This is a genomic window from Lysinibacillus sp. RC46 (assembly GCF_041262385.1).
Classification (GTDB): domain Bacteria; phylum Bacillota; class Bacilli; order Bacillales_A; family Planococcaceae; genus Lysinibacillus.
Genome location: NZ_JBGCCF010000004.1, coordinates 1 through 57,671, shown reverse-complemented (window position 1 = coordinate 57,671; position 57,671 = coordinate 1). Strand labels below are relative to the sequence as shown.

Annotated in this window: 57 protein-coding genes, 3 pseudogenes and 1 riboswitch; of the genes and pseudogenes, 13 read left to right on the top strand and 47 right to left on the bottom strand. The window is 35.6% G+C overall.

Annotated elements, in window-relative coordinates:
- Window positions 1–229: 229 nt before the first annotated feature.
- Both ABH966_RS05130 and ABH966_RS05125 read left to right on the top strand, forming a co-directional pair.
- Window positions 230–832 (top strand): TetR/AcrR family transcriptional regulator, encoded by a 603-nt coding sequence (locus ABH966_RS05130; protein WP_370076375.1) that lies wholly within the window; start codon window positions 230–232, stop codon window positions 830–832.
- Between the two features lie 999 nt (window positions 833–1,831).
- A complete protein-coding gene (locus ABH966_RS05125; protein WP_370076667.1) occupies window positions 1,832–2,860 on the top strand; it encodes a flavin-containing monooxygenase in 1,029 nt (342 codons plus the stop codon).
- A 616-nt stretch (window positions 2,861–3,476) separates the two neighbouring features.
- Here ABH966_RS05125 and ABH966_RS05120 read toward each other — a convergent pair.
- The gene (locus ABH966_RS05120) at window positions 3,477–3,896 is read right to left on the bottom strand and encodes a hypothetical protein (RefSeq protein ID WP_370076373.1); all 420 of its coding nucleotides are present in this window, start codon (window positions 3,894–3,896) and stop codon (window positions 3,477–3,479) included.
- Window positions 3,897–4,356: 460 nt separating this feature from the next.
- Here ABH966_RS05120 and ABH966_RS05115 point away from each other — a divergent pair, with 460 nt between their 5' ends.
- Both ABH966_RS05115 and ABH966_RS05110 read left to right on the top strand, forming a co-directional pair.
- A complete protein-coding gene (locus ABH966_RS05115; RefSeq protein WP_370076371.1) occupies window positions 4,357–4,548 on the top strand; it encodes a tyrosine-type recombinase/integrase in 192 nt (63 codons plus the stop codon).
- Window positions 4,479–4,817 (top strand): tyrosine-type recombinase/integrase, encoded by a 339-nt coding sequence (locus ABH966_RS05110; protein WP_370076369.1) that lies wholly within the window; start codon window positions 4,479–4,481, stop codon window positions 4,815–4,817. Before ABH966_RS05115 ends, ABH966_RS05110 begins: the two co-directional genes overlap by 70 nt.
- Before the next feature lie 421 nt (window positions 4,818–5,238).
- On the opposite strand, the gene ABH966_RS05105 is transcribed toward ABH966_RS05110, so the two are convergent.
- The 4 genes from ABH966_RS05105 to ABH966_RS05090 form a co-directional block, all read right to left on the bottom strand.
- Window positions 5,239–6,057, bottom strand: coding sequence for an SPL family radical SAM protein (locus ABH966_RS05105; RefSeq protein WP_370076367.1), 819 nt, complete (start codon window positions 6,055–6,057; stop codon window positions 5,239–5,241).
- Between the two features lie 31 nt (window positions 6,058–6,088).
- Complete coding sequence (adaB, locus tag ABH966_RS05100; RefSeq protein WP_370076365.1) at window positions 6,089–6,622, bottom strand: methylated-DNA--[protein]-cysteine S-methyltransferase; 534 nt, start codon at window positions 6,620–6,622, stop codon at window positions 6,089–6,091.
- Window positions 6,606–7,244 carry a bifunctional transcriptional activator/DNA repair enzyme AdaA gene (locus ABH966_RS05095; protein WP_370076363.1) on the bottom strand — a complete coding sequence of 213 codons (639 nt, stop codon included), beginning with the start codon at window positions 7,242–7,244 and terminating at the stop codon, window positions 6,606–6,608. The genes adaB and ABH966_RS05095 overlap by 17 nt, the downstream gene beginning before the upstream one ends.
- A 241-nt stretch (window positions 7,245–7,485) precedes the next feature.
- Complete coding sequence (locus ABH966_RS05090; protein ID WP_370076361.1) at window positions 7,486–8,199, bottom strand: 2OG-Fe(II) oxygenase; 714 nt, start codon at window positions 8,197–8,199, stop codon at window positions 7,486–7,488.
- Between the two features lie 169 nt (window positions 8,200–8,368).
- Between ABH966_RS05090 and ABH966_RS05085 the strand changes: the two genes are divergently transcribed.
- A complete protein-coding gene (locus tag ABH966_RS05085; protein WP_370076359.1) occupies window positions 8,369–9,280 on the top strand; it encodes a DNA glycosylase in 912 nt (303 codons plus the stop codon).
- A 254-nt stretch (window positions 9,281–9,534) separates the two neighbouring features.
- Here the strand turns inward: ABH966_RS05085 and ABH966_RS05080 are convergent, their stop codons facing one another.
- The 5 genes from ABH966_RS05080 to ABH966_RS05060 form a co-directional block, all read right to left on the bottom strand.
- Window positions 9,535–10,158, bottom strand: a complete 624-nt coding sequence (locus ABH966_RS05080) for an SdpI family protein (protein ID WP_370076357.1) — start codon at window positions 10,156–10,158, stop codon at window positions 9,535–9,537.
- The gene (locus ABH966_RS05075) at window positions 10,155–10,442 is read right to left on the bottom strand and encodes an autorepressor SdpR family transcription factor (protein WP_370076355.1); all 288 of its coding nucleotides are present in this window, start codon (window positions 10,440–10,442) and stop codon (window positions 10,155–10,157) included. Before ABH966_RS05075 ends, ABH966_RS05080 begins: the two co-directional genes overlap by 4 nt.
- A 436-nt stretch (window positions 10,443–10,878) precedes the next feature.
- Entirely contained in the window at window positions 10,879–11,202 is a 324-nt protein-coding gene (locus ABH966_RS05070) for a sensor histidine kinase (protein WP_370076665.1), read from the bottom strand.
- 195 nt (window positions 11,203–11,397) lie between these two features.
- The gene (locus ABH966_RS05065; RefSeq protein ID WP_370076353.1) at window positions 11,398–11,622 is read right to left on the bottom strand and encodes an SRPBCC family protein; all 225 of its coding nucleotides are present in this window, start codon (window positions 11,620–11,622) and stop codon (window positions 11,398–11,400) included.
- 93 nt (window positions 11,623–11,715) lie between these two features.
- A complete protein-coding gene (locus tag ABH966_RS05060; protein ID WP_370076663.1) occupies window positions 11,716–12,495 on the bottom strand; it encodes an aldehyde dehydrogenase family protein in 780 nt (259 codons plus the stop codon).
- A 427-nt stretch (window positions 12,496–12,922) separates the two neighbouring features.
- Here ABH966_RS05060 and ABH966_RS05055 point away from each other — a divergent pair, with 427 nt between their 5' ends.
- Window positions 12,923–14,344: a VanZ family protein gene (locus tag ABH966_RS05055; RefSeq protein ID WP_370076661.1), complete on the top strand. Its 1,422-nt coding sequence runs from the start codon at window positions 12,923–12,925 to the stop codon at window positions 14,342–14,344.
- Between the two features lie 153 nt (window positions 14,345–14,497).
- Here the strand turns inward: ABH966_RS05055 and ABH966_RS05050 are convergent, their stop codons facing one another.
- Entirely contained in the window at window positions 14,498–15,391 is an 894-nt protein-coding gene (locus tag ABH966_RS05050; RefSeq protein WP_370076351.1) for a cation diffusion facilitator family transporter, read from the bottom strand.
- Window positions 15,392–16,339: 948 nt separating this feature from the next.
- Between ABH966_RS05050 and ABH966_RS05045 the strand changes: the two genes are divergently transcribed.
- On the top strand, window positions 16,340–16,645 hold the full coding sequence (locus ABH966_RS05045) for a TIGR04104 family putative zinc finger protein (protein ID WP_370076349.1): 306 nt from the start codon (window positions 16,340–16,342) through the stop codon (window positions 16,643–16,645).
- A gap of 201 nt (window positions 16,646–16,846) precedes the next feature.
- Here ABH966_RS05045 and ABH966_RS05040 read toward each other — a convergent pair whose 3' ends face one another.
- The 3 genes and pseudogenes from ABH966_RS05040 to ABH966_RS05030 all read right to left on the bottom strand — a co-directional run bounded on the left by ABH966_RS05040 (window position 16,847) and on the right by ABH966_RS05030 (window position 19,154).
- The gene (locus ABH966_RS05040; RefSeq protein WP_370076347.1) at window positions 16,847–17,479 is read right to left on the bottom strand and encodes a type 1 glutamine amidotransferase family protein; all 633 of its coding nucleotides are present in this window, start codon (window positions 17,477–17,479) and stop codon (window positions 16,847–16,849) included.
- Between the two features lie 74 nt (window positions 17,480–17,553).
- Window positions 17,554–18,516 carry a helix-turn-helix transcriptional regulator gene (locus tag ABH966_RS05035; RefSeq protein ID WP_370076345.1) on the bottom strand — a complete coding sequence of 321 codons (963 nt, stop codon included), beginning with the start codon at window positions 18,514–18,516 and terminating at the stop codon, window positions 17,554–17,556.
- 63 nt (window positions 18,517–18,579) lie between these two features.
- Window positions 18,580–19,154 (bottom strand): annotated as a pseudogene (locus ABH966_RS05030) (recombinase family protein).
- Between the two features lie 201 nt (window positions 19,155–19,355).
- On the opposite strand from ABH966_RS05030, the pseudogene ABH966_RS05025 reads away from it, so the two are divergent.
- A pseudogene (locus tag ABH966_RS05025) lies at window positions 19,356–19,496 on the top strand (DUF4158 domain-containing protein); the annotation flags it as partial.
- A gap of 108 nt (window positions 19,497–19,604) precedes the next feature.
- On the opposite strand, the gene ABH966_RS05020 reads toward ABH966_RS05025, so the two are convergent.
- The 15 genes and pseudogenes from ABH966_RS05020 to ABH966_RS04950 all read right to left on the bottom strand — a co-directional run bounded on the left by ABH966_RS05020 (window position 19,605) and on the right by ABH966_RS04950 (window position 32,049).
- Entirely contained in the window at window positions 19,605–20,408 is an 804-nt protein-coding gene (locus tag ABH966_RS05020; protein ID WP_370076343.1) for an arsenite methyltransferase, read from the bottom strand.
- Window positions 20,409–20,421: 13 nt separating this feature from the next.
- Entirely contained in the window at window positions 20,422–20,703 is a 282-nt protein-coding gene (locus tag ABH966_RS05015; protein ID WP_370076341.1) for a Fe-S cluster assembly protein HesB, read from the bottom strand.
- Window positions 20,700–22,469, bottom strand: coding sequence for an arsenical pump-driving ATPase (gene arsA, locus ABH966_RS05010; RefSeq protein WP_370076339.1), 1,770 nt, complete (start codon window positions 22,467–22,469; stop codon window positions 20,700–20,702). The genes ABH966_RS05015 and arsA overlap by 4 nt, the downstream gene beginning before the upstream one ends.
- 1 nt (window position 22,470) lies before the next feature.
- Complete coding sequence (gene arsD, locus ABH966_RS05005) at window positions 22,471–22,830, bottom strand: arsenite efflux transporter metallochaperone ArsD (RefSeq protein WP_036116968.1); 360 nt, start codon at window positions 22,828–22,830, stop codon at window positions 22,471–22,473.
- 1 nt (window position 22,831) lies between these two features.
- Window positions 22,832–23,251 (bottom strand): arsenate reductase (thioredoxin), encoded by a 420-nt coding sequence (gene arsC, locus ABH966_RS05000; RefSeq protein WP_370076337.1) that lies wholly within the window; start codon window positions 23,249–23,251, stop codon window positions 22,832–22,834.
- A gap of 11 nt (window positions 23,252–23,262) precedes the next feature.
- On the bottom strand, window positions 23,263–24,321 hold the full coding sequence (gene arsB / locus ABH966_RS04995) for an ACR3 family arsenite efflux transporter (RefSeq protein ID WP_370076335.1): 1,059 nt from the start codon (window positions 24,319–24,321) through the stop codon (window positions 23,263–23,265).
- 16 nt (window positions 24,322–24,337) lie between these two features.
- Window positions 24,338–24,643: an ArsR/SmtB family transcription factor gene (locus ABH966_RS04990; protein WP_370076333.1), complete on the bottom strand. Its 306-nt coding sequence runs from the start codon at window positions 24,641–24,643 to the stop codon at window positions 24,338–24,340.
- A 296-nt stretch (window positions 24,644–24,939) separates the two neighbouring features.
- Window positions 24,940–26,601 (bottom strand): hypothetical protein, encoded by a 1,662-nt coding sequence (locus ABH966_RS04985; RefSeq protein ID WP_370076331.1) that lies wholly within the window; start codon window positions 26,599–26,601, stop codon window positions 24,940–24,942.
- Between the two features lie 240 nt (window positions 26,602–26,841).
- Window positions 26,842–27,489: pseudogene (locus tag ABH966_RS04980) on the bottom strand (IS66 family transposase); the annotation flags it as partial.
- 9 nt (window positions 27,490–27,498) lie between these two features.
- Window positions 27,499–27,948 (bottom strand): CPBP family glutamic-type intramembrane protease, encoded by a 450-nt coding sequence (locus ABH966_RS04975; RefSeq protein WP_370076329.1) that lies wholly within the window; start codon window positions 27,946–27,948, stop codon window positions 27,499–27,501.
- Between the two features lie 244 nt (window positions 27,949–28,192).
- Window positions 28,193–29,125: an alpha/beta hydrolase family protein gene (locus ABH966_RS04970; protein WP_370076327.1), complete on the bottom strand. Its 933-nt coding sequence runs from the start codon at window positions 29,123–29,125 to the stop codon at window positions 28,193–28,195.
- A gap of 72 nt (window positions 29,126–29,197) precedes the next feature.
- Complete coding sequence (locus tag ABH966_RS04965) at window positions 29,198–30,298, bottom strand: helix-turn-helix domain-containing protein (protein WP_370076325.1); 1,101 nt, start codon at window positions 30,296–30,298, stop codon at window positions 29,198–29,200.
- A 690-nt stretch (window positions 30,299–30,988) separates the two neighbouring features.
- On the bottom strand, window positions 30,989–31,270 hold the full coding sequence (locus tag ABH966_RS04960; RefSeq protein ID WP_370076323.1) for a hypothetical protein: 282 nt from the start codon (window positions 31,268–31,270) through the stop codon (window positions 30,989–30,991).
- A gap of 10 nt (window positions 31,271–31,280) precedes the next feature.
- On the bottom strand, window positions 31,281–31,670 hold the full coding sequence (locus tag ABH966_RS04955; protein ID WP_370076321.1) for an SHOCT-like domain-containing protein: 390 nt from the start codon (window positions 31,668–31,670) through the stop codon (window positions 31,281–31,283).
- A gap of 13 nt (window positions 31,671–31,683) precedes the next feature.
- Window positions 31,684–32,049: a DUF2089 domain-containing protein gene (locus tag ABH966_RS04950; protein WP_370076319.1), complete on the bottom strand. Its 366-nt coding sequence runs from the start codon at window positions 32,047–32,049 to the stop codon at window positions 31,684–31,686.
- 855 nt (window positions 32,050–32,904) lie between these two features.
- Here ABH966_RS04950 and ABH966_RS04945 point away from each other — a divergent pair.
- A complete protein-coding gene (locus ABH966_RS04945) occupies window positions 32,905–33,819 on the top strand; it encodes a C40 family peptidase (protein WP_370076317.1) in 915 nt (304 codons plus the stop codon).
- 359 nt (window positions 33,820–34,178) lie between these two features.
- Here ABH966_RS04945 and ABH966_RS04940 read toward each other — a convergent pair whose 3' ends face one another.
- The 9 genes from ABH966_RS04940 to ABH966_RS04900 all read right to left on the bottom strand — a co-directional run bounded on the left by ABH966_RS04940 (window position 34,179) and on the right by ABH966_RS04900 (window position 42,564).
- Window positions 34,179–34,607, bottom strand: a complete 429-nt coding sequence (locus ABH966_RS04940; RefSeq protein WP_370076315.1) for an NUDIX hydrolase — start codon at window positions 34,605–34,607, stop codon at window positions 34,179–34,181.
- 137 nt (window positions 34,608–34,744) lie between these two features.
- Window positions 34,745–35,542 (bottom strand): ABC transporter ATP-binding protein, encoded by a 798-nt coding sequence (locus ABH966_RS04935; RefSeq protein WP_370076313.1) that lies wholly within the window; start codon window positions 35,540–35,542, stop codon window positions 34,745–34,747.
- 12 nt (window positions 35,543–35,554) lie between these two features.
- A complete protein-coding gene (locus tag ABH966_RS04930; protein WP_370076311.1) occupies window positions 35,555–36,328 on the bottom strand; it encodes an ABC transporter ATP-binding protein in 774 nt (257 codons plus the stop codon).
- A 10-nt stretch (window positions 36,329–36,338) separates the two neighbouring features.
- The gene (locus ABH966_RS04925; protein ID WP_370076309.1) at window positions 36,339–37,139 is read right to left on the bottom strand and encodes an ABC transporter permease subunit; all 801 of its coding nucleotides are present in this window, start codon (window positions 37,137–37,139) and stop codon (window positions 36,339–36,341) included.
- A 1-nt stretch (window position 37,140) separates the two neighbouring features.
- Window positions 37,141–38,094 carry a nickel ABC transporter permease gene (gene nikB / locus ABH966_RS04920; protein ID WP_370076307.1) on the bottom strand — a complete coding sequence of 318 codons (954 nt, stop codon included), beginning with the start codon at window positions 38,092–38,094 and terminating at the stop codon, window positions 37,141–37,143.
- Window positions 38,095–38,165: 71 nt separating this feature from the next.
- On the bottom strand, window positions 38,166–39,779 hold the full coding sequence (nikA, locus tag ABH966_RS04915; RefSeq protein WP_370076305.1) for a nickel ABC transporter substrate-binding protein: 1,614 nt from the start codon (window positions 39,777–39,779) through the stop codon (window positions 38,166–38,168).
- A 150-nt stretch (window positions 39,780–39,929) separates the two neighbouring features.
- Window positions 39,930–40,123: riboswitch (cobalamin riboswitch) on the bottom strand.
- 165 nt (window positions 40,124–40,288) lie between these two features.
- Entirely contained in the window at window positions 40,289–40,588 is a 300-nt protein-coding gene (locus ABH966_RS04910) for a hypothetical protein (protein WP_370076303.1), read from the bottom strand.
- Between the two features lie 384 nt (window positions 40,589–40,972).
- Entirely contained in the window at window positions 40,973–41,818 is an 846-nt protein-coding gene (locus tag ABH966_RS04905) for an alpha/beta fold hydrolase (protein ID WP_370076301.1), read from the bottom strand.
- 329 nt (window positions 41,819–42,147) lie between these two features.
- The gene (locus ABH966_RS04900) at window positions 42,148–42,564 is read right to left on the bottom strand and encodes a VOC family protein (RefSeq protein ID WP_370076299.1); all 417 of its coding nucleotides are present in this window, start codon (window positions 42,562–42,564) and stop codon (window positions 42,148–42,150) included.
- Window positions 42,565–42,727: 163 nt separating this feature from the next.
- Between ABH966_RS04900 and ABH966_RS04895 the strand changes: the two genes are divergently transcribed.
- Together ABH966_RS04895 and ABH966_RS04890 are read left to right on the top strand one after the other, a co-directional pair.
- Window positions 42,728–43,342 carry a hypothetical protein gene (locus ABH966_RS04895; protein WP_370076297.1) on the top strand — a complete coding sequence of 205 codons (615 nt, stop codon included), beginning with the start codon at window positions 42,728–42,730 and terminating at the stop codon, window positions 43,340–43,342.
- A 218-nt stretch (window positions 43,343–43,560) separates the two neighbouring features.
- On the top strand, window positions 43,561–44,916 hold the full coding sequence (locus ABH966_RS04890) for a transposase (protein ID WP_370076295.1): 1,356 nt from the start codon (window positions 43,561–43,563) through the stop codon (window positions 44,914–44,916).
- Between the two features lie 415 nt (window positions 44,917–45,331).
- On the opposite strand, the gene ABH966_RS04885 is transcribed toward ABH966_RS04890, so the two are convergent.
- Window positions 45,332–47,140, bottom strand: coding sequence for a M3 family oligoendopeptidase (locus ABH966_RS04885; RefSeq protein WP_370076293.1), 1,809 nt, complete (start codon window positions 47,138–47,140; stop codon window positions 45,332–45,334).
- Between the two features lie 477 nt (window positions 47,141–47,617).
- On the opposite strand from ABH966_RS04885, the gene ABH966_RS04880 reads away from it, so the two are divergent.
- Window positions 47,618–47,734: a YjcZ family sporulation protein gene (locus ABH966_RS04880; protein ID WP_370076291.1), complete on the top strand. Its 117-nt coding sequence runs from the start codon at window positions 47,618–47,620 to the stop codon at window positions 47,732–47,734.
- A gap of 482 nt (window positions 47,735–48,216) precedes the next feature.
- Here ABH966_RS04880 and ABH966_RS04875 read toward each other — a convergent pair whose 3' ends face one another.
- From ABH966_RS04875 to ABH966_RS04860, 4 genes are all read right to left on the bottom strand, one after another.
- A complete protein-coding gene (locus ABH966_RS04875) occupies window positions 48,217–48,906 on the bottom strand; it encodes a Dph6-related ATP pyrophosphatase (protein ID WP_370076289.1) in 690 nt (229 codons plus the stop codon).
- 103 nt (window positions 48,907–49,009) lie between these two features.
- Complete coding sequence (locus ABH966_RS04870) at window positions 49,010–52,180, bottom strand: ATP-binding cassette domain-containing protein (RefSeq protein ID WP_370076287.1); 3,171 nt, start codon at window positions 52,178–52,180, stop codon at window positions 49,010–49,012.
- 325 nt (window positions 52,181–52,505) lie between these two features.
- On the bottom strand, window positions 52,506–52,922 hold the full coding sequence (locus ABH966_RS04865; RefSeq protein WP_370076285.1) for an SRPBCC family protein: 417 nt from the start codon (window positions 52,920–52,922) through the stop codon (window positions 52,506–52,508).
- Window positions 52,919–53,245: an ArsR/SmtB family transcription factor gene (locus tag ABH966_RS04860; RefSeq protein WP_370076283.1), complete on the bottom strand. Its 327-nt coding sequence runs from the start codon at window positions 53,243–53,245 to the stop codon at window positions 52,919–52,921. Before ABH966_RS04860 ends, ABH966_RS04865 begins: the two co-directional genes overlap by 4 nt.
- Before the next feature lie 373 nt (window positions 53,246–53,618).
- On the opposite strand from ABH966_RS04860, the gene ABH966_RS04855 reads away from it, so the two are divergent.
- Window positions 53,619–54,371, top strand: a complete 753-nt coding sequence (locus ABH966_RS04855; protein WP_370076281.1) for a MerR family transcriptional regulator — start codon at window positions 53,619–53,621, stop codon at window positions 54,369–54,371.
- A 348-nt stretch (window positions 54,372–54,719) separates the two neighbouring features.
- Here the strand turns inward: ABH966_RS04855 and ABH966_RS04850 are convergent, their stop codons facing one another.
- The 4 genes from ABH966_RS04850 to ABH966_RS04835 form a co-directional block, all read right to left on the bottom strand.
- Window positions 54,720–55,427: a WGR domain-containing protein gene (locus tag ABH966_RS04850; protein WP_370076279.1), complete on the bottom strand. Its 708-nt coding sequence runs from the start codon at window positions 55,425–55,427 to the stop codon at window positions 54,720–54,722.
- A gap of 92 nt (window positions 55,428–55,519) precedes the next feature.
- Window positions 55,520–55,930: a hypothetical protein gene (locus ABH966_RS04845; protein ID WP_370076277.1), complete on the bottom strand. Its 411-nt coding sequence runs from the start codon at window positions 55,928–55,930 to the stop codon at window positions 55,520–55,522.
- A gap of 110 nt (window positions 55,931–56,040) precedes the next feature.
- The gene (locus ABH966_RS04840) at window positions 56,041–56,355 is read right to left on the bottom strand and encodes a DUF5713 family protein (protein ID WP_370076275.1); all 315 of its coding nucleotides are present in this window, start codon (window positions 56,353–56,355) and stop codon (window positions 56,041–56,043) included.
- Between the two features lie 67 nt (window positions 56,356–56,422).
- Window positions 56,423–57,508 carry an Imm51 family immunity protein gene (locus ABH966_RS04835; RefSeq protein WP_370076274.1) on the bottom strand — a complete coding sequence of 362 codons (1,086 nt, stop codon included), beginning with the start codon at window positions 57,506–57,508 and terminating at the stop codon, window positions 56,423–56,425.
- Window positions 57,509–57,671: the final 163 nt, after the last annotated feature.

The following is a 57,671-nucleotide window of genomic DNA, read 5'->3' as shown; positions in this document are numbered from 1 at the left end:
TGATTTCTCCTTAGTTTAATTAAATTTGTTTTTCATATTAATTTCATGATATGTATCGATGATATTGTAAGAAAGTTATATGTTAATCAAATAGTATTTCTAATACCAGCTCCTATTAGTGAATTTCACAAAGAGACCATTCAGTCTCTTTTAATATAACTTACTATATGTTAATGTACAACTAATACATGTTACAAATTCTCAACAATAATAAGTAATGGAGGATATCATGCGAAAAGGTGAACAAACACGAAAGCACATCATCCTAAAATCGGCAGAATTATTTAATCAGAAAGGGTATGCTGGCTGTTCAATGAATGACATTATGGAGGCTACAGGACTGCAAAAAGGGGGAATTTATCGCAATTTCAAAAGTAAAGATGAGATTGCTTTAGAGGCGTTTGATTACGCTATTGATACTGTCTCACAACATTTTTCTGAAGCATTACACGAAACTAATACAGTATCAGAAAAAATCGGTGCTTTTTTTAATGTATATGAAGATGTAATAAATAATCCACCAATAAAAGGGGGATGTCCGTTGCTGAATACTGCCGTAGACAGTGATGATACCAATCCACAATTAAGAGAAAAGGCACTTCGTGTTTTCCATACATATCTCGAAATGATTGAAGAGATTATCGAAGAAGGTATTCAAAACGGAGAGTTAAAGCCTAATATCGATACAAAGGCGGTTGCCTCCTTTATTGTTGCAATTTTTGAGGGAAGTATTATGGCTAGCAAACTAGAAAGAAATAATATACATGTTGCCTACAGTAAGCAGCAGATACTGCATTATTTATCTATGCTACAAACTGACGCATATATATAAAGATTTTGATCTGTTTTTTTAAAACTGTACTGATAGGAATAAAATCTAGACTATGATCCTAATTACATGTATCTCGGCTGTCCCTCTAAAAAAGTCGATTCCTTTCCTTAACGAACAGAAGTCGTTTGTTTAATTTCATAGATGCTTATACCACTAAGTAAAGGTTGTTCTCTCAAGTCATGGCAGTACAACTTCTGCTGCATACCGTACAGCCCATTCCAAAAATCCAATAATACATTTGATATTTATCAGTCTCTATATGTTTTGGGTTGATACGGTTTGCTAAATTATCTTCGAGTGGAATAAACATTTGTTTAGCGACGGTTGGTGAAGTAGTCGGTGCTTCTACAGGGGTATTGCAGGAATCTTGATTTTGAACTATCACAACACCTCTTTATTTCTTGATTATTTTTATCAGCATGATTATTTGAATTACAATATTTATCTGCCATCCCTATCCCTCTAATCTATATGTTTAGCACAACATGCAACATCAGATTAAACATCTTCTAATACGATATTAAACATTTCAAGTAACTCTCGAATGCGCTCATTTCTCAAGCTATAATAACAGTATTTTCCTTCGTTTCGACCCCAAGCTATGTGTTGCGAAATATTTGAATGATTGCCTTTATCTGCGAAGCGGTTTTTTCCCTATCTTTAATACATTCTAAAATTTGAAGTCGTACCTTATTTGAAAATCATGTATTAGTTTAATTTTTAAATCGATAGAATTATGTGTCATAAATTCTCCTCCAATTCATATTAGATAGAACTAATATATGTATCAAAATTATTTCAAAAAAGTAGGCAGTTTATGCTGTCACCTATTAAATACAGCAACATTCTTATACATTAACTTGTCCCTAATATGTGTTAAAACATTTAAAAAACTCTGATCATAATTGATGAAAACTACTTGACGTGTGAGAAGGAGTTGTTATAATGACGTTATTATATGAATATATGAACATATATTAATTTAAAGTAGGATGTGGGATAAAGATTGGTGCTGGGCAAGCTGGATTAAGTATGGGGTATTATTTGCAACAAGGAGGCTCTAATTTTGTAATACTTGATGGAGAAAAAAGACTTGGAGATTCATGGAGAAAAAGGTATGATTCCTTGGTCCTGTTTACACCTAAATCGTATAGTTCACTGCCAGGGATGAAATTAGAAGGAGATAAAAACGTATTGCCTACAAAAGATGAAATCGCGGATTATCTTGAAGCATATGCTAACCGTTTTTTGTTACCGGTGAAAATGGAGACAACTGTACATAAAGTACAAAAAATAAAGAATACATTTGAAGTCACTACTGATAAGGGGATATTTCATTCCAAACATGTTATTATCGCATCTGGTGCTTTTCAGAAACCGTTCATTCCTTCAATTTCCCAAAGTCTTTCACAAGAGGTGTTTCAAATTCATTCTTCCCAGTATCAATCACCGGAGATGATTCCAGATGGTCCAGTTCTAGTGATTGGAGGAGGAAATTCTGGTACGCAAATTGCGACTGAACTCGCAGAAAATCGTGAAGTAACCATTGCTATTAGCCATTCATTTAAACTTTTACCACTTAGTATTATAGGCAAAAGCATTTTTTACTGGTTAGAAAAGATTGGTCTCTTATATGCAGGAACTGATACAAGGCGCGGATCATGGTTCCGAAAACAAAGTGATCCTATTTTTAGCCTTGAATTAAAGCATCTGATTCGTAAAGAAAAAATTAATATTAAACCAAGAGTCATACAAACACAAGGAAGAGAGATAACTTTTAGCGATCATAGCAAAAAAAACGTGCAAAATATTATTTGGTCAACAGGATTTGTTCCTGACTACAAATGGATCGACATAGAGGGAGTTTCAGATGCAAAAGGTTTTCCTCTTCATAAAAGAGGTGTAAGTCCAATACAAGGGTTATATTATATAGGATTACCGTGGCAACATCAAAGAGGATCAGCACTTATTTGTGGAGTAGGAAAAGATGCTGAGTTTTTATATTCAGTTCTGAAAAAGATGATTTAAGTTTATCAATTTCGCCTTGGCGTAATTGATAATGGCTTCCCCACCCCATATTAGTTTCATTAATATTCACTTCTTGCGCCATTAACATATACAAAATCCCAAGGAAAAGACGACCACAGCTTTTCCTTGGGATACTCTTTTTCCGTCAAGGTTTATACGAATAAGCAAAACCACCTCAATTGCATTGGAGTACATATTTGGAGGGAATTTAGTATAAGTTTAAGAAAAAAATATCATTGGCTTTACTATTTTAAATGTTCACATGATTGCTATTTTAATCATAGACCTAGCAAATGTAACATCATTCGAATGGCCATCTACTTGTTTAGCGATAGTAGGAATCATTATGAGCTAATTTAGAGCGAGCTGAAGGCCGTTTAGCACCTAGGAATATGGCTATGATTAGTTGCTAGCAACTACAGGTATGCGGCGTTCGGAGCTTGTTGAATTAACTTAGGGTCAATTAAATACTGATAATGCAGTTGTACATACACTTGTAGATATTTCCTCCATCAGATTGGTAGATTAGTCCAACTTGTGTTTTTGCCGAGATTTGATGTAATGTTTACTAAATAATTCAAAAAAATCAGGATCGAACGATGTTACCGACAACATTCTATTTTTTATTACGAATTACTACTTTTTCTTCTTCTCCTTCCCATTTAATTTGAATAGGTACGCTATTAGGAAGGGCATCACACGGTCCACCGCAGTTTACATGAATTTCAAATTCCTCTTGGTTTTTAAATTCGCCATCGCCAAATGTTGGGTTGTGTGAAGATTCATATATTTCATATTTAAAATTTAATGGTTTATTCTCTTCCCCAATATAAGAAATAATATAACGCCTGTTGCTATCCATTTCGCTTACCATTTTTACATACCAATTATCACTTTTCCCTTCAAAATATTGTTTTTTAAATTCTGACTGACTTGTTTTTTCATTTGTACAAGCACCAAGTATCATCATTATTACAAGACATCCAACGAGCAATATAATTTTCTTAATGTCTACTCCAAAAGAATGTCTATTCATAATTGGCCATCACCCTTCCAGATGGGAGAAATAAGTACTATTACTGGCTCTATGCTGTATGAAAAGCAGCTTTGCAATAAGGTCAACTGAATGTTCTCTTTCGTTCTACTTACTGTAAAAATTTATATTTCAGATAGATTTAAATGTACTGAATAACTACATTTCTTTATTTATATGTCATGCATACCTCATTTAAAATCTCAAAACAGAAAGTTAACACAATGTTTGCTAATGTATTAGCACATTTTATTCGAATAATCCCCCTTTTGAACGAAACCATCCGAAAATTAGAAGGTTATGACCAAGATATTTATATTATGTATACTGAAATTATTGTGTGAAAGAATGCTTCGTCAACTACCCATACTATCTATACTTTTCGACTTGCAATCTATATGACCTTGATGGATCTACAACAGCTATTTAACTATTTAGAACGCAACTAATCACGTTTTTCTTAATGTTTAAATTGTTAGCAGCAACAGGTCTGAGGCGATCTGAACTAGTTTCATTAACCTGGGAACAAGTTGATTGGGTTAATGAAACGATTCGAATTGATGGAAAAGGGAAAAAGAATGTATATTGCCCCTTCATCCCGCTTCTGGTATTCTACAAAGCTTCTTTAAGAGCATATCAGAACCTGTTTTCCTAAATAAATATCGTCAAGCATTAGATCCGCGGGGTTTACATGTTATCTTTAAAGATGCGTCGAAAAAGGTAGACCTTCCACCTACCCGCTTCACGCTACATCACTTAAGGCATACTTGTGCAACATTGATATTACACCAAAATAAAGAATACGTTGATTTACGAATACTACAAGAATTACTCGGCCATGAAAGTATTACATCAACGCAAGTCTATTCACATGTTGAGTACGAACAGAAAAAGAAAGCAATTGATTCTTTTCGATTATATTGATTTATTCCCTTTAAATAAGAGCTAATTACCCAATTACGGGTAGTTAGCTCTTATGAAAATTATCGTAACCGTTAAAATGCGTGGGATAATTTAGGTTGATAATGAATAGTTGTTAACTGTGGTAGCTAAGGATAATTTAAGCTTGTTGAAGGTTCCTAGTTGAGGTTCTTAAAAAGTGCGTCATTAATACTTTAATCGTTTCATGAGGATCCCCCACGGCATCTTTACTTAAATAATGGCTATATTATTACAGATTTTCCGAACGAGAAAGCCTATGCAGGGTGTAGCCCGTCTTTCGATTATATTAGTTTCACACGCGATAGTTCGTTAATTACCTTGTGTCTGGATTTTTGTCATCGATTGTCTCTAATTATATATATCACTTCAATTCCCCCTCATACCAAAATTACTATTTATAACGCTAGGGTTCGAAACCCTTCTGGCTAATAAAAAGTTCATCTTCCGAAAAATACTGCCGCATTCGTTTATAAACCATTTGATAGACGGATGGATGATACCATTCTTCCATTTCCAGATTTCTATATAACGCTTGTAAGCCCATCTTGTGTGTGCGTTTACCACCACTGCCGTCCCCCATAAAATAATCGTCGATACATACTCGGTTAACTAAGGGACGCAATATTTCTGCAAATCTCTCGCTACTTGGTAAAACGGGTGCGATGGCAACCTGTGTAGGAATACCGAATTCAGCAAGCAGTTGGAGTGTTTTAAGCCTTGCTGGAATAGGCGGAGCATAGGGCGTAAAATGCTTGCGAATATCTTCTCTATCGGTCTCTACTGTCATACTTACCCGAACTTTATCTTTAAAATGTTGCAGCAAATCGATATCTCGACTTACGAGTGGGCTTCTCGTCTGTACAAATAGGAAGTCAGGGGGATTTTCTACCATAACTTCTAGTAAAGATCGCGTCACTTTTTCCTTATGCTCTATTGGTTGATACGGGTCAGTACTTGATGACATAAAAATAGTTACATTCCCTTTGGTTTTGGCGCGATGGAGCTCCTTTTTTAATAAATTTGCAGCTCCGTTTTTAACATCGACCCAATTTCCCCATTCTCCTTCTCGAAAAAGAGATACAGGCATTTCACGTACATAACAATAGGAACACCCAAATGAACAGCCTGTATAAGGATTTAGTGAATGAGTATATCCGGAAAGAAAGCCAGTCCCTTTATTCAAAATGGTTTTCGGATTTTTATAGAATATTTCACTGTTCATGACGGAACCTCCATTCATTGTGCGTCAATAATTACCCATTGCTAGATGAAGCTCGCTTTTCTAGATCCAGTAGCCGTGTCTTCATTTCTAAACCTCCCCGATAGCCAGTTAATGAGCCATTCTTTCCTATTACACGATGGCACGGTATAGTAATTAATACCGGATTAGCCCCAATAGCCGCTCCTACAGCACGAACAGCTGCTGGTTTATTTATATCATTTGCAATGTCGGAATAGGATTTCATCTGTCCATAAGGAATTTCACAAAGTGCATTCCAGACTGCTAGCTGAAATTGCGAACCTACGTACTCAAATGGAACAGTAAAAGCTTTCCGTTCTCCTTCTAGATACTGAGTGATTTCAACGACATAGGGTTCAAGCTTTTTATCATCTTCAACAAGAGGACTTCCTGGAAAGCGTTTCTTAGCCCATTCGAACAATTCCTCGAATGGTTTGTTCTGTGAACCTACAAACACAAGCCCCTTTGAAGTTGAAGCAATATAAAAATTCCAATCCTTAAACTTTAGTAAAGACCAATAAAGGGTTGGTTTATTCTTTGTTTCCATTGTACTTTTCCTCCATTTTACTCATTTGACGAAATTGTGCTGGTGTCTGTCCAGTTTTCTTTTTAAATAAAGTAATAAAATATGGCGCGTTAGCTATACCTACACATATGGCGATATCTCCAATCGCTTTATTTGTCTGAATCAAATACTTTTTAGCCGCGTGTACTCTAACTTGTTGTATATATTCAACCGGCGTAATACCTTTAATCTTTTTAAATGTTCGATGCATATGATACGGACTCCCGTGACAAATAGTTGCTAACGATTCTAGCGTTAATTTTTCTGTGAAATTTTTATCAATGTATTCAGTAATTAAATTAACCCACTCGCTATCAGGCAGATTTTCATTAGTGGGCTTGCAACGTTTACAAGGGCGAAAATTTGCGCGGAGGGCTTGTTCTGCGTTTGAAAAAATACATACATTTTCTTTTTTCGGAACGCGGGATTTACAGGATGGTTTACAAAATATCCCTGTCGACTTTACAGCGTAGAAAAATTGATTATTGTACGCTGCATCATTATTTAGTATTGCTTGCCACTTTTCATCTGTTATCATTTCTACATCATTTGAAATTCGATAATCATGTCTCTCTATATGTCCGTTATTGATACTATCCGGCATTTATCTCACCTCTCCTTACAATATACTTCCTATGAATTCAGAATGTACAATTCTGGGTATGAAATAGCAAGATATTGAAGTTTAATTTTTATCCCGCATTAACGGGCTGTAAGACTCCCACCTCAAAACATAGAGAAATCGGAGAAGTTTAGGTGGGAGATGAACAGCCCGTAAAAGCCCGATTGGTTTAACTAATGATCAGTGGGGGATGAAGAGACCCCCCACTGATCAAAGTTTCACTTTATTTAGAATCGTGAAAAATGATTCCAAGACCGTATCGTTCTCCAGAAGTAATCGTGCTTACTCCGTGACGAACCGTATTTTTATAATATCCTTTTTTCCCTAGAACAGGTCTATGGTTCGTAGGAAAGACCAGCGCACTGCCTTGTTCCAAAGTAATGACATGTCCCCTACTCTGAGCACGAGGAATTTGTTCCACTAATAGAGATTCTCCACCACAAAAATCTTTATCCCGTTGATTTAATACAAATACTACTTGAAACGGGAAAAATATATCGCCATATAAATCTTGATGCAAACAATTAAACCCGCCTGTTTCATACTTTAATATTAAAGGTGTCGGTCTAGTTTGTTCATATTCTTCACAGGTGTTCAGAAAATCTTGAAGATGATCTGGAAACTGTTCGGTTTTCTTTAAATAACCTAACCATCGATTGGCTGTTTTGGCCAATTCTAAATAGAAGGACTCTCTTAAACGTTGGATGATTTCAGGTAATGGATAGGAAAAATATTTGTACTCTCCATTCCCAAAGCGATATCTCGTCATATTGATGGTCGTTCTGTATGACTCTTCCTCACAATACGATTCTATGAAGAATTCACATTCCTCTTTTGTTAAAATCGCTGGAAGCTTTGCAAATCCTTGCTCATCTAATTCATTTTGAATGGAATCCCAATTTAAGTTTTCGACACGTGTTTTTATATCTTGGACCATCTTTATCCACTCCTATTTAGCATTCTTGATAACTAACACTATAACCTCATAAATAGAAAAAAATAAGGTGTTTAGAATGTAATAGCAAGATAACAAAATTAGTAGAGATTATTATGTGATAAAGTAAAATTACATTAGAAAATCATAATAAGGTTAGGAGAACGAAAAAATGACATGGCATGAAATCAATGATGATATTGTCATTACATTACCTGATACTTTCGACATGAATGCAAACCTTGGCTATCTAACAAGGGAAAAAAATGAATGCATGTATGAAATAGAGAACGATATCATTACAAAAGTTATAGCAATTGGGGAAATTCGTTCTTTAGTACAGGTAAGCGTAATCAATAATAAACAAATGGTTGTTCAATTCCTAAATGATTCTAGACCTATTGAAAAGTGGCAACGGGAAGCGATTGTAAAATATATTCATGAGTGGTTTGATCTTGATAACGATTTAACGCCGTTTTATGAAATGGCCAAAGCAGACCCCTTACTTAAAATGCCTGCCCGAAAATTTTATGGATTGCGAGTTGTCGGCATTCCTGATTTATTTGAAGCTTTATGTTGGGGAGTTTTAGGGCAACAAATTAACTTAGCCTTCGCGTACTCCTTAAAGAAGCAATTTGTAGAAGGATTTGGCGATTCTATCGAATGGAATGGCAAAAAGTATTGGGTGTTCCCATCGTACGAACGAATTGCACAGTTAACACCTCCCGACCTAGCACATATTAAAATGACTGTAAAGAAAAGTGAATATATCATTGGAATCGCCAAATTAATGGCAAGTGGAGAATTATCAAAGGAAAAATTAATGACAATGAACTTTAAAGATGCTGAAAAAAACTTGATTAAAATACGAGGAATCGGTCCTTGGACAGCCAATTATGTTCTAATGCGCTGCCTCAGGTTCCAGACAGCTTTTCCTATCGATGATGTGGGTCTTATTAATTCGATAAAAATATTACGTAATTTGAACCGAAAGCCTACAAAAGAAGAAATCTTAGAAATATCGTTGCCATGGAAAAACTGGGAATCATACGCTACCTTTTATTTATGGCGTGTCCTTTACTGAATAGTTACAACTTAAAGCGGAATGTACTCAATAAAAAGAGAATGAACTTTAAAACCAATCTTGTTGACCGACCTAATGAGGCATTAATCTTTCTCCTCATAGCTTTCCATTCCCAATTGTATTCCTCTAGTTGTGTTTCTAATTCATACAAAAATATACCCTGCAGGTAGACTTTTTTTTGTGTCTACTCTGCAGGGTACACTTTAAAATAACTCAAGGCATGATCTTTTTACATAATCACAGAGCAGGTTTCTTTATCCCCGTAGCAACTTGTAATACCCAATGAGAGAGATCATTACAGTAAGCAGCAACAGAGTAATAAAGACCGGTAAAGAGGCGCCGCCAGGCACGAGTGTGCTAACCAGCATGATGAAGCCGCCTGCTACATATACCCGACCCATGAAAAGGTGAGACTTACGAATTTCGATCCCAGTATTGGTATCGTATACGGAAGTAGCCAGGCTGGAGCCTATATTCCCTCTCATTCTCGGAATAAAATTACCAATCACAATGAACACAGCACCTGTAACTAGAGGAGCAATAATATCCACGTTAAAAGGATTACCCATGCCATAGGCCAATACCAGACCGTGAACTGGCAGAAGGATAAGAATAACACCGTTCAGAATCGCATTAACCGGTTCAACAGAGCGCGGGCTTTTTTTATTCAATCCAAGCCTCTGTATCAATGCCATGCAGACAAACACAAGAATCATCATTACGGGAATCATGCTTACAATAAACTCTCTGGGAGTAGCGTTAGAATCACTTTGATACTTTGAAGCGGAAATAATATTTTCAGGAAGCTGTGGGTAGCTCCATATACTTGCTATCACAGCTATAATGAAAATTAACAACGAAAACAAATACTTTTTCATAAATTTTCCTCTCCCTTTCCCTTGCTTTTATTGAATTGCATAAACCACTTCATTACTTCCTGTAATACAGACGTATTGATGGAGTAAACAACATGCTGCCCTTGCCTTTCGTCCCATACCAATCCACCTTGCTTGAGCAAGCTAAGATGATGAGAGATTGCAGGCTTTGTCATCTGAAAATGATCGGCAATTTCCCCAGCCGTTAAATCCTTATCCATGAGTAGATCAAGAATTTTGCGTCGGGTTGGGTCGGAGAGTGCTTTGAATGTAAGATTTAACGTCATATTATCACCTCCCTTTCTTATACAATTTAAACATTTAAATAATTATTTAATAATTAAATTAAACCACGCCTTAACTTTTTTTGTCAATATGCAAACAACCAGATATGACCAATAAATTGTTCAACCGTTCGAATATGAATTTGTACAGGATATACTTCATACCTTCCGCAAACAGATTATTTATAGCACTTTGCAGCTGATACTGCTTGCAGTGATAGTCGCTCCCTCCGTGAATTTAGAGTGGTTATTCTTTTTCTACCACTTCCCCAAATGTCCACAGTGTAAAGGTTCTTTTTGATGCAAACTTTAGGAGTATAGAATGAATTTATCTTTTTTTACAAAAAAACCTCACTTCATTGAAGAAAGTGAGGTTGATTGTCCAATAAATTACTTTGATAGACGATTTGTGATTTCTAGACGTCAATAAAAATATTTATTAAATTTTACTAAATGGTAAATACAATTCTACTGTCGTCCCTATTCCCTCTTTACTTGTAATTTTAATTTCACCTTTATACAATTTCATAATCCTATTTGCAATGCTTAGTCCTAAACCAGAGCCTTCTGTTTTTCTAGTTCTTGCTTTATCCACTCTGTAAAATCGTTCAAAAATATTATGAAGTTCTTCCTTAGGTATTCCAATTCCATAATCTTTTACACGTATAATGACATGTTGTGGATCCTTTTCTATAAATACATCAATTTGATCCTTACTATATTTCATTGCATTATCCAGCAAAATAATAAGAAGCTGTTTAATTTTTAATTCATCCGCAAGTATAACAATTGGATCTTCTCTATAATGTAATAATATTTCAGTCTGCTCTTAACAATTCTCTTAGTGTTATTAATAGTGCAAATAAATAAAAATTTTAGGGAATCGCAAATCGCGGTTCCCATTTTTTCATTGAAGAAGCGAGTAAACTAATTTATCAATCGTCCCCGATTACTACCTCTAGTCACTCAAGAGAGACGCCAGATTATCGAGCGTATCGGACCATCTGTCGTACACGTACTGATCACCAGAATGACCGGCCAATCTGTGTAGGTGGAAACTCATCTCGGTGCGGTCGCCGTGTGCTGTGAGGGTTAGAGTCACGACAGGAGAGTTCTCGATGGGAGCATCAGGATAACCCCAGATAAAGACGAACCGTTCGAATTGTACAACGTCGAGGACCATCAGGATAATCCTGATAGTTCTGATACAAAGTGATACAAAGTGTATAAAAAAGAAGTAAGGGAACAAGCATCTTGCTTCTTCCCTTACACTAGTTTAAAACGGATATTTTCTTCTTTCTTTTTGAATAGAAACCCATTTCATCGTTGTAAACTCTTCAAGTGTCCACTCGCCACCAAATCGTCCAATGCCAGAAAATTTCTCTCCACCAAAAGGAAGAGTTGGTTCAACGTTCACCGGCTGATCATTAACATGTGCCGTACCACACTCGATTTCTCTTGCAATTTTTTCTTCTCGTTCTATATCAGAAGTAAAAACAGCTCCACCTAATCCATACTCTGTATCATTCGCCGCATCTATAGCCTCCTGCTCTGTATCGAATGGAATAATCAAAGCAACAGGTCCGAAAATTTCATTTTGAGCGATGGTCATCTTATTCGTAACATCTGTCAGGATAAAAGGAGTAAGAACATTCCCTACTCGTTTTCCTTCTAGCGCAAAATTCGCCCCCTCTTTTTTCGCAGTATCTACAAGTTTTAGAATTCTCTCAATTTGTTTTTCGTTAATAATAGGTCCAATAATTGTAGACGGATTCTTTGGATCACCATAAGGGAGCTCTGATACTCTTTTCACAAATAAACGATTAATACTCATACAAACTTGTCCTTGGTGAATAAACTTTCCAAATACAGCAGCATCCACTGCTTGTTTAATATCCGCATCTTCTAAAATAATACATGGACTATTTCCCCCTAATTCAAGCGATACTTTTTTTAGGTTTTTCCCAGCAATAGATCCTATATGGCGACCTACTGGAGATGATCCAGTAAAGGATACAACCTGCGGAATTGGATGTTCAACAAGGTAATCACCAATTTCCGTGATGTTCGTAATTTTATTTTCATGTGAACGATAACGCTCTTTTTTACGAAAATAGAATGATTTTGTACAGAAGAGCTGTTATATTGTTCCGTTGTTGCTGTCACTGTCAGTTGTTCAACGTCTGTAGCTGTTCCTTCTGATACTGATTTAATAGTCTCTATTGATTCATTAAATTTATGAGCTCCCTGGTCTTTCCTATATTGATGATTAAAAGCGCAAGAAAGCATAGCAAGTTCTTAAGAAATTCTTCATAAATAACCTACCTAATTATTAATAATTTCCATTTACAATAACAAAGGTCGACAATATTACCTAAAATTAAGCCAAAGGAATTAATAGTAATGAAATATAAAATGGTCTCTTTTTTCTTGTAGAACGCAAAATATCAAAATAAATAAGTTAGGAGAGTCTCATCTTGGGAATGACAGAAATTTTTAGTAATGTTCGGTATTTTATGTTGCCGGTATTAATGATTATTGGAATAGAGTTTATACTTATCGCACTATATTATTTCTTTTATTATAGAAAACAGCCGTCAAATCGAAAAAAACAGATTCATATAAAGAAGCTTGTTCTTGGTGCAATCTTTATCGGGTATATTATTTTTGTGTTTGAGTTAACTATTTTTGATCGTGGCACTTCCCATTACCTGCAGATGAACCTTCAGCCGTTTAGTGGTTATATTGATGCGTGGAAAAAATACTCTTTACGTGATCTTCAAAATTGTATTTTTAATATCTTAATGTTTGTTCCGCTAGGTGTTTTTTTACCTTTATTGAACTCTAAATTCAAAAAATTTAAGTGGCTTCTTCTTGTAGTTATAAGTGCTACATTATCTATAGAAACGTATCAGACACTTTCAGGAGCTGGGATTTTTGAGCTTGATGATTTAATGAACAACTCACTTGGTGGTATTATTGGATACCAGTTATACAGACTAGGGGCTTCCGTTGCGCATCACAAAAAAGTGAAAATAAAAAGTCTAATCGGAAACCTTGCCATACCTCTATTGATGGGTTTGATTTTTGTTGGGATGAATATTGTCTACGCCCAACAGGAGTTTGGTCATCTAGCGATAAACGCCTATACAAAATCGAATATGTCAGATGTGCATGTATCAACTTCACTGGAATTAAGCTCATTACCTACAGTTGCCCCAGTATATAGGAAAACCATTAAAAATGATGGAGTTGAAGCCCTATTGCAACAGAAATTAGGATTATCAAAGTTGAATGAACATGTCTATAGAGGTGATCGTGAGATTCTATTGGAAAACAAAGCAGGGTCCCAATACACGTTGTTTATAGGTTCAGAGGGAGACTGGTCATTAAAAGAGAATAATAATACGCCAGGGCAAACTTCTTTTTCAGGGAAAGAGTCAATGGTTGATAAGGCAAAGGCAATGATGGACGAATTTGCCATACTACCTCAAGATGCTGAAATGACGGTATTGGATACTGGAGAATTTGAATGGAATCTTCAGGATAGTACTTATTTAAATACTGATTATTGGACAGGAGATATAATGCTTGATCTTAAACAAGATGGCAGTGTTTCTTCATTAGCATATAATTTACATAAGAATCAATTTAAACGAGAAGTGAACATACTGTCTCCTGCGGAAGTGTATGAGCGAATAAAAAATGGGGAATTTCCCCAAATAAAATATAATGCACTGGTGAATGAGGAAGATCTTGTTATAAAACAAGGAGATCAACTTGAAATAGAATTAATCGAGCTTTCATATATGTACGATACGAAAGACTTCTATCAGCCAATATATAGAGTTTCCGGAAAGTATAATGGAAATGATTGGTTTACCTTAATTCAGGCAAGACGGTAGTAACGGTATCATAAATCAATACACACAAGCCCTTTTCTACCTTTTATCCTAGTCAATACAACTTTAAATAATTTAGAATTTATCTTTATTCACAAAAAAGCCTCACTTCATTGAAGAAAGTGAGGTTTTTTGTAAGTTTCTTTTGATTAAGTTCTATTCTATATAGTAAGGATTTACATGAATAAGGACTTCCCCTACATCGGGGTATTTATTTAATATTTCATTTTTTATATCACGAGCTATATCATGGCCTTGTTTAATTGTTAAATCATGATTAAGTGAAAGACGAACGTCTAGAATCTTATAGTGACCGTGTTCTCTTGCACGGATTTTGTCTATTCGTTTTACTTGATAAAATTCATGAATAGTCGCTTCATAACTGTCTAAAAGATACTGATCCACGCTTTTTTCCATTAAAATATCAACAGAAGGTTTAACTAATTCCATTGCGATTCTAAAAATAAAATAAGCTACTAAAGCACTTGCGATTGCGTCCGCGTATAACAAATATGTCCATCCAATTGCATTTCCTATAATCGCTAAAAGGACTCCTATAAATGCTGCAAGGGAAGCAATAATATCACCTTTATGATCATAAGCAATCGCTATTATAGCCTTACTATTCCACTTTTTCCCCTGTTTTATGGAGTATCTATATAATATTTCTTTTGCTATGTAAGAAATTATAGCTACAATCAATGCACTGTACTGTGGTACACCGGGTTTATCAAAAAATGCTAAAATTGCTTCTACGAATATATATAGTGAAACTAATATTAAAATAATTCCAACGATCGCTTCACTAATCACCTCTGCCTTACCATGCCCAAAGGGATGATCCTTATCAGGTGGTTTATTAGAGATACCTACAACCGCTAGCACAGCAATCGAAGCTACTACATCTGCCCCAGAGTGGATGCCGTCTGCAAATACAGCCTCACTACTTCCAAAAAGGCCAAAGAAGATTTTACCTATCATTAGAATTAGGTTGGATACAAGTGCAATCCATGCAACTTTTTTGCTAATTTGTTCTCTTTCACTAACCATTTATTTCTCCTCCGATTAAGAGTTTTAAAACTAAAAAACTGAGGGAAGAAATTCTCCTCAAATACCCTTAACCTACTTCATTCAATTAATACTCAACTATGATATCAGACGAATATCGAGTGGGTCTACAACAACCTTTTTTACCAATACTAAATAAATTTAGAGCATAAAAATAAGTTGCCTTAGACCAAATTAACAACTCGTATTTACTTTTCTTTTCTCTTGCGGAATATCCTTCAAATGGATTCTTTATTAAAGTGTAATTGCAAAATTTCCAGGCAGTTTAGTTGAATAAGTGCGGGCGTTTTTGTGTTTTAATAAGAACTGCTATTAAGGCGAAGGTATAACTTATGAAATACATTAAGGCTTATATGTAACCCTTGTACTAATTATGTTTATTATTTTGGTTATCACAACAATATTTGATGATGATTATTCAGGGATTGTATGTTCGTTTGTTTAGGCATATTTATAATAGGAACAGCATTTTTTATAAACACCAAACAATTAAAAAATTAGGATGCGTAAAGCGAGTTGCTAAACTATTGGGGGTTTACAAAGTAGATCCAATCTTTTTCTTCTCCAATTAACAGCAGAGCAGATAAGAAGGATACAACTATTCTCAGGAGATTTATTGCGAGGAGATGATTTTTTGGTTAGTGTATTGGAAAATATAACCCAAGTATCAGGAATAATATTACTCCTATGTTCAGTCTATTACTATAGACACTTTAAGAAAATTAGGAGAGAAAGAAAATTAACTTTGCTTGAATCTTCGATCTATGTCATAACTCAAGTTGCACTTTATCTTTGTGCAGGCAGTTATTTTCTTCTGTTTTTGGATAGGAATTTCGGATAGAAATTACTAGACTAACTGGGTACTTTACTTGAAGATTTTTGAGTATCTTTCATAGTTGCAATGATTCTTGCATAGGAGGAGATGAATATATGAGTTTACAGAAATGCGATGAATGCAATACTCAATTTAAATGGAGCAAAATCATAAAATCTCTTTTTTTAGCATACAGTCCTATTCAATGCAATCAATGTGGTACGGAGCATAGGATAATATTCTTTTCAAGAATTATATTGTCTTTGTTATCAGTTCTACCATTGTGGTTACTTGGCTTTATCATATTAACTCAATTATCGTCTTCCATTTCTTATACTTTTTCGATAATGATTTTATCTGGTGTTTTTTTGTTTTTGTTTTTGTTATTTCCTTTTTTTGCGAAGTACAAATCGGAATACTGAATATATTTATGGTGAAATAAGGTTTTACACTTGTTAAGCTAAGGAGTGCTGTAGTTAAAGATTATTAAGTTGTATAAGTAGCTCTTTTGCTTATTGGGGTAGCGTCAGGAAAATGCGGATTTACAACGATAAGAAAATTCCAAATTAAAAAGCCCAACTTCTCTACAAATCAAAATAGAGAAATTGAGCTTTTCAGTTACTTCATTTATTTATTGAATTCATTAACTGGAAGAAGTATTCAGGTTTATGAGTCTTATTTAGGTTATACCATGAATGTAATGCATCTGGTGTAAATACATCTATTTTTTTTAGTACCTCCATTGCAAATTCCAGAGGAGCTATTCCTGATGCAGTAACTAAATTCGCATCAGATACCGCAGATCCTAACTCATAGAATTTTTCTCCTTTATAGTTAGGACATACCATTTTAGTATATTCTAAGTTATTACTTGTATGCTTTCTAGTATCTAAGTATCCCATATTCGCGAGTCCCTCAGTTGCACCACAAATTGCAGCAACAATAGTGCCAATCTTTAAAGCTTGGCCAATTCTTTCCAAGATAGGTTGATGAATTTCTTCACTCCAAGTAGTCCCTCCTGGTAAAATTAAAAGATCTTTACTCTCAAGAGTACATTCATCAAGGGAAATATCTGGTTTTATGCTCAGTCCTCCCATAGTAGTAATCATTTCTTTATTAGCTCCTACTGTAATTACTTTTAAAGGTGCTAAATCTTTTTTGAAATATCTTCCTGTATTTAGTTCAGCAATTAAATATCCATATTCCCAGTCCGACATTGTATTAAATACATATAGAAAAACTTTTTTTGTTTGCATCCAATAACACTCCAATCACAATTAATATAGCTATTATAATATAACTTCCCTGACAGTTAACGTCAGGGAAGTTATCATACTTGATGAAATTTTATTAATTCCGACAGAACTTCAATAAGTCTTTTCTTAAGACTTATTGGCTCAATAACTTTAATAGATTTATTGTACGGTAAAAGTAAATAAGGTACATATGTATGTATCATATCTTTTTCAAGAAGAAAAACTGCTTGATTTGAAGTCCGTTCTTGTAAATAATGTCCTAAAAACCAATGTTGGCAAATATCAGCCAATACACTTTTATCCCCATTAATAACCAAAGAAATAATCCCTTCCTTATCTTCTATAGTTGGAAGAAGATTTTTTATAAAAAAGTCACGTGCTGAAAAATTTTCTGGCCGGTTAAACTTATTTTCAGTTAGCATTAGACTTTCAATTCGATCTACTCTAAAACTACGGATATCATTCCTAAGATGACAAAATCCAATCACATACCACTTATTATTCCAATAGATAATTCTGTACGGATCGACCAATCTATAATTTAATTGCTTTTCGCCACTTTTATGGTAAAGAATTTTTACTGAGTACCCGTCAGCTACGGCCTGCTCCAACTCCTTCAAAAAAGGTTCCATAGAGAGTGAACTTAATCGACTTATTACTTCAAGACTAGTTACATGTTGGTTTATCTTTGTTTCCTGCTCTTGATTTGAGTATTTACTTAGTTTTGAAATGGCCCTATTTAGTGCTTCACCACCATAATATCCGGCTTCTTCTGCAAAAACAGCAGCGTGAAATAGTGAAGTTTGCTCCTCAAAATCAAAAAAAAGAGGAGCCTCAATAAAATTGTTCAATAAAGTGTATCCACCGTTATGTCCTGGTTCTGAAATTATAGGTACGCCACTTGTTGAAATTGTATCAATATAACGATACACAGTCCTTATATTCATCTCTAACTTTTCTGAAATTTGTTTTGCAGTAATTTTTTCACCTGAACGAAGCATCCATAGAATTGCTAACATATTGTCAATTTTAGGCATATAATTCCACCTCTATATGAAATTTATTTTCTATTATATATTTCCGATTTTTGGTATAACTCATCAACTGTTCCTTTCCGATAGCTTTCTATATAATGAGGCCCTAGACACATTTGTAATTTCACAAATTTGATTTACAGTCATATCTCCCTCTTTATAAAGCTTTACTGTATAATTCATTCCTGCATGATTTTTATGGTACTTCTTTAACCGACCTTTAAACTTTCCTTCTTTCTTAGCTAGTTCAATCCCTTCACGCTGCCGCATACGGATAAGATCACGTTCTAATTGGTTTACACCTGCCATAACCGTAATTAAGAATTGGCTGTAGGGATTATCTTCTGATAAATCTAGCCATGTATCTTTTAAGGATTTTAAATTTTCCTTTTTACTTCGTATGTTATCGATTAATTCAAATAAATCTTTTGTACTACGAGTAATCTGAGTTAAGTCCGTAATATAAATGATGTCACCTTCTTGTATATCCTCTAACATTTTTTGAAGTTGCTCACGATTTTTGTTGCTCCGTAAACTTTTTCTTCAAAAATAATATCCATTCCGATTTCGTTCAGTTGCTGAAATTGCCTTGAAGGATTCTGGCTAGTTGAACTGACACGTATATAACCGATTTTTCGCAAAATATCATCTCATTTTTGAGACAAGTCTTATGAGACGCTCTTAACTATGTTTTTATCAGTCTCCTACACTTGTATCAATAGAGTACACTCTATTGATATATAATTGAGCTAATTAACTGAATAATTACAGAAATGAGATGATACTGTATGTAAATTGCGAGAGGTAGAGAATTGTTTACACCAGAACAGCGGCAGGCCCTTATGCGAATTCCTGAAGATGAGTGGGTGCTAGGAACCTACTACACTTTTTCCAAACGAGATTTAGAAATTATAAATAAACGAAGGAGAGAAGAAAACCGTTTAGGGTTCGCCGTTCAATTAGCCGTTCTTCGGTATCCCGGTGGCCATACACTCATATCAAAAGCATCCCGGATTCATTCATACATTATATTTTCTTATATATAGTGTATTTTTTACGTCTAGCATTAAGCTAGACGTAAATTAATCCTTCTATTTAACCGCTTGAATAATTGCTGAGACAATATAATTTTCTAAATCATAATTAGGTTCCCATTCACGGATAAATTCTTTTGAATCATCTTTTGGTTCAATTGAGATATTTGTAAAGCCAGCATCTTTTAAAAGAGCTTCGTATTCTTCAATCGAAATTGCCCCAGAGATACAGCCAGAATATAAATTCATATCTGATAAATAGCTCTCTGGTAAGGCTGCCGTTAGAACAACATCTGAAATCGCTAAACGACCACCTGTTTTTAAAATACGGTAAGCTTCTTTAAATACCTGTGGCTTGTTTGGTGATAGATTGATCACACAATTCGAGATGATAATATCAGCTGTATGATCCGCAACAGGCATCTGTTCAATTTCTCCTAAACGAAATTCTACATTTTCAAAACCTGGTTTTTCTGCGTTACGGCGTGCCTTTGAGATCATTTCAGGTGTCATATCGATGCCAATTACTTGACCTTCATTCCCTACCTTTGGTGCAGCTAAGAAGCAATCGAAACCACCGCCAGAACCTAAATCAACAACAGTTTCTCCATGCTTCAAATCCGCGATAGCTTGCGGATTGCCACAGCTAAGTCCCATATTGGCTCCATCAGGAATAGAAACTAACTCTTCCTTTGTATAGCCCATTTTTTGCGAAATTTCATCGATGGAAATATTTTGATTTTCATCTGGATTACAGCAGCTAGAGGCTGGTGTACAGCATCCTTGTGTACTGTTTAATTTCAAGGCTACTTTCGCATAATTTTCACGTACATTTGTACGAATATCATCTTCTCTTGTCATTTAAAACCCCACCTTAGCAAGATTTTGGTGAATATCCTACCAACACTAAACCTAGTTCACCATTCTCTTCTTCTGCATGAATTGTAACGTCTGTTAATTGAGGTGCAATATCAGGATGAATGGCAACTTCGATCCCTTCAATCGTCTCTACAGCATCTTCATTTGTTGGTGCTTCTAAGCCCACACCTAAATTAACGCCACAGCAACCTGGAATGCCGAAGAAGCGCAGTGTTTTCACCTCTGAATCAGCTAATACTTGCTCTAAATAATTTTTACCTTCTGGACTCATTTTCATTTGATATACTCTCCTTTAAGTTCATGTAAACCTTTTGTTCCTACTGGTGGCGTTTTTACCCATGGTATTGCCACAAATTGATGGTTGCTGATGGTTCTGATTTCTTCTAACCATTTTGTTTCAGCTTGTTGCTTTTGTATTAATGTTGGACTAGTTGTTTCAATAGATGAAAATGTCTGATTGATAACCCACCAATCAACGGATAATCCAGCACGCTGTAAATCTTCCTGTAAACGTGTTGCTTCAAAAACAGGTGTTGCTTCAGGAAGTGTTACGATTGCTACACTTGTATAACTTGCATCACGTAACCGTGGTAACAAGTTTGAAACAGCTGGAGGGATGTCACCTTGCGAACGGCTTATTTCACGATGATAAGCCTCTGTCGCATCTAATAACAACAACGTATGGCCAGTTGGTGCTGTATCAATAATAATGACTTCATCTTGATGATTTTCTACAACATTAGCAAACGCTCGGAATACGGCAATTTCCTCTGTACAAGGAGAGGCCAAGTCTTCTTTGACAAATGCTAAGCCTTCTTCATTCATCGTTTCACTTGCTTTTGCAAGCACTTCGGCTTCATAATTTGCAATTTCTACTTTTGGATCAATACGACTTACCGTTACATTTTTAACTTTGTCATCACCGAACGTCCAATTTAAATGCGCTGCTGGATCAGTCGTAGTTAAATGTACATGCATGCCTTCTTCTGCTAAGCGCAGGGCGATATACGAAGCAACTGTTGTTTTGCCGACACCGCCTTTACCCATTGTAAATATAAGCCTCGGCTTACGTTCTAAATAATCGGCAATCATGTCTTCTACTTCAGGGACCGTCATACCTTTGTCTGCTTCATTTTCATGTAAGATATCTTGATCTGTCATCCATGCTTGCATACGCTCAATACTTGATAATGAGTATGGGACAAACGGTAAATAGTATTGTTCAAATTCCTTTAACTCTTTAGGAATCAACTCTAATGCTTCTGTTTGGCGTGCAATGAATGCTTTTTCCACTGCATCATTAGAGTATAGATTTTTCATATAACCATTCACTAGTAAAATCTGATTTTGAATACCGATATCAAACAGCTCTTGAGAAGCACGTGCAGCCTCTTTTAAAGGATTTCCGTCAGGACGTGTCACAAGCATTAGTGTCGTTTGATTCGCATTTTTTAAACGCTCAACAGCCTCTTTATAGATTTCGCGTTGCGGCTCTAGTCCTTTTAATGGACCTAAGCAAGATGTACCAGTAGTGTTGTCATCTAAAAACGTAGACCATGCAGAAGGCAGCTCTAACAAACGTAACGTATGTCCTGTTGGTGCCGTATCAAATACAACGGTATCAAAATTTTCAATTACTGTAGTATCAGTCAATAGTGTAGCAAATTCATTAAAGGCAGCAATTTCAACTGTACAAGCACCCGAAAGTTGTTCCTCCATGTTCTGAAGGACTACATCAGGCAATTTACCTCTGTAGGGGCCAACCATTTGCTCTTTGTAATGTTGTGCTGCCTGTTCAGGGTCTAAATTTAATGCAAATAAATTATCGATACCATCTATTTTTGTCGGGGTATTAGAAAGTGTTTGACCGAAAATATCTTGTAAGTTGGATGCTGGGTCCGTACTAATTAGCAGCACCTTTTTCCCTTCATTTGCAATGGCTATTGATAGGCTACTAGCAACTGATGTTTTTCCAACGCCGCCTTTCCCAGTAAAAAATAGGAAAGGAGTGTCAGGGAAATGACTTCTTGAAAAGCGTTCCATATTACGCATCTCCTTTTAGAGATAAGCGTACTTTTGGTTTTTGTAATAGTTCTTCTTCGGAAAGTCCTGACCACTGTGAAAATTGTTCATTTGTCGGGTATTTCCCTTTACAAAGTAATTCTCCATCTACAAACGTTGCAGGCAGTGCATCCATTCCTTCTGACATTAGAAGCTGATTGATGGCTTCATTTTCTACAAAGGCATTTGGTTCATTTGTTAAATTAAATCGTTCAGCTTCTATATCTGTTTTCTTTAAATTATTCATTACAAATGACATACGTAATAACTCTGGGTCAATGGATGGTCCACATAAGCCCGTAGAACAGCACATTGCTGGCTCATAAATATGAATTTTTTTCATGTTATTTCGACTCCTCAGCTACAAATTGTTCAATACGTTTGCCAATAGCATCACGTACGTTCTGGAAAACTACCCACTTTTCTTCTTCTGTACCTGACGTTTTCGCTGGATCTTCAAATCCCCAATGTTCACGACGAACGTGAGGAGGCGTCATCGGACATTTATCTGCGGCATCTCCGCAAAGAGTGACGACTAGTGTTGCATTGTTTAATGTCTCTAAATCAATTAGATCAGATGTATGATTCGAAATATCAACTCCTACCTCTGCCATAGCTTTGATCGCATTCGGATTTACTCCATGTGCTTCAATGCCAGCACTTTTGACTGTCCAATCTGTAGGCAATAATTTTCTTGCCCACCCCTCAGCCAATTGACTACGGCAAGAATTTCCTATACATAAGAAATAAAGTGTGTTTGTCATAAAAAGTACTTCTATAATTTAATGGTTTTAAAATATTTTTTTTGCCAACGTAATGCAACCCATACAAGTCCAATGAGTACCGGTACTTCAACAAGTGGACCAATAACAGCGGCAAAAGCTACTCCACTATGAAGTCCAAAAACACCTACAGCTACAGCAATGGCTAATTCAAAGTTGTTACTAGCTGCTGTAAATGACAGGGCTGCTGTAACGGGATAAGATGCACCTGCTTTACGAGAAGAAAAGAATGAAACAGCAAACATCACAACAAAGTAAATGAATAATGGGATAGCAATTCGTACAACATCAAGTGGTAGTTCGACTAATTTTTCACCCTTCAATGCAAACATCATCACAATTGTGAACAGCAGTGCAATTAAAGTAAGTGGTGAAATCTTTGGTAAGAATCTTTCCTCATACCATTGCTTTCCTTTTGTTTTGATACCGATCCATCGTGTTAGAATTCCGGCAGCAAATGGTATTCCTAAGTAAATAAGAACACTTTTCGTAATTTCCCACATTGAAATGGACACTTTAAAATTCTCTAAGCCAAACCAACCAGGTAATACATTTAAGAAAAAGTAAGCAAAAATCGAATACGTTAAGATCTGAAAAATGGAGTTAAATGCAACTAAACCAGCTACATATTCTCGATCTCCACGAGCTAGATCATTCCACACGATAACCATCGCAATACATCGAGCTAAACCAATCATAATGAGCCCAGCCATATACTCCGGATAGTCTCGTAAGAAGATAATGGCTAAAAAGAACATTAAAAACGGACCCAATAACCAGTTTTGGAAAAGTGACAGTAAAAGAACTTTCCAATCCTTAAACACACGCCACATTTCCTCATATTTTACTTTTGCCAGTGGCGGATACATCATTACTACTAGCCCAATAGCAATCGGTATCGATGTTGTACCAACCGACATGGATTCTAATGCTTCACCGATATTTGGCATTGTGATACTTAATAAAACGCCAATACCCATCGCTACAAAAATCCAAAGAGTAAGGTAGCGATCTAAAAATGAAAGCTGTTTCGTTAAGGATTCATTACTCATCTACATTTCCCCCTATTTAGCAACCACAGTCGGTGCCACAATCACATCCAGCTACAGGTTGAATTTGTTCTAAAATGCCCTTCATCAGTGGCGTTTGATCCTCCACTAAACGATAATGTTTCCAAGTCCCTACTTTTCGCTCAGTAATAATACCTGCCTCCTTTAATTTTCGAAGATGCTGACTAACTGCTGGTTGTGAGATGCCTAAAACATCCACAAAATCACATACACAAACCTCCCCGTTCTTCATACATGCAAGTAATTTAATGCGGTTCAAGTCAGCTGCTGCTTTTAATTGTTTTTCAATTAGTGTATTTTCCATATGTTTGAGCTCCTTGTATAATCATTTGCTTATATATTACATAAAATAAAAACACCCAATCAATTACAGGTGATTAAATTATTATATAACTATAAACTTATATTATGCTTGTTAAATAATAATTGCAATAATTTTTTTCCATCATTCAAAAAAATTTTCCAAGGTTCTTTCTTGGAAGAGATAAGAGCATGTTTTGAACAATATATTTTCAAAACATGCTCTTTAGATTTGTTCCAACAAGGAGGCTGTTCTTGTTTTTGCTTAATAGTATTGAAACATAATGAGAAAGAAGTTTATTAAAACTTAGGAATATTATTGTAACCTTCAATAATATCCCCAAAACCTTGGTCGATGAGAAGGTCAGCTACCGATTGAAGAATTTCTTGTTTACTTTCCACGAGGTATTGTGCTTTTGAACGAATGAGTTGATCAAACATTTCACTTCGTTTTTCCCCAACAGCTTCCCAAGATTGTTGTGATTTCAGTAGATCTCCTAACGTTAAGAGAGGATAATCTATTCCTTCAAAGGTGAAATCACTATTCACTTGATACCACACATCCCCATTCTCTCGTAACCATTTTTCACCGATGTTTTCAACACCCTGTCTCATATTTCTGGCCACGTCTAAATAGGATTTTTCTTTTGTTTGTTGATAGGATTCTAGCAAGTAATTCATTTCTCCTAGAGCATGATTTAAGGATGTATGTGTCTTCTTTGTCTGCTGGGGAGAATAATAATCGGTCACAAGGTAACCACCTTTGGGAACTTCGATTATGTTTCCATTTTTCGTCTGATTGACCAAAAAGTCTGCATAGGTGATGGTCGAGTTTTTGAGTTCTTTAATGTCAAGCATGTTCCCTGTTTTTTTTAGGAATAACGCGACATTCTCGTTATGCCTAGTATCGGTATAGGGAGCTTGGATTCCGTAATCTTTTTTCAACCACGTACTCGTATACTCCGTTTCCCATAAACCTTTTTTATCTCCTTGAAAAATAAATAAGTTCGCAACAGAATTTAATAGCAAATCGTAGAAGTATCGCTCCTGTGTAGTTTCATAGTAATTTAATGCTTTTTTATCTTGGACCCTCACTAGGTTTCGCCCATATCCTAATTTTGTTTCAGGTTCGATCGACCATGGGAGTTTTGAATAAGGTCCTTCTGCTGTATACCATTTGTTCATTTCTTTGTATTGTTTGGTACTTTCATTTATCCATTCATTAAGCGCTTCTTCTTTTTTAAACAGAGGCTCTTGTGATATTAACACCCAGTTTTCAGATAAATCATTTCCCTCTGATTGAAGTGGAAGAGTGACAGTAAGGCCATTATCATCATTCATTAATTTCAAGTCCTTATTTTCACTCGTCAATTCCCGGACCACACTCTTATCCCCGTTCTCATAGTTGGTTATAAGTTCTTTCGATACGTAGTTTCGGCTTATCATCATATTAGTCAATAAATCTTCGTGTTCCTTTACTTTTAACAGGCCGATAGGATAGGTGGTTGGATCTACACCGAATACATGATCATGCTCATGTTGAATTTCCTGGCGTTCGAAATCCGTTAAATCATACTTTATATTTCCGCTGATAGGGTACGATATTGAGGCACTATAACCTTTGCTGCTTTTGTTTTGTAATTGAGTGAAAATGAAGAAATCCCCATTATCGATTTCTCGAACAGTGACCTTGATGGAGCCCATGTTTTCCCCATCTTCAAATAAATTATAGACAGTTGTTTGATCCGTTGAACGAATATATGATTTATTTGAACTTTTGGTTTTTTGTAATAGTAAACCATTGGCTTCCAAATGTAATTGTGCGGAGTTTGGTAATTCTAGTGAAACGCTCTCTCTAGGTTCAATTTCTTTTTGTTTATCTTCTTTTAATGACCATGCAGTCAAAATCATGGCGGCTAAAACGAAACATAAAATGCTACTCCAGATTTTTCTTTTAAACAAACTGTCCCTCCAAAATGTAACGATTCTTCTAAATTAAAGCCACCCAAATTATACCAGTGTTAATTAAGAAAAACAATTTTTCGTACATAACTAATTCTAAGATTTCTTTGTAGCATTGAAATAGAAGCTCTGTTGGCTCTTTAATAACTAGCTAGTAAGCCCGAAATATAAAAAAATAAGCGCACCTTCTTGGTACGCACGACGAATAGCCATTTTTCCTAATTTTTTTCGGATAGATGGCTATTTTGCACATGTGGCTTGGATTTTTTTCGACCAAGGCATGTAATTATTTAAAATCACTGGCTGCTGGTGAATCGGTAAATTTGGCAATTCTGTCATTAACGTCACTAGGTATTGATAGAAATCGATGCCGTTTGCTTTTGCCGATTCAGCCAAACTTAAACAGATGGCATTCGCTTTATCACCAGCTTCACTAACAGAGAAAAGCCAGTTTTTACGACCAATCACATTAGGACGAATCGCATTTTCAGCTGGATTATTATCGATTTCAATCCTACCGTCGAACAGAAAAGCTTTTAATCCGTGGATACGATTTAATGTGTATTCTGCGGCTTTGGCTAAGGCATTTTTTCCGAAGAAAGGTGATTAATCCACCCATTTTAAGAATTTCTCTACAATCGGCTTTGAATGTTTTTGCCTTGCTTTTCTGCGTTTACCTGGTGAAAGATGCTTAAATTGGCGTTCTAAATCATATAGTTGGTCACAATAATCGACGCCAATTTTGCCGTTTTTGCTATCAGCTTTCAGCCAATAGCGCTGCACATGCGCCTAACAGTTGGCGAACGTAACGTCAGGTAGATTCCCGTATGCAGAATAACCATCACAAATCACAGTTCCTTGAAAACCAGCTGAAAAGTCTTCTAATACACCGGAGGATTACTTCGCTAGTGATGTGGTTATCGCGCCCGTGATTCCTAGATGACCGAGGCCGAAAATAACCCCTGTTATAATAATAGCCAACCACACGCCGATTTTAGTTGGTCCCCCATCTTTCGCCTTTTTGATTTTGGAAGCAATCCAAACCAAAAGCGTCATCAAAAAAAGCCGGAATAATATTTCTTCTGCCGTACCGCCATAGAAAATCGCAAGCGAGGATTTCCAAACCGGCACCGCCATTTCCGCCTTCATTAGTTCAACAGACATATTCCAGAACGGGATACACAGTAAAACGACAAGGACACCGCCCAAAATGCCCCAAAAGACAGATGCACCGAGAATAGATTTCAGATAGCCATTCCGCTTTTCACCGCCTGTAATTCCCTCCAAAATCGGTGCGCCAAATCCAATATGTCGCGCCAAAAGCAATCCGAAAAAGCTTGCCAGCACACCTAACACCAGTGTTTGTGCAATCTGCGCAGGTATGATGTTCTACATAGGTGCGTTATCTGGCAGCGGCGCAAGCACGTACGTAAACGATATAACCATTACGCCCGTCACGACGCATACGGCAATAAGTAGGAAGAATAGTTTCCAGTTTATTATCTTTTTCATGATTTAGTTTGCTCCTAAGAAATTATTTCGTGCCTATAGTTTGTAAATAGAACTAGCTATTGTATTTACCTCCTGATGACTATTCCGATACCGAATGAATCCAATCGGCAATATCATTGATCACTTGTTGATCGACATGTTGTGCAACTTTATACTCTTTTTTTGCTTTTCGTATCTCTCCATAAACAAAAGGCATGAAAGCATGATTTAGGTTTAGATAGAGTTTATACGTTACATTGGATCTATCTCCCAATATTCTTTTGTAACCATTAAAATCCTTTTCCACTGATACATGGAAATCTTTTTCTCCTTGTAGAATGAATATGGGTTTATTTAATTCCTTGAGATAATTGGCAGATGGATGTTCGCCCATTTCTTTTAGGTAGTAGGCTCTAACATATTTTCCTAAAACTGAAGTTGATTTTGCTTCTTCATCACTTAGGTTATAGATGTTGTTAAACTTTGATGATAATGCTGCTATTTGTTTTTTTGCAATTACTTTCAAAAACTTATTCAATGAATTTAAAACTTCGTTATTTTGATCCATTAGAATTTCTTCAAATTTGCGTGGAGAACCACCCATAATAATGATTCCAGCAAACTTACCACCTTCTGCATCAATTCGCGGAGCTAACATCCCACCTAAACTATGACCAATAATAAATATTTTGTTTGAATCAATACGTGAATCACTTCGCAAAAAATTCGCAGCGAGAATTGCATCCTCAATGGTTTCTTCTTTCACTGTTAATCCAATATCCTTTCTCATTTTTTTACCATATACGAATGTTCTTTTATCATATCGCAGCACTGCAATTCCTTTTCCAGACAAACCATTTGCAAGATCCTTAAAAGGATAAATATTTCCGATTTTTTCATCCATGTTGCTTGGACCAGAGCCTTGAACCAATACAACTGCAGGAAATAATCCTTTTGTTTCATCAGGAATGGTTAATATTCCATTCAGTGGGTACTTTGTTTCAGCACCTAAAACAATTTTTTCTTCAACCATTATATTTACCTCCTTATATTGACAACCAAAATGTAAGTGAATACATCATGTTGGCCCTATCAATAGTTCATTTCAAATTTGTGCTTTTAGTTTTTCAACAATACTTTTGAATTTCGGTTCATTGTGCAATGGGAAGAATGCAGGATTTTCTATAACACTTTGTACGATACTTTCTTTTACTATCTTTTCGTCTCTAGGAGCTTCAATATCATAATCCTTCAGCCAGTTTTCAATACTGTCAAAAAAGGAATCTCCTTTCAATTCGTACGGTAAAAGGACGTTCGTACAAATGTATGTGTATTTTTCGAGCATTTCCAATGCTTTTTCCGCTTCTTTTTGCATCATATAACCTTGCGCCGCAGCCATATAAAGCAACGACAACAAATTAGGGTCCAGTTTTTCTACTTTAAAGACTTTTGATATTTCGATAAAACGTTCAAGTGCCTGCTCAAATTTTTCAGGATGATTGGCTACCAACAGCAAGTATGACTGTGCCGGCGCAAGAAGGCCATGGAGATGTTGATACATACTGACTTGCAAAGCTTCCTTTGCCTTCTCTATATTTCCTGTCATTTGATAGGCTTTGGAAAGTAAAAAGTTATCACTAATCGGAGGCTTCATTGTTTCGTCAAGTAATTCCAAAGCTTCCAGCGGTTGATTTAAGATTATATGACACAGGACTTCCAATGAATTTGCCTGCTTCGCGATCCAAATATCATCACTTTCCTTCTTAATCCGGATACATAAATCAATGGCTTCTTGTAACAGTTCTTCTTGTTTTCCCCTTTCCGTAGCAAGGACAAAATGATTGACATATAATTTAGCTATTTGCAGTAGCAGAGGAAAACAAGAGAAATATTTCTTTATAATTGCACGGCATTGATCAAGTACATCATCAAAAGGCTTGTTGCTAAAATCCTCAGCCAGCCGTTGGTATGTTTTCTTTATATCTTTTTTTGTCATTTGCGGGAGGTAGCCAATGAGTTCATCAATGCTTATATTAAAATAGGTTGCCAATTGTGGCAGCAGGGTGATATCCGGATAGCTTTGAGCCGTCTCCCATTTGGATACGGAAGCCTTTGATACACCGACATACTCAGCAAGTTTATCTTGTGTGATACCTTTTTCTTTTCTTTTTGCTGTAATAACTTTTGCAATACTTATTTCTCTCATCATTTTCACTCCCTATACTGTTATTAAAATGCATTTTACCGTCAATTCCAATGGAGTTATATTTTATTTTAGTAGAAAAAATCAACCGCAAGGCAACAAATCCAGTGATACACAAAATCCATTACGCTTTTGTAAACATTTTTTGTATATTGCCAGTAGGAAATATTTTTTAATGACATAGCCAATACAATAACACTATATTCCCTTAGCCTACGGTTCGAACAATACTTGAATGGAGTGTAATTTACGGTCTAACTATTTTGTTAATAGCAGTGGTTGATGGGGGTTTTTTGACCAAATCCTAAAATTGTAGACATGATATTGCTCTAATGTATGGTCAGTTCCACACAGGGTAACTCAACTTGGTTGTTACGACTTAATACAACTAGAGGTTGTTTGGTTCCACCGTCATTACATATAGATTACCCAGAAAAGTAAAAATACTTGACCTGACAAACCGTCACCCAGTATAAAACTGGGGTTTTTTTGTTTTTTCTAATCAAGTATAAGCTTTTCGGAACCTCCTCCTGTAATACAAAAAAGGATTCTTTTGATTCATACATCCGGAGTACCGTATGTCATCAAAAGAATCCTTTTATTTTATTTTGCATATCCAATTCAAATTATAATAAAGTAAATACAAGCTAATTTTCTCTTCAAAATACCAGTCAGTTGAACGGTGTATTGTAATTATAGTTTAACCTTAACCTCAGTACCGTCTTTAGCTTTGACATCGACTAGCACGATTCCCTTATAATTTTTCAGTTTCTTGACAATAGGCTTTAGCGTTTCTTTGTCAATTAGCGGAAAGGTAAAGTCCAGTTTTTTTCTTTCGAAGTGCTCTCTTGTCCATTTGTTTGCTTTATGCTGAACAAATTTTGAAGACAAAATTGAAATAACAATGTTTAACATAGCATATGGAAGTGGAATGGTGAACCGAACGTCTTTTGCTTTCACTTTTACATACATCATAAGCAAATCTCTATTCAATAATGACCGAAACGGTATCCCCGTTAGCCGATTTAATATCAACAATTTGGCCATCTAATTCATTTTCGATTGCTTCGATAATAAGGTTGATGTCTATATCTTTAACGTATTTTTCCGATTGAGGAATACTCGCTGCGATGCTGTGTCCAGCCATTAATACAACCTTAACAAGCTTTAAAGGTAAATTGACCGTGACGTTATCATTTTCGGCTGATACAACACGGATTTTTAAAGTTTTATCTAAGTATTTAGTCGGTTTTTCTAAAAGGTTCTCCTCTGTTTCTGCTTTCTCTTTTAATACTTGAATCAGTTCCGATGCCTTGTCTGCATCAATCTTACCTTCTTGAACCATTGTTAACACTCTTGAGATTTCCTCTTTCATAGTAAATTCCTCCTTATTCTTCTTTTAAGAGTTTAATGGCTTCTTCTGCTGTGATTTCGCCATTTTCCAACATAGTGACAACTTTTTTCTCGTCTACTTCATTTTTCTTCTTCTGCACATATCCAAGGGATGAAATGATGTCTGTTAGCTTTCCTCGTACTGTTGGATACGAAATCCCTAGTTCCTTTTCAACTTCTTTGATATTCCCTCTGCATGTTAAAAATACTTCCACAAAATGAAGCTGATCCTTTGATAAGGATGCCAGCTTAGATAATTCAAACTCATTTTCAATCGTCGTGTGACAATGAGAGCACTGTAACCTTGTAATTTTCAATGTTTTACTGCAGACAGGACAATTTGTGATTACTTTATAAGCCATAATTAAGTCCTTTCCTTTTAGTTGATTTGATTATATAACACAAAGTTAAAAATGTGAACAATAAAATTAATTTTTATAATACCTAAAATCAATAATGTTAATTCGTTATTTAATATTATTGATTATCTATTTCCTTTGAATAAAAAAACTCCATAGGTCTTTCACGAGGATGAGAGATGAAAATGTAAGCAAGCTACATGTCTTTTTGAAGTGATTGATATCTTCTGCAAGATCGCATCAAGACTAATGGTTTCATCTAATACAATCAAATATGGTTTTAAAGTAAGAGCTCTTGCGAGGTTGTCACGTTGTCTCTCTGTTTTGCTAAAATGCTCGAAATTAAGGAGAGGTTCTTTTAATACCTCAAAAATCGTCCGCTTCGGATTAAAAGACAGCCTGCAAATGGTCGACAAGTTTGAAAAGTAAGGCTTAAATCCAGCTAATAATCGAGAAGTCATTAAAAAATTAACTGAAAAGGGCCAACAGGTTTATGAATATCAAAAAGAGCTAGGAATTGATGTAAAAATATTAAATCGACTAGATGAGTTTACAATAGATGTTTCGAAAAATTTATGAAGATCGCCTCCATCTTCAGTGAAATAACGAGGGAATCACTCAAACTTCAATTGGATAAAACATCTAAATTAACACTTTAGCCCCTTTTCATCCAATTATTCTAACTTTTTTTAGTAAAATTGCCCATGATTGTTGCAGAAGTTTTACACAGTTAAAATTAAGGTTTCAATTTTGCTGTTTAAAGGTAATCGGTAATATTATTGAAAAATAACTCGTGCCTGTTTCATGCTATTCTTACTTTATTCAATTGCGAAAGCTTTTTGAAAGGAGTAGGTTTAATTGAAGAAAAGATGGTTATTACCCATTTTCGCATCGTTTATGTTCTTTACAGGTATGGGTGTTCATGATGCAAAAGCGGCAACAATAGCAGATTTAACAAGTACAGCAAAAGCATATATAGGTGTTCCTTATCAATATGGAGGAACAGATATTAAAACAGGTGTAGACTGTTCAGCATATACACAAATTGTTTTTTCTAAGTTAGGGATTTCACTACAACGTACATCTACAGCTCAATATCAGCAAGGTACTTCGGTTGCTAAAGATCAGTTGAAGACTGGGGATCTTGTATTTTTTAATACTTCGGGAAGTGGGGTTTCCCATGTTGGCATATACATAGGTGACAGCAATTTTATTTCAGCTACTACAAGTTCTGGGGTTAAAATCGATAAAATTAATGATCCTTATTACTGGGGATCTCGTTACGTAGGAGCAAAACGCATTGCAAACTTCACTGAAAATGACTTGGGAGAAGTAAAAGGCACTGACGTCGACTTTAGCGTTTATGCATCGCGTGGAGAGGTAGCTCTTAAACTGGCAAATCAATTACATTTAGATACTAGTAATACCAATTCAAGTTTTCCAGATGTAAGCCCTACGTCTAAATATGCAGGTGCTGCGGAAGCACTAAGAAAACTTGGCGTTTTTACGGGTGATGTAAACGGAAAATTCAATGCAGGTTCTCCTATAACACGTGGTCAATTATCGAAAGTTTTAGTGGAAGCATACCATTTAAAACAACAAGGAACAGCACTACAATTTGTTGATGTTCCAAGTACGCATTGGGCTTACAATTATGTAGCCATTCTCTCTTCCAATAAAATTACGATTGGTAAAGGTAACAATATGTTCGGGGTGGAAGACAATGTCACACTAGTACAATTAGATACCTTCCTTCAACGATTAGCCCAATAACTTCAATAAAAGGTGTTTCATCTATGGATGAGATGCCTTTTTTTTCGTTCTTTTGCTTCTGGGCAATATCATTCCACACTCCCCCATACTTCCAATCACTATATGTATAAAAAAGCCAATACTAATTGTACTGGCTTAAAAATTATTCAGGATTATTCATTGTAAATCAGTGTGTGCATTGAGATTTTTTTGTGTCATGTGTAACCTCACCACTCTACTTCTCAACCAATAGAAAATTTATTTTGAAAATAGATTGATCAAAATGGAGTTTCTTTTTTATAAAGCTTGATTTTCCTTAATTGAACTATAACACCCAGTCACAATGTACAAGTAAGAAAGCTCTTAACTAATTTAATGATCTAAAGCAAATCGACTAATCCGTCTGGAACTAATTTTAATTTATTATCTGTAAAATCGCTAATTGGCTTCCAAAGCAATTTAAAGATTGCGCCATTATCTTCTTGTCCGAAAAAAGAAGGTTTTTCATAAAAGGACTTTTCAACAAATTCAGCATCATATACAAAAACTACTTCGTGTCCAAGGTCGCCGTTATATGTAAATATGTTTTCAATTGTACCTAAATAGTTTAAGTTCTTTATATTTGCCTCGATTTCTTCAAGTACTTCTCTCTTTATTGCATGAGAACTTGTCTCCCCATATTCAATTCCTCCGCCAATTGGCCGATAGTAATGATCTCCCTTTACTTCATCGAAGCCTTCAGAGACAAGTATTGAATCGCCTTTCCTAAATACACAAATAGCAATTGCTCGAATTTGACCTTTCTTCATCCTATACCTCCATTATCTTCAGTGATTTTGCAAGATTTTTCCTTATTATAACAAATGGATAGATAAATGTTATATAACTCCTTGCTTATTTTTGTTGGAATAGCTAAGTAATTCTAACTCAAGATTATTAAAATCTTTTATTTTTTTATCGTTCTTTCTCGAGGATGCGATGGCAAAATAGCATTGTATAGTTCTAGAGATACAGGGTGCTTGAATGCACCATCTTTCCCAATCTCCTCAACTAGCTGACCGTGCTGCATCACGAGGATTCGGTCTGACATAAAACGTGTTGCTTGTAAGTCATGAGAAATGAAAATGTAAGCAAGTTGCATGTCTTTTTGGAGAGTTTGTAGTAATTGTATAATATGCTTCTGCAAAATCATATCAAGACTACTAATGGCTTCATCCAATACAATCAATTTCGGATTTAAAGCAAGAGCTCTTGCAATGTTGACACGTTGCTGTTGCCCACCACTAAGTTGCGCAGGATATTTTTGAGCGATTGTTCTATCTAACTCCACGCAGTCTAGTAATTCCATTACTTTATGTTGTCTCTCTGTTTTGCTGAAACGTTCGAAATTTAGGAGAGGTTCTTCTACTATCTCAAAAATCGTCTGCTTCGGATTAAATGAATGATAGCTATTTTGAAAGACAGCCTGTAAATCTCTACGTATTATTTTTTTGTGCTTACTTGTTGTTTCATAAAGATTAATTCCTTGAAATAGAACCTCACCTTTTGTTGGTCGTTCAATTCCTAAAATAATGCGGCCTAATGTACTTTTGCCTGAACCACTTTGACCGACGATTCCTAAACATTCACCCTCCTGAAGTGAAAATGTTACATTTTGTAACACAGGAGCTTCCTGTCCTCGTTTGAACATGAATGGTTTGTGAGCATAATGCATCTCTATATTGTTCACTTCTAGCAGCGTCATATTTTTTCACCTCTAAAACATAATTCTTGATTGTAAAAGTTTCTTTGTATAAGGATGCTGAGGCGCATCAAAAAAATCATAGACATTCGTGTGCTCAATCATTTCACCTTGATACATCACGGCCACATCGTCAGCTAGTTCAGCAATAACACCTATATCATGTGTCACAAGAATAATAGCAGCCTCTGTTTCCGAACGAATACGATCAAATAATGTTAATACTTGTTTTTGATTGACTGTGTCAAGGGCTGTCGTTGGTTCATCTGCAATATATATAGAAGCTTGTATCGCCAATGACAAAGCAATCATCACTCGCTGTAACATTCCGCCACTTAATTGGAAAGGATAATAGCGCAAAAGCTTTTCTGGATTGGGTAAATTGACTTTATACATAGCATCAATGGCAATCTGTCTCATTTCTTTTTTAGTCATTACAAAGTGAGCTTTTAATGATTCCCGAAAATGACTTTCGATTGTTTGAATACGATCAAAAGCTGTAGACGGATTTTGCATAATCATAGACAGATGCCTTCCGCGATACGCTCTCAATTTAGCAGCTGATACATTCAATAAATTTTCTTGTTGGTAGATGATTTGGCCTTGTGTGATCTGCGCCGAAGCCGGTAATGATTGCATGATAGCGCGGCAAAGCATTGTCTTGCCACTACCACTTTCCCCTATAATCCCTAAGACACGCCCTTTATAGGCTGTCAAATTGATAGAGGTTACTATATTTTTCTCACCGATTTTTACCGTTAAGTCTTTCACTTCTAAAACTTTCTCCATAATTACCCCTTTACTGGTCAAGCTTCTTGAAACTACTTGCCAAATGATTCAATAATAGCACAACAAGGACGATGGCAAGTCCAGGATAAAGCATTAATTCAGGATGTTGACGGATGTATTGTTTTCCTTCATTCACCATCATTCCCCATTCAGGGATGGGGGCCTGCACGCCAAGTCCAATAAAGGAAAAGCCTGCAATTTCTAAAATAACCTTTCCTATATCTAATACGACTATTGTTACGATAGGTGGCAGTAAATTGGGGATATAATGGCGTTTGATTAATTTGATTCCAGAAGTGCCACTGATTCTTGCTGCTTGAATAAAATCTTTTTCGTTCATTCCAATAAATAAACTTCTTATCAATCTTGAATAATAAATAAATTGCGTAAAAATAAGTGCGATCAACACATTTTTTAAGCTAGGACCTAATAAACCTAAAAGTCCAAATGCAAGGACAAGTGTAGGAAAAGCTAATAAAATATCACATATTCGAATAAATAGGAAATCTATCAGGCCTCGTTTTAGCGCAACAAAAGCACCTAGTAAGATCGCTAAAAGAATGGCTACTATTTGAATGACGAGCGCTGATCCTAAAGAATAGCGAATACCTAAAAGCAATCGTGAAAAAACACATCTTCCTAAATGATCTGTACCTAATGGATAGTCCCATGTTGGACCTGAAAATTTCTTTGATATATCGACTGCTAAAGGGTCATGAGGCATTAAAATTGGCGCAAACAGTCCTAACAAGCCAATGACTAGCAGTATCGTTAGACTAAATAATCTGAGTTCTTTATGTAATAGGCTCACTTCAATCTCTCCTGTCCTTCATCATCAGATGAGGATCCAATAGACGATGCAATACATCTGTGCATAAATTTGCAAGCACATAAATGACAGCAATAATCAATACATAGCATTGTACAACTGGGTAATCCCTGTTAATAATGGATTCTATTAAATACCTCCCAAGTCCTGGCCAACTAAAAACCTGCTCTACAATTACTGCACCACCTAGTAAATTACCAAGCGTCATACCTAACACAGTAGCTAGCGGGATAATAGCATTTCTCAAAACATGGCGTACGAGGATCACAGAGTTTTTTAATCCTCTTAGCTGTGCATATTGAACATACTGCTGTTGTAATTCCTCAATGATGGTTGTACGGATAAACTGAACGATCAGTCCAATTGTTGGTAAAGCTAATGCGAATGCAGGTAAAACCAGATGTGCTAGTGTGCCCTTTCCATTTGTCGGGAAGATCCCTAATTTCAAGCTAAATATATATAACAGTAAAAAACCTAACCAAAATGTTGGAATCGATACACTCATAATAGTCAATAGTCTAATGATTTTATCGATGATGGAATGCTTATATAATGCACTTATGATCCCTAATGGTATACTTAATCCTAAAATTAACACAAATGCAGCAACTGCTAATTCAATGGTAGCGGGTAATTTCGCGAAAAGTTCATGTGCTACTGGTAATTTACTAACAAAAGATGTACCAAAATCTAAATGCAAAACGCCTTTTATCCATAGTAAGTATTGAATAAGAAAAGGTTTGTCTGTTCCAAGTTCTTCACGCAATGCTTGAATGGCTTCTGCTGTTGGTGCAACTCTTGCCAATCTAAGAATGACCTCAGCAGGTTCTACTGGAACGAAACGAATAAATACAAAGGTCAGGATGGATACGCCCAATAGTACAAACGGTAAAGTCAAAATTCTTTTTAAACAAAACATCCATGTCGATTCATACATGCTGTCACTTCCTAATCAATCCTATGATAAAGAGAGAGCTGTCTTTGATAAACATACTCTCTCTTTTACAGTTATTTTTCTTTATCCATTTGTGCAAATGGAATATCATATTCAGATGCACGTGGAGCAAAATCCTTCATATATGGCTGATAAATCACGTTATTTGTTTCGTAAGATATAGGATAGAATAGTGCTTGATCATGGAACATTGTTAAAATATCCGTATAAAGTTGCACTCGCTCTTTTTCATCTGTACCTACTAATAGTTGATGAATGTTATTATCGATTTCTTTGGCATTTGGTAAGCCTAATTTCGCTTCATAGACACCATTAGCGTTTGGTGTAGCTGATTCATTAGCAAAGCTATGTGGATCTGTTGGTGGTCCATTTGTACGCCAGAAATTAATATCAACTTGATCATCCATTAATTTTTGCAGACCTACCATCACATCTGCGCCTTCTAAATTCAATTGTACACCTATTTTTGCTAGTTCACCTTGCATTAGTTCTGCCATAGGTTTTTGAATCGCATCTGTCGCAATGTAGATTAAATCTAATGTTAGTGGCTGTCCGTTTTTAGAGCGAATTTTTTCACCCTTCTGTAGCGTCCATCCCGCTTCATCTAGCAATTGTTGCGCTTTTTTCGGATTATATAAAATTGGCGCTAAATCAATATTGGCATAAGGCACAGCATCCCAAAATAGTGTATTGGCCACTTTTTCAGTACCATGTGTAATACTGTCAACCATCTGTTCCTTATTGATTGCATATTGAATCGCTTGACGTACCTTTAATTCTGCTAACGGTCCTGATTGTGTATTAAACAGTAGTGCTCGCGTAGATAAAGGTTCAGACGTAGCAGTTTTATATTTCCTGCTATCTTTTAAAAACGTATAGTTATCTAAACTAATGATGCCACGACCATATATTAAATCTAATTCTTCATTTTCAAAGGCCAACGAAATAGATTCTGAATCAGGGATAATTTTTACTTTTATTTGTTCTACAAGAGGTTTTTCTCCCCAGTAGTTTTCGTTGCGACTAAATAAAGCATATTCATCCTTTTTGTAATCTGTTAATACCCATGGGCCTGTCCCAATTGGTGCTTTGATTGAATCTTTTGTCGCATCACCATTAGGGAATCCATTATCACCTAAAAAACGGAAAGGTCTTACGAAGGCAAGTTCGTTTAAGACAGGGTAATAGGGTTCATCCAATTGCAAACGAATTGTAAAGTCATCCACTTTCACAACCTCTTTAATATGATTAACCATGCCCATCCAAGAATGCATATCACGATTTGCTAAAACTGCATGAAAGTTACGAATCACATTGTCTGCATTAAAAGCCGTTCCGTCAGAATACTTGACATCTTTTCTTAAATGGAAAACATAAGAAGTTTTGTCCTTTGAGATGTCCCAACTTTCTGCTAGTTTCGGCGTAATTGTTCCGTCATCGTTATATTCAACCAATGATTCATAGACCATCGCTTGTGCTGTCATTTGATTTGGTAAATATGTATGGGGATTTAATGGACCTACATCTAATGGCCATCCAATCGTTATCATTTTTTCGTCAGTCTGTTGTTTCGTTGCTGTCTCTTCCTTTTCAGTGCTTGTACAGCCAGTAAGTAAACTGAACATCATAACAAGCATGAAAGGAAGTAAGTACTTTGTCAATCTCATTTTCTGTCTCCTATCTTTGTTTGTGGTGCACTAAATGAAGAATCTACAGAGTGAAAAAAGGCATAAAAAAAACCTTATTCCAAAAGAATAAGGACAGAATAACTTACTGTGAGTAAGCCCCCATCCATCTCCCTATCTTTCGTAGATCATCAATGAATCTCCTTACAAGCAGGCATTCTGGCTCATGAATCATGATTTTGCTTCACCTTCCCAAGTATTCACTCAGTGGTAATCTAAACAAAACTCCTCATTTACAGCTGCGGGACAGCATGGGATTTACACCCATTTTCCTTTTAATTGAATGAAAGCTTTTCTTCATTCAAACTTGTAATGATTGCTATGAAATTAGTATTAAACATAACATGCTCAAATGTTCACGTCAATTTTATTTTCTGAATATAATAAAAACCTTATAGTAATGACTAACATAATAAGACCAGGAATCTTAGTCCTGGTCTTGTACAACATCGGTTGTGTAAATAAGAAAGTCTTATGGAACAGAAGATAAATCAAAGATGTTGTACACAGGACATGGCAACACCATCTGTGGAGAGCTTTGTAACGCTTCTCTTAAGTACATAAGAACCCCACTGCTTATCTGTGGGAGTAGTCAGAAAGATGTTGCGGATAAAGCCAGGCATCTTTTTTAATGATTCAATGCTCTTGGCTGACTTAAGACAGCTCAAATGATACGCCTGTTCATCAATACTTGCGTTGAAAAGGGGATGAGTAATATCTAGGATTGGCAATTGAATATCATGCTCGAAAACCGCATAAAGAATACGCTTATTTTGATTTACATTCTCCACTTTATCACCACTCTTTTTAACAATTTTTATTGGTGTTCAAGCAACAAATAGATAACCTTTATTTCGGAAATATTTTATCTTTTCCCCAATCTTCTTATAATTAAAGCATTCGTTAGTTGAAGTGCAATAACTTCACCATCTTTTTACAAAGAACGTATCCGATTATTGCTCTAACAAATAAAATATCGGTAGTAAAATCAATCCTAGTAGAAAAAGCACTGGAATCGCGGAAACAATTAAAGAAAAAATTCTCAACTTGCCCTTTTGGCTAAAAAATGCAGCTAGAAATGAGGCTACTATTAAAGAAATGACCACAACGTCCCCAATTTCCGAGGTTCCGTTCACTTCAATTGGTGTAATATTTTTTTGCAATCGCCACGTAGCTCAACATTTAGATACCCAGTTATGAATTTCATTAGCTACTTTTTTAGGGTTATCCCAATGAACCATATGATCAGTTGCTTCCATTGAAACAATGGTGACATTTTCTATATGCTGTTTTAATTTGTTGATTCCAGTTCTTCTAGCGTTTATTAACTCTTTGGGAAGAGTTGCGTGGATAAGAATCAATGGTGATTTTATGTATGGATAAGCTGTTGTAAAACTTTCTCTAAAAAATGCTTTAATAATAGATAATACAGTAAACTTTGAAGTAATAAGTTCATATTTTTCTCTTTTATTAAAAAGTGTTTGAACCATTTGTTCAATTTTTTCATTCCATCGGTCAGTATATTGTTGGTACTCCCCGATTACATCAGCCCAAGTGTCAAAAACCGAGGAATGCTCCATATAATCATTCCACCCATCATATACTTTAGAAAAGGTCATATCTTCTTGGAAATCTGGAAACGTATAGCCACCATCAAGTAAGATAACCCCTTTAATTTTTTTAGGGTACATTTTAGCATAGTGTAAAGCTATATCAGCTCCCCAAGAATGGCCCAAAATATAAAAGGGTTCTTTTAAGACTCGTTCGAATACATCGTTATACCATTTTGCAAGACTTGAAAATAGATAACCATCTTCATTTACAAAAGGAGATGTGCCTCCGTGACCTGGATTATCAAAAGATAATATATGAAAATCATCTTCTAGGTATTCAGCTAACTCAGAAAAGACTGCCCCACTATTTCCAAGTCCGTGTAAACAGACTATTGTGGGTTTAGTGTTCTTTCCTAATTCGTAATAATGGACATCCAACTCTTTAACACATAAACTAATATCCTTCATAATACCTCCTGTTTAGAATTAGTTATATTTGTTTATTTCTACACATTATTACAATGGCCCTTCTTCCACTAACCTCCCCCGTTAGCCATCTATGTAGCGCAAAAATCAACATTTCACCACAGAAAATGAAAGATTATTACGTTCTTTCATGGGAGTTGTATAGCAACATTCTTTTAGAATACAGCCTTTACAATTGACTAATTTTATCATCAAAAGTTTTATATCTTGTTCCACTAAACAGACCGTTAGTTGAATAGCAACTATCTTTTTGAATGATTAAACATAAAGTCTAATCATTCTTCTTGTACTAAAGCACCTATTTTTGTCATTCAGTCCCATACAGACCAAGCAGCCTCGATATGATTACCTGATGGGTCGGTAAAGACAAAATATTTAGCATTTTCTCCACGCATCATAATCTCGATAACTTCTATACCGTTAGCCTTTAATGATTGATGTGTATATTCAAGATCTGGACAATTCAACGTAAAAGTTTGATACAGGCGACCATCGCGTAAAAAATCTGCTGTTGTATGATCCTTTGTTTCTACAAGGAGTAATACAACATATCCTTCTGGCGGTGTTAATACTGCCACATAACCAATATCATCCTGAAATTTTGGTGCTTTAAGCTTAAATCCTAGCTTATTCTGGTACCATTCAATTGTTTCATCGATATTATTAGCTGGTAAATAGAGATAGCCAATTCTACTGAATAATGACTTTTGCTCTTCAGTAACTTCCAATTTCCTCACTCCTGATTAAAAAATTTAGGTTGGTTAATACTATTCTATAAAATCCAGTATATCCCTTTTTGCCATGGGAATTGTTCGACAAATGTTTTTTACTAACGACGCAGAATATTTGAATAAGTTTTGGAAACAATACACCTAAAAAGGGCTTGAGAAAATGAAAAGAATTGTTTTTGTTGTCTTACTTTTATTAGTTCCAATTGATGCTGTTGAGATAGTATCTGCTAGTTCTCTACAATTAACAAAAGATACATTTGAAGCCGATGAACAGCAAGAATTATCAATAAAACAAGCGATTGAATTAGCCTATCCGCCTGCATTGAAATGGAATAAAAATGCTCAATTAAAAGATGCAATAAATATTGATTTAGATAAGCCTGGAAAGTCAATCGGAAGTAACGGCAAAAGAAAGCATTGGAATATTTTATTTGGAGTGCCAGAAACTAATAAGGCTTTTTTAGTAACCATTCATGACGGAAAAATAGATGATACAAATGATTTAACGAGTGATGGTACTTCTCCTTACCCTAAAAAAGAGTTTATACAAATGAAAGATATTAAGTATGATTCACCTGAATTGCTTCAAAAAGCCATAAAAATTGGCGGTATTTATCCAGGTAAAGATTGGGCTAAAGGCTATAATTTTATGCTTAGAAAAGATATAGAGAGAAATGTTACCCTTCTAATAGTGATAGGTTGGAATAGTGACCAAACAAAATTGGAAGCAGCGGGCTTTAATGCTTCCACAGGAGAATACATTAAACCTAATTAATTTCATTCTAAATTTTTTCGTTAACGCGGACACTAGCGAAATAAGAAGGATCGAAATCAATCTTTTTTTGTTCAAAGCATGACTTTTTATATGTGAGTTAATTTCATAATTCTAATCTCTTTAGTATCAAGGGTTCTAAAACAATAAAAAACGGGCACCTCCCCAATTCGGTATAATGGTAGCGTCTAAACTAACATACTGAATGAGGTGAATGCCCTATGACTATTGTAAAACAAATGAGCCTATTTGGCATCCAAGAATTATTGGAAATGGAAAGTTCACGTCGATTTGATGCTATTTTTGCCACTTTCGACGTGCAACCTATATTTCAGCTGTTTTCCAAAAAGACGTTACGTGGTGCCCCACGTGAATTAAATTACGGTGCGATGATACAATCACTCATTATTCGTATTGTCGAACGGATTCCGACGATCAAGGATTTAATCAAACGTTTGGTCAATGATCCTTTATTTCGATTCGATTGCGGTTTTCTCGTTTCAGACGTGGTTCCATCTGAAGCGTCCTATTCGCGTATGATCGATGTCATCAGTCAATCAGATGTTCTCGACCACATGCAAGATACATTGATTCAAACTGCCTTTATAGAAGGTTTTCTTTATGATGAACACCTCGCGATTGATGCCACACATTTTGAGTCACGTGATGCGGCAAAGCCCTCGGAGAAAAAAGAGCCTGTACCACCAAAAAAACGTGGACGAAAATCAAAAGAAGAACGCGAGGCTTGGCTTACGGAACAAGCAGAAATCAAAGCCAACCAGTCAACTTATGAAAAAGAGATCAAGGACCAGCTCGATACATCACTAGAAACATTGTGGCAAGATGCGCCCATCGAACCGAATTGGGGCATTAAAAAGAACAGTGATGGCAAAAACACGTTTTGGTTTGGCTTTAAGGGACATCTCGCGGTGGCCACAAAGAGTCAATATATTGTTGGACGCCTCATGACATCTGCCAATTTGTCGGATAGTAAAGCAGCGATCCCTCTTTTAAAGAAAGCAGAAAACCTATTTCCAGGGCATTTTACGACCGCTATTTTGGATGCAGGGTATGATTACGAGCCCATTTACAGTCAATTACATACGTATCAAATGCGTGCAGTTATTCCATATAATGTCCGCAATGAAGGCGAGTACCTTGGCTTTGATGAACATTTCAGACCGACCTGTGTACGTGAACACAGCTACTGTTATGATAGCTTCGATGAGAAGTACCGAACACTAAAATTCACAAGGCCAAAGGAATGTGCAACCTGTCCGTTACGTAATGATTCCCTTTGTCAGAAGGTTTTCAAAATCAAATGTGACACAGATATACGAAAATTCACGTATCCAGCACGAGGCTCTGAACTTTGGAAACAACTATATAAAGAACGCACAGCCGTTGAACGTGTAAATGCATACTTAAAGCAATATTTTCAGTTGAACAATGTCCGTCACAAAACAGGAAGAAAAGCAAAACTTCATTTCCACCTGGTGACGTTTATTTATAATGCCTGCAAATTAGCAGTAGATCGTCTCAATGCTTTATTAGAATCACAAACTCAAGCAGCATAATTTTAAAAAACGTAAGTTTTCTTAATAGGAGTAGTCTAAGCTCTTGGAAAATATGATTTATGAAATTGATTCATGTAAAAAAATAAGACGTTTAAATTGAAAAATTACTCAAAATACAACAAACAAAGCCAACTTCTTTGCGTACAGGAAATTGGCTTTCGTTTTGTTGAAATTCACAAAATGTGGGATATATATATCATTTGGTTGGCGAGACCCCAAATGGTAACCCGCAATAATAAAATATGATTTGTTCACCTAATTGTTTATTTAAAATAATGATTGAATGTACATTCTCTGCTACCAGGCACGTTCCATCGTTCACATCATGTTTTCACCATATTCAATAAGTCCACTGAAAGTCCACTTACCAATGGCGGTTGGTTTATTTTCTTTTATCATTAAGATTTCGTCATCTTTAAATATTGTTATACTCACTACTTAATTTGATAAATTCATCCACATCTTTAACGCATAATTCAATTCCTTTTTTCCAAAAAGCTTCCGAAGTGATATCTTCACCTAAATGTTTCATCACTAAATCTTCTGTGCACATACACCCTGAATCACGAAGTAAATCCAAATAACATCTTTCAAATTCTTTACCTTTTTCTTTTGCTTTTGCAAATATGCTCAATGCAAACAAATATCCGAATGAATATGGAAAATTATAAAAAGGAGATTGTGTAATATAATAATGTGGTGTCCAGATCCATGAATGCAGTGAAGGATTATCAAGAGAACCATCATATCCTTCATCTATTGCTTCTTGCATAATTTCGTTTAAGCGTGATGCTGAAACAATTCCTTCTTTACGTTCTTCATAAAATTTCTTTTCAAATAAAAACCTAGAATGAATATTCATGAAATTCATAACACTACGCTTTAATTTCTCATCAAGTAAAAATAATTTTTCATTAGTAGATTTAGCTTTTTGCATTGCCGCATCTAATATAATCATCTCTGAAAACGTTGAAGCAGTTTCAGCAATGCTCATTGGATATTGTTTATTCACTCCATTAATAGATTTCATTGCATCGTTATGGAAGGCATGTCCTAATTCATGCGCAAGTGTTAATACATTTGTAATTGTACCGCCAAATGTCATGAAAACTCTTGATTCTTTCGAAAGTGGAAAACCTGAACAAAATGCAACAGCCGACTTATTTGCACGATCTTCAGCTTCTATCCATCCTTCACTAAATGCCTTTCTAGAGAAATTTTCTAATTCTGTTCCGAATTCACTGAAATGCTCCAAAATAAAATCAACAGCATCTTCGTATTCTATTTTTTGACTTTTTGTTGTAATAGGTGCCCAAAAGTTAAAGGATTGCATCTTTTTATAGCCATTTATTTTTGCTTTTTGATGTAGGTAGTCAGCGAAAGGTTTTTTATATTTATTAACTACAGACCACATCGCATGAAGCGTTTCCTCCTTCATACGATTTTTAATTAAAGATTCTTGTATTACATTATCCACGCCACACTTCTTGTAAACTTGTAATCGAAAACCTGCAAAATGATTTAATATTTTCGCAAATAGTTCTTCATTCTCTTTCCATGTATGTTCTAAAGCATTATGGGCTTCTTTACGAACATCTTCATTAGGATGTGAACGTAAGTTGATAGCTTGACCTACAGATAAATTTTTTTGTTCTCCATTTATTTGAACTTTTATCGTAATAGTACTCATAAAAGAATTATAAAATTGCCCCCAAGCATGATATCCATCTACCATGAGGTCCGATACTAAATTTTGTTCTCCAACTGAAAGGGTTGTCTCACCATCTTCACGCCATTCATTCAGTATAAACTTAAAGTTTGCTAAAACATCAGTATTCAGTAGATCTTTCCACAAATGGGTATCAATTTTTACCAGAGTGTTTTTCACTTTTTTCAATGCAGATTCAAAACGAGTATTTATGATCGTAATTTTCCCTTGCAGAATTATAGCATCCTGATCTTTTGGATTTTGGGCAAGAAGGCAGGTTATAAAAGAATTTGCTTGAGATACATTAGTTCGAATATCTCCTATGTAGTCAACTAAAACCGCAACATTAATTGATTCATTTATTTTTTGTGGAACATTAAAGGAATTTGTTTTTTCTTCAAATTCAGAAATTTCTTTTTCTAAATATCTTATATGTTCATGTAATTGAGATGATTTACTTCCGCCCTGGAACAGACTATCTAAGTTCCAAACTTGGCTATACTTTGTTTCGCCCATTTATTTCTCCCCCTTAAATTTTAACTATTCAGTAATAATCAAACATACATTCCCATTTTATCACATTATGGAACATTAGTGAGTGTTATTTAACAATCTTGCGCCATTGCTTAAGTAAATTGTTAATTTACTAATATAACTAAAATCAAATGGTTAATATATACGTTAATTCCCTCTTTTTTACATAGTTAAGGAATAAAGAAAGGAAGATTTGAAATTTAGATATGCGCCTGGTAATACGCAAGATCAGTCGTAATCACTTCAGCTTGATGCAATTGTCGAAAAACGAAGCGTTTAATTGAAATCAAGGAAGATTTTGAAGCAAAAGATATTCATTTTGTATCCCTGCAAGATTAAATTGACAGAACAACTGCTATGGGAAGATTTTTTAAAAATTTATATTCAATGAGTAGATAAATATCGCAGTTCCTTTTAACAACTATTCATATTATAGATTGTAGAAAGGAGGTAATAACTATGTCTGAATACTGCGGTAATGGCGGCGGCTACGGTACTGGTTCAGCATTTGCGCTAATCGTTGTACTATTCATTCTATTGATTATTGTCGGCACTAGCTTCATCGGATTCTATTAATACCCAATACCGCCATCTATCCCATAATTTTCAGGATAATATAAAGTTATCCTTTCCCTTCGAATATTTACAAAGGGTCACAATCCTCCGGTGACCCTTTTAATAGTTTCTTAAATCAAAGTTAAGTATTGAGTCGCATCTGAAGGGGCACTGAGTGTCGTTTTTGAGATAGTAAGAAAACCTCTTATCATACAGTCGGTTGAAGATATTGGTCGTGTTTTATTTAATTAGCGACGTTTTCAGCTGATGGTGGAATTGCATTTCTACTACTTATGTTCGTTAATGATACGGATGATAACGAAGAAACCTTATTGATACCCAACTGCATATAGTTAGACCAACATTAAAACATTCTTTGCAAGCAAACAAAAAAATAACATGAGACCCCACCTCAAATAGATAGATGATGCCCCCATGTTATTCTCTGTTTTTTATTCCGCTATTTACAACTATACTCTTTTGCACGTATCTGTATGATTTAGTTAATGATCTAGTTCTAAAGGTAAAAACGCATATTCTCCATTTCTAATAATCTCACATTTACGAACTGGGACAGGTTGTTTGAAAATTGGCCCATCTAATACTGTAGTATGGAACTCTCCACCTTCTCCGCAAGGGTCAATACCACGAGATTCAAGCTCCTTTATGTATTCAAGGGTTAACGTCCGTCCTAAATCTTCCTCGCGCATGCCCAAAGATAAATTAACAGTTACAATGATTGTAACAAATCCTAGGTTTATGAACTCTTCAACAGCTTCACGATGATCCATCTCCCATAAAGGCATGCCTAGTTTTAATCCAGCATTCTTCGTAACCTTGTCATGCCAGCAACCATGTTCAGGCATATCTAAGTCTCCTGTTATTAACACTTCTGCCCCTTGATTTTTAGCTTTTTCTAAAAGGCGCATAAATATTTTTTCATATTCTGTCCAGCTTGCTGCTGCAGTATAAACAGGTAAACCTATCGATTTAGCTTGAGCACGTATAAGTTCCGGAGGCATTCCATGGGATCTTGAACGTTCGCCTTCTTCCTCCAACATGACGATTAATCCAAGCGCTTCTCCAACCTTCATTGCTTTATATAAAGCTAAGACACTATCCTTTCCCCCGCTAAAAGAAGCTATGAATTTATGCCCTCGAGCATTATTTTTCCAATCTATTAATTCTGCCATGCATATCTTTCCCCTTTAATTTCTAATGACTTTTTATAAGCTCCTCCTAGAATAACATGAAAACTCATATGCAATTGCACATGAGTTTTCAAAGAGGCTTGATCTAATTGTTTTGCTCAAGGCATTGGTAAATTGCCATCATATCTCGTTTATTCAATTCACGAATACGGTTGAAAATTGGAATATCTGCAACAGCCTCCGTGATTAAACTTTCAGCGACAACGTCATTGACTTTGCCCGTTAGCCATGTTTGCACGTCTACACCATCGACAATTTCCTTACGTCCTGCATCATTGATACCACTTGCAGAGCAACTAACACATGGTACGGATAATTTATAGACGCCATCATGGAGATTGTCTTCTGAAATGACTTTCTTCCCATTACAGAATGGACATTTATGACTTGCTTTAATTTTATTAATTTGTGTCACAATTTTTTTGTAGCCAAATGCTTCATAGACGTACGTTAGTTTTTTGTATTTTCCATTAGTGAAATATTGGTCAATGATAGTTTCTCTCGTTTCGTCAATATTGGCAAAATCACAAATTGTTAGGAGATTTTTGCTGCTTATTGCTTCGATATTGTCTTTAATTTTGTCCCAGAATGGTAAAACATTATTTAGTACTATTTCATAACCGGCAAAGCTTGCTAGATCTAATTCAAGCATTTTCAACGATACTTGCGTTTCTCTAGGAAGTAAAGAGACATCTTCCGTAAGAGTCAAATCGCCGCCTACAATTGCTTTTAGTTTTTCAAGCTCTGGTAAGTTCCCTACAGTTTTTATGACTTGATCGATAGGTTGATGTATTATCTCGCGAATATCAGTGTCTTCAAACGTTAGTTTTTTCTTATGGTTTAGCACCGCACCTTGACAAATTGGACAGGCAATCATTTCTTTTGATTCTTTCATTTGCTCTTTAATAATTGATTTCGAAATAACGATATAACGTCCAAGGATAAAATTAAAACCTTCCCATTTTTTTGAGGACTTACTTGCTTTATCATAAAATGATTTTTCCCAATAACCATATAGGAAGGTATGTCTTTCTTCCGTTGTCATCTCATTGTAGCTTTTACTAATATCTTGACCCAGTTCATTCTTGATCTCATCAAAAAGGAATTGTAATTTCGGATATTGATAATATTTTAATACTTCCATCACGTCTGGATGTAATAAGCCATCCCAGAATGGCACTGTTTTGTCTTGTATGACGATATCGAAATCAAATTTTTCAATTTCCAGGCGGCCAGAACAGCTAGGGCAATGATTTTCTTGGCTGAAGAAATCGAAGCTTCTCGTATCTTTATTCGTCGGATGTGCAGCCACGATATGGTTAATCAGTCCACCGATTTCATATAAAAAACTATACTGACTATACAAGTGTCTTTCTAGATCAATGGCGACGACAGGTGCGATTGTTGCGGATTCATACTCACCATAAATTAAACGGGCCATTGATGACAAGCTTTTTAAAATACCACCTTTATAGATGTTTTCGGCATTTTTAAAATAGCTAATATGATTTTTTTCTAAATAATGCATGCCTTTTTTTGAATCAAGTGCTGAAGATATTTGCAATGAAGGATCAGTATTTATACTGTTATGCTGACTGAAATAATCATCTTGACTGACAACATCAAGATGTCGAACAGGTTCCTGCTGTCTCTTCCCAAAATCAACGATAAAATCAGAGCTTTCTATCATATAAGCATTATGCTCAATCATCATAATAGAAACGGATTCATCTTGCAGAATGTCCCTGACACTATCAATGAATTGATTTAAAATATTTTGTGATAAACCTTTTGAAGGCTCGTCAAAAATAAATAGCGTATGGGGGTTTCTTGCGTTCGAAAACAGCTCTGAAACTAAATGAACACATTGAAATTCACCTGTCGATAAAGATTGTGTTTTTCTTTCCAACGTTAAATAACCGAGCCCAAGTTTGATTAGTAAACTTAAGCGTTTATGAGCGATGTCTTCATTTGGAAGCTCCTCAATAATGTCTTCAATGGAACGTTGGAAAATATCATCTATGTCGTCACTGTATTTCGTCATTTTCTTTTTAATATCAAGAAACGTTGCAACAGTTGATCGACTAGTAATCGATTGGTTACGGTCTTGTCCTACCATAACCAGTTTATCTTTTGGATATCGTTTTAAGAAATCCTTAGAGATACACTCATTGACAAGGGTCGATTTCCCACAGCCAGACTCACCTGTAACGGTTACTAGTCTATTTTTAGGAATTTGAATGTCAGCCATTTCAATATTACGGCAGTAAAGATCATGAAATTGATAATAATCTGTAGGTACTGCCTGATTTCGTTCACAATGAATTGGCTCTGGACGCGGTGATTCTTCGACGATTCTACCGCCGTATTTCCCACTACCTGGCCCGAAGAATAGTTGCTCATCCGATGTATCGAGTACCGTATCAGAATGATCAATTAGCCAAATTTGGTTTTTATAGCCCAATTGTTTAATTTGTTGTAAAATTTTCAACAGCGTTTGGTGATCAAGACCAACAGAAATTTCATCAATAATAATTACGGTATTTTCACTAGAAGCCATAAATTCTGCTAAGTAAAGTCGTGTTAATTCCCCGCCTGATAAAGTGCCCATGATCCTATTTATTGTTAAGTAACCAATATTCATATTGATAATATTTTCAAGAATATGTTGTCTCTCTTCGCTAATATTTAATTCTTCTGAAAGGGAATAAATCGCTTCAATACTTAAATTGTTAATATCCGAAATACTATGTGGCTGATTCCATAATTCTAGCTTATATTGCTCAACTTCCGGACTGTAACGCTTGCCCTCACACTTTTTGCATTCGACATTTTTAGTTGTTCCACGTCCTTTACATGCAGGACACCAGCCTAATGCATTATTAAAGGAAAAAACCTCTGGCGAAAGATCAAACTGATCTGCCAGCTTTTCACGAACCTCTTTAAAAACGCCTGTATGCGTACCGACCGTTGAACGTGGATTAGTAGAAATTGATGATTTCCCGAGAAAAAGGACTAAAGGCATTTCTTCCATCTTAATGGCACTGAAATTCGTTTCCATAATATCGGGAAACAAATACTGATATTCAGCCTTTGGCAATAAAGAAACAAGACGTTTCTTAGATTCTTCACCAATTGTTTGACAAAATGTAGTTTTGCCAGAGCCGGACAATCCAGCAATTCCTAATGATTGATCTTCCGACAAGTCGACATCTAAGCGGTTTATATTGTTAGCAATTAATTGATTTATTTTCATCGGATATTCTCTCCATTCCATCTAGTATTGTCATGTTAGCACAACTACTACTGGATTTGTTATGTTTATGACATGCCAATCAATTATGCCTCGGCATAATTGCGTCCGGAATCAGCTTTGTGCAAGCACAAAGTACTCCTTTCCGATTCCGTGACATCCGCCGGAGGCTTTAACTTCTTTCAGCCTTTGCTGAAAGAAGTTAAAAAAATGACGCTTTCCGTGTTCCGAAAGCGTCTAATTGTTGAAGAACGGTTTATTTTATTCATTTCCTATTGGATACCTGCTTTTGATCTTGAAAAGCAGGTATCCTAATGAAGAAATATTTTTACAGTTCTGCTAACACTTTTTCGAGCTGATTACCATTGTTAATCCAAGCGTATTTAGCTCCTTCGATTGCTCCTTGACGAGCTTTTGTTGCTTCACTGAATCCGCTTTGATCAAGATGTAAATGTGTAGTTCCATCTGAACCTTCTGTCAACGTCCATGTCACAGTAGTAGTTTCTCCGGCACTTGCCCAAGTGTAAGATAATGTATGAGGTTCTTCTACTTTAAGTACCTCGCAATTGACAATTCCATCCCACCATTCATTTGGCTCAGCTCGGAATTGGAATTTATGTCCTACGATTGGTTTAAAGTCATTTTTCCATATCCATTTTGCAAGAGTGTCTGAATCCGTTAATGCGTTCCAAACTTTCTCAATTGAACTTGTAAATTGATAATCTAAAGATACATCTGCTTTCATTTTTCTTCCTCCAATAAAAGATTTAATATAGCCATTCTTTCTTTCCAGAATCCTTCGTAATACGATACCCAATCTTGAATTTCCTTTAACGGACTGGCATTCAAACGATACCTCGTTTCTCTACCAACCCTTCGAGCAATTACGAGATCAGCATCTTTAAGGATAGCCAAATGCTTAGAAACTGCTGTACGCCCCATTTGAAATTGAGACGTTAATTCGTGAAGAGGTAATTCTTCCGCATCTGCCAACAAGCGTATTAATTGGCGTCTTGTTGGATCAGCAATAGCAGCATAAATATCACGGTCTTGAGTCTTTTCGCTCAAAATCGCCCTCCCCCTTATGAATTGGACACTAAATGGTGTCTTAATTATATGACACCATTTAGTGTCCAGTCAATTTTTATTTTGAGATAATGGCAATAGTTTTATACTCTTAACATTAATTAAAATCCATTTTGCTATATAATCATTTTAGAAAATGCATTGGAATTTGTGTTAGGTTTGGATTCCTCGCGTACTTGTAGTAACACTAACAGTCTAAGCCTATTTGATCACTCGATTTTTTTGTTTTCAATAAAAAAACAAACCGAAATTAGATCATTCGATTTGTCTTATTTAATCCATAAAAATTTATTCTCTGTAGTTGACTACTACGTAACGTAATACTTTATATTCTAGATATCAGGGGTGATTATTAGTGAAAACAATTAAAGAAATTTCGAATTTAACGGGGGTTTCAGTTAGAACCTTGCAATATTATGACATAATTGATTTATTGAAGCCTTCAAATTATACGCTATCCGGATATCGACAATATGATTCAGTGGCACTAATTAAGCTGCAGCAAATTTTATTCTATAAGGAACTGGGATTCTCTTTGAATGAAATTAAGTTATTGCTAAATGATCCTACTTCTGATTATCAAACTAAACTATCAAGGCAACGTACGCTCATGTTACAAAAGAAAGAAGGACTTGAAAGTATAATTTCCTTGATAGATTCTATTCTCAAAGGAGAGAAAGTTATGGATTTTGAAGTATTTAAAAAAGTATTGGGCAATAAAATGCCTTCTGAAGTTAAAGACAAAGAGCAACTAGCAAACCAACTTAGCGCTGAAAATTTCACCTCTATAAAAGAGGTTTGGGGCGAGAAGGAGTTTCTTAATCTACCAACTATTTCGAAGGATGAATTTGATGAGTTTATGGAGCAAAGCGATATTCTTTTAAAAGCTCTAGCCCAAGAAACTGATGAGTTAAAGCAAATGCACATTATTAGTAGTTGGATCGAATTGCATGTAGCTAAGTTCAATATTAATAACCCTAAAGCTTTCGCAAAGATTACTTCTCATCTATATGAAAGCGACGAAAATGCAATAGCCCAAGTAAACCCAAAGTTCGGAGCAAATTTCAATAAAGTATTATCTAGTTTGCTAGCTAAATTTTCTGTATAAAATTACTATAATGCTTGGATAGTAATGCAAAAAAATTCCATCTTGCTCTAGTAATACCTACTAAAATGATTAGGGAAGGTTGAATATGTTCTTTCCCTAATCATGCATGTTAGAACAAATTATAATTTTCATCCAGAGAAAAATCAAAAACACAGTCGAGTTGATGCTGTTGATTCGTTCGTACTAATCCGAATACATCTCGGTTGCAACACATCAATCAATGCTTCGTTTGTTATTTCCTCAACAGCTACCATACTGAGAGTCTTTAACAAATATTTTTGATAATCTTCATCAATTACTTCCGTCACATATTGAGCTAAAATCCGTCTTTTTCTTGTTGATTTCAATTTAAAACGCAAGTAAATCATTATACATTGTCTGCTGCGTTGCTGTTAATTGTCCATCAGAATACATGATAGCAAAACGCTTCAATGCTAAAAGTGCATTCTTCTTCAAAGCTGAATCTAGTTTCCCAGTAATTTTGATTTGACCAAAGGCTGTTGCATAGGTAATCATGTCACTTTGCATCATATCCATTTCATGCTCTTTTGCCATATCACGCACAGCTTTTTCATCCAATGTGTCAACTGATATATAATGCATTCCCCATATATTCTCTATTAAATGTTTCGGGAAAGTAGCAAAGTCATTGATGCGCTTCTTTCTTATGCCTTCTTCCATTTCATAAAGTGTATCAGACCCTTCATCACTACCAAAAGGTGCTTCTTCATCACCACAATCATAATAAAATTCTTCTGTGAAATGGGCGACAAAACGTGGGTGTGACGTTTTTGGATGTGGACCATATTCCCCTATATCAAAGTAAAGACAATTATCAAAATCAAATGTAGGATTTTCTTGATAGCCTTTTTTTATTTTACTAGCTATTAACTTTTGGGCTTCTTTTTCACAAATTTCTTGTGACTCAAATTCTTTCATATCATACTTCCCGATCGTTCCATTTTTTCCGTAATGCACACATATTGTCATCCCAAAATAATCAATTGTCCAAAATTTATTTGATTTTTCGTCTTGATATGTAAAAGCTTTTTTCATCTAACTGCACATCCTCTCCAGAGCCCTTTGGTCCTGTCAGATTTCCCCATATCGCACTCGTCAATTCAAGCAAAACGAATACCTCCCTCTAATTACCACTCACGCCAATCATCTGTTAACTCATAACGTCCAAGATTCTGACTTTTAGTAAGGTCATCAATATCAAATCCACAACGAATCAGCACTTGGTCAAAATAGTCGCAAAGCTCCTCTCGTTCTTCAGTTTCAATTAATCCGCCTCCACCTACCTCATTAATCTCATTTAGGGCAAGTACTACCGTTTCAATAGATTTCATAATTGCAGGATAGCTATCTGGCTGATTTGGCAGTTTCGCAATGGATGCTGCATACTGCTCTAGCACCATTTCCGTCTGATGAATAAAACTATCTGGAAACAATTCCGCGTAAATACAGTCATCTTTCTCAATCAATCCAGCAGTAAATTCTTCCTCTTCTTCTCTTTTAGCATTGCGCCAGCGTGACGTTGGTCGAATATCTTGCATAGGCCATTCCCCTTTATCTTGAGTTTCTAATTAGTAAAAAATCCCTCTTTAAAAGCCTTTATAATATAGTGTATTGGGTAGCATCGTAACAGTTATTTAAACATAACTCACTACCATTCACGTTCTCTTAATGCGTCTTCAATATCAAGCTTCACGTTGTATACATCCAATATATCAATAACAGTTAATGCAATACTATCTCGTGCAACAGTTTCAATTTCACTGTCATGTTCTAAGAATTCGTCTTCTAAATCATTTATCGCACATGTAATTTCATCAAATTTTACTTGTATATCTTCTAATGAATGGGGACCTTGCTCTAAATAGCGGACAATTTGCTCCAATATACCTTTAATTTTATCTACTAAAAATTTAGGATAATAACTATCTTGATACATACCCTTTAAATAATTGATTTCTTTCATCTTAAACTCCTCCTTTAACTCTACTATCCTTCAATAATCTCCAAGTAAAACCAGTTCTTTTCCCCCTCTATTTATCCAATATCGCCCTGGAAAATAAATCCTGTATCTTTTCATCATTTTCACAAGCTTTTTTAAATCCAACAGCGAATCGCAACAATACGTCCTTTTCGCTGGCATACGCACAGAACATATCTGCTTCTGGGTCGAAACGTACAATGCCTTCTAGCTCTGGTAACTTCTCTTGCAAATACACATCCGCAAGCGAGCACCAATCGTAGCCGTTACCTTGGAATCCTTCGTCTGCCCGTGTTTCAAACAATTCCTGTTTATAAATGCCTACTTCTAACAGGAACGAAATATTTCCACTATCATGTTCTAGCCAACAAAAAGGTTTTAGTTCTTCATTCACCATTTGAGCATGTAGACTAGCTAGCTTATCCGCTGTAAAACTTAATATCCCCTCTTGACTTACAATTTCCCCCTGCTTTATGCGTTCATTTAACCAACTTGAAACAAAGTCTGGGGCATATCCTCCTGTACTGAAACCTTGTGCAAGTGCAATGATATTCTTGTAATCCGCTAAATATTGAGCTTGCGTCACCTTCGAATTAGCACCAGTGTACAACCAAAATTGGATATCATACATCAGCATGGATATCTCGTCTGCATGTAAAGCAAAATAGCCTTTGTCCTCTACAATTTGCGTACAAATACCTCGAATAACTGCTTCTATCCGATTTCCCTCTCCAGCTTTCTCACATAACGACTGTAACAAAGGAGAGAAGGGTACATGTTTCACCATATCTAAATCGTCAAGTTTATCTTGTTCTGATGTATCGAATACTTCCTCATTCACCAATCCGACAATAAAAGTCGCAAAGTTCGGCGCAAGGAAAGTAATATAGTAATCTGCCTCTTGGTCTACATGTACAACAGCAGGTTCACCATCTGCACCACATGCACGATAATCAAGCATAATGACATCATGACCTGCTGACGGGCAATCGGCTATGACAACGCCAATATTTGGGTAGCCCCATTCTTCCAACATAAAACTACTTCCCAAACTGCCACACAAGCTATTAGCCTTTTCGCGACCAATGCCCATAATCCCTGTAATCGCCACATGATTTTCTGCCGATACGAAAAACATATACATTTCTTAAAAAATGTAAACATCTCTACTGTGACACAACTTATATCTTCCGACTTTCGTATTTGTGTCTTCCTTATTCTCCGAGTCTGGTTTCGCCAAAGCTACTACCATTTAGTATGACTCTCCAAAGGCTTAAATTCCGCAGTATCGTTGCGTACAC

Coding starts and splice junctions, on each gene's coding strand:
- ABH966_RS04890 (WP_370076295.1), top strand. CDS start 43,561: ATGACTATTGTAAAACAAATGAGCCTATTTGGCATCCAAGAATTATTG.
- arsB (WP_370076335.1), bottom strand. CDS start 24,321: ATGAGTAATGAATCCTTAACGAAACAGCTTTCATTTTTAGATCGCTAC.
- ABH966_RS04850 (WP_370076279.1), bottom strand. CDS start 55,427: ATGAAAAAAGCTTTTACATATCAAGACGAAAAATCAAATAAATTTTGG.
- ABH966_RS05020 (WP_370076343.1), bottom strand. CDS start 20,408: ATGACAAGAGAAGATGATATTCGTACAAATGTACGTGAAAATTATGCG.
- ABH966_RS04875 (WP_370076289.1), bottom strand. CDS start 48,906: ATGGCAGAATTAATAGATTGGAAAAATAATGCTCGAGGGCATAAATTC.
- adaB (WP_370076365.1), bottom strand. CDS start 6,622: ATGGAAACAAAGAATAAACCAACCCTTTATTGGTCTTTACTAAAGTTT.
- ABH966_RS04880 (WP_370076291.1), top strand. CDS start 47,618: ATGTCTGAATACTGCGGTAATGGCGGCGGCTACGGTACTGGTTCAGCA.
- ABH966_RS04865 (WP_370076285.1), bottom strand. CDS start 52,922: ATGAAAGCAGATGTATCTTTAGATTATCAATTTACAAGTTCAATTGAG.
- ABH966_RS04940 (WP_370076315.1), bottom strand. CDS start 34,607: ATGAAGAAAGGTCAAATTCGAGCAATTGCTATTTGTGTATTTAGGAAA.
- ABH966_RS04970 (WP_370076327.1), bottom strand. CDS start 29,125: ATGGTTGAAGAAAAAATTGTTTTAGGTGCTGAAACAAAGTACCCACTG.
- ABH966_RS05115 (WP_370076371.1), top strand. CDS start 4,357: ATGTTTAAATTGTTAGCAGCAACAGGTCTGAGGCGATCTGAACTAGTT.
- ABH966_RS05085 (WP_370076359.1), top strand. CDS start 8,369: ATGACATGGCATGAAATCAATGATGATATTGTCATTACATTACCTGAT.
- ABH966_RS04845 (WP_370076277.1), bottom strand. CDS start 55,930: ATGCAAGATATTCGACCAACGTCACGCTGGCGCAATGCTAAAAGAGAA.
- ABH966_RS05080 (WP_370076357.1), bottom strand. CDS start 10,158: ATGAAAAAGTATTTGTTTTCGTTGTTAATTTTCATTATAGCTGTGATA.
- ABH966_RS04965 (WP_370076325.1), bottom strand. CDS start 30,298: ATGAGAGAAATAAGTATTGCAAAAGTTATTACAGCAAAAAGAAAAGAA.
- ABH966_RS04895 (WP_370076297.1), top strand. CDS start 42,728: ATGAAAAGAATTGTTTTTGTTGTCTTACTTTTATTAGTTCCAATTGAT.
- nikB (WP_370076307.1), bottom strand. CDS start 38,094: ATGTATGAATCGACATGGATGTTTTGTTTAAAAAGAATTTTGACTTTA.
- ABH966_RS05035 (WP_370076345.1), bottom strand. CDS start 18,516: ATGCCTAAAATTGACAATATGTTAGCAATTCTATGGATGCTTCGTTCA.
- nikA (WP_370076305.1), bottom strand. CDS start 39,779: ATGAGATTGACAAAGTACTTACTTCCTTTCATGCTTGTTATGATGTTC.
- ABH966_RS05090 (WP_370076361.1), bottom strand. CDS start 8,199: ATGGTCCAAGATATAAAAACACGTGTCGAAAACTTAAATTGGGATTCC.
- ABH966_RS05045 (WP_370076349.1), top strand. CDS start 16,340: ATGAGTTTACAGAAATGCGATGAATGCAATACTCAATTTAAATGGAGC.
- arsA (WP_370076339.1), bottom strand. CDS start 22,469: ATGGAACGCTTTTCAAGAAGTCATTTCCCTGACACTCCTTTCCTATTT.
- ABH966_RS04935 (WP_370076313.1), bottom strand. CDS start 35,542: ATGACGCTGCTAGAAGTGAACAATATAGAGATGCATTATGCTCACAAA.
- ABH966_RS04950 (WP_370076319.1), bottom strand. CDS start 32,049: ATGGCTTATAAAGTAATCACAAATTGTCCTGTCTGCAGTAAAACATTG.
- ABH966_RS04930 (WP_370076311.1), bottom strand. CDS start 36,328: ATGGAGAAAGTTTTAGAAGTGAAAGACTTAACGGTAAAAATCGGTGAG.
- ABH966_RS05055 (WP_370076661.1), top strand. CDS start 12,923: ATGACAGAAATTTTTAGTAATGTTCGGTATTTTATGTTGCCGGTATTA.
- ABH966_RS05120 (WP_370076373.1), bottom strand. CDS start 3,896: ATGAATAGACATTCTTTTGGAGTAGACATTAAGAAAATTATATTGCTC.
- ABH966_RS05040 (WP_370076347.1), bottom strand. CDS start 17,479: ATGCAAACAAAAAAAGTTTTTCTATATGTATTTAATACAATGTCGGAC.
- ABH966_RS04840 (WP_370076275.1), bottom strand. CDS start 56,355: ATGAAAGAAATCAATTATTTAAAGGGTATGTATCAAGATAGTTATTAT.
- ABH966_RS04835 (WP_370076274.1), bottom strand. CDS start 57,508: ATGTTTTTCGTATCGGCAGAAAATCATGTGGCGATTACAGGGATTATG.
- ABH966_RS04990 (WP_370076333.1), bottom strand. CDS start 24,643: ATGGAAAATACACTAATTGAAAAACAATTAAAAGCAGCAGCTGACTTG.
- ABH966_RS04955 (WP_370076321.1), bottom strand. CDS start 31,670: ATGAAAGAGGAAATCTCAAGAGTGTTAACAATGGTTCAAGAAGGTAAG.
- arsD (WP_036116968.1), bottom strand. CDS start 22,830: ATGAAAAAAATTCATATTTATGAGCCAGCAATGTGCTGTTCTACGGGC.
- ABH966_RS05075 (WP_370076355.1), bottom strand. CDS start 10,442: ATGACGTTAAATCTTACATTCAAAGCACTCTCCGACCCAACCCGACGC.
- ABH966_RS05105 (WP_370076367.1), bottom strand. CDS start 6,057: ATGAACAGTGAAATATTCTATAAAAATCCGAAAACCATTTTGAATAAA.
- ABH966_RS04885 (WP_370076293.1), bottom strand. CDS start 47,140: ATGGGCGAAACAAAGTATAGCCAAGTTTGGAACTTAGATAGTCTGTTC.
- ABH966_RS05065 (WP_370076353.1), bottom strand. CDS start 11,622: ATGGTCCTCGACGTTGTACAATTCGAACGGTTCGTCTTTATCTGGGGT.
- ABH966_RS04870 (WP_370076287.1), bottom strand. CDS start 52,180: ATGAAAATAAATCAATTAATTGCTAACAATATAAACCGCTTAGATGTC.
- ABH966_RS05095 (WP_370076363.1), bottom strand. CDS start 7,244: ATGCCGGATAGTATCAATAACGGACATATAGAGAGACATGATTATCGA.
- arsC (WP_370076337.1), bottom strand. CDS start 23,251: ATGACAAACACACTTTATTTCTTATGTATAGGAAATTCTTGCCGTAGT.
- ABH966_RS05050 (WP_370076351.1), bottom strand. CDS start 15,391: ATGGTTAGTGAAAGAGAACAAATTAGCAAAAAAGTTGCATGGATTGCA.
- ABH966_RS05015 (WP_370076341.1), bottom strand. CDS start 20,703: ATGAAAATGAGTCCAGAAGGTAAAAATTATTTAGAGCAAGTATTAGCT.
- ABH966_RS04960 (WP_370076323.1), bottom strand. CDS start 31,270: ATGATGTATGTAAAAGTGAAAGCAAAAGACGTTCGGTTCACCATTCCA.
- ABH966_RS04905 (WP_370076301.1), bottom strand. CDS start 41,818: ATGAAGGATATTAGTTTATGTGTTAAAGAGTTGGATGTCCATTATTAC.
- ABH966_RS05130 (WP_370076375.1), top strand. CDS start 230: ATGCGAAAAGGTGAACAAACACGAAAGCACATCATCCTAAAATCGGCA.